Source organism: Actinotignum sp. UMB0459 (genome assembly GCF_051905915.1).
Lineage (GTDB): Bacteria > Actinomycetota > Actinomycetes > Actinomycetales > Actinomycetaceae > Actinotignum > Actinotignum sanguinis.
On the sequence record NZ_JBQAIK010000014.1, the window covers coordinates 173,015 to 230,685 of the forward strand.

The following is a 57,671-nucleotide window of genomic DNA, read 5'->3' on the forward strand; positions in this document are numbered from 1 at the left end:
GGCTACCTTTCGCGCCTGCTCGCACGTACAGGTCATAATCCGATTTCGGGATCTCATAGTAGCCATTAGCCGTTTCGCCAGGCATACCCTTGGGGTAGGGATCCCCGGGGATATCGCTGGTTTTCACGAACAGGCGCGCGGTGCGCGGATCTATACGCTGGTAGGCCGGGTCGCCCGGCTCAATGGTGACCTGGTTATCGGCCGAGCCCACGCTTTCGTATTGACCGCCCAGGCGAGTGTTATCCAGATACTGGTAGGCGATGCCGATCAGTGCATACGGAGTATTCGGCGGTACAACACCGTTATGACCCAAGCCCGGGCTCGTGCGCATCGCGTCCGGATCGCTTCCCTCCGGATTGCGACCGTAACGCGCAGTGGTATCCGTGATGAGCCGTCCCTCCGTTGGCCGATCAATCGTCCACGTGAGGGTTATCGGTGTTATTGAGCAGGTTTGTTTCGTGTAGAGGTTGTGAGGGCGACGACGCCGAGCTGCCCCGCGGGTTAACCGGAGCCACGGAACTGGTGAACGTCACGAGCGTCTTATTAGGTAATTTCGCAATGTCGGAAGCGGGAATCCACACCCGGTATTGTGCATAGGCTGCCGAATCCCCATCCCGGGCCTGCGCGCCCGTGAGGGTGAACTTTCCGAAAGAGTCCCCTTTCTCGGCGGTGATCCCCGACCGCACTGGAACTACCGCCCACCGCTCCGGCACGAAGGGGCGCGGCGCACTCGCTCCGGGTTCTTGCACCGTGATGTTAAATGTGACCGCGGTGGTGAGGGGTTTTTCAAATGTCCATCGATCAGAGAAGGGGAAGCTGTACTTCGGCGTGAAACCGAAGAAATTGCCCTTTTCCTTCCCGGAACCGAAATCATAGGAGCCTTCCCCGCGGTAGGTGGATGAGTCATCAACCGGATCACTCCCGTGCCCAAGATCGAAGTCAAGCTGCCCCACCACTTCCACCAGGCTGGGAGCACCGGATACCGCAATGGTGCGTGTGCCCTGCGCATCGGTGACCTCGAGTTCGGGACTGTAGGTGCTGCCCGGCCCCACCCCGGTTCCGGGCCGCGCAATAATGGGCTGAATCACCACAGCGGCTGTACCTGCACCGCCTTCATTACTCACCGTGGCGGTCAGGGTCCGCCCATCCGCACTCACCGTATAGGAGCGTTCCACTCCGTTCGATGTTCCTCCCAGCACCGCGTCAAGCCCGGGGCCCGTCTCCCAACTCCAGCCTTCCGGAAGGGTTTGTGAGATCGTGGTGGCAGTGGCATCTGATGCCACAAAGGCCCATTGGAAAGACACCCGTGAGCCATAGCCAACTTTGCCGTTCTTTGCCTCGGTATCGTAATCGCCATAGGTGTCATCACCGGTAATACTGACAGAGACATTGGTGAGCGTACCTGCTGCGGGAGCGGCGGAGGCCTGTGGGAGCACTCCCCACCCCAAGCTCAGAAGCAGCACGGTGCATAGCAGCGCAATAAGTGACCGCCGTGATGCCAGCGGCATCATTAAATGTCGATTCATCGAGCTTCCTTGCGTGAAAATGTGATGAGAAATTCCACCATCGGGTGGTTTTTGCTATAACCAGCTGTAATGAATGGTAGTGATACTTTCCTAATTTTTGGTGAAGCTTTAGCAACAAATTCGTGGCATCGCGCACATATCCACCACAATGTCCCAGCCGCCACATTTTAATGCGATGTCATACTAAAATGAACAATAATATTATTATTGGTACTAACTAGGGAACCCGGAAAATTACCGCAGCACCGCAGCTGCCAATCCCAAGGAGTGATTATGCCGCAGCCCTCCACCCGCCAGCCGCGCTCCCGCGCGCTCCTCATATTCCTGGCGGTCCTCTTCCTTATTCTCGGCACGCTGGTGTGGGCCACTCCGGGACCGGCCCGCGCTGCCGATACCAACCCTGCCGGCGGTAGCCCCGCGGCCGATGCGGCGGCGTCGCCGCGCGCCGTCGTGCAATGTTCACAAGATCCCAACGACCTCACGTGCCCCGAGGATCTCCTCACCCAGCGCATTCGCGAGGCCGGAACCACGCCCACCCGTATTATTCTGGGCGCCACCGACACTCTCCTCACGAGTACCCTGAAGATTCCCGCCGGTGCGGATATTGAGCTCGTCAACGGCGGGCGCGCCCCGTGGGGTGCCACTGATTCCGGACTGGTGCGCGAAGATGGCTTCAGCGGCGTGATGGTGCAGGTGCCGGCAGGCGCCGCCCTCACTTTCGATAATTACGACGGCGGCACTTTCCGCATGCGCAGCCGCGGGGAATGGGTCCCGGGCGGCGGCACTCTCCTGGATGTGCGCGGCAGCCTCACCATTAACGGCGGGGAATTTTCCGGGGTGCGCGAAGCGAAGCAGACCTACCAGGGCGCGATCACCATCAGCGGGAAAGATGCCAGTTTTACCCTCAACGGCGGGAACGTCACCGATAATCATCGTCAGCTCAATAATCCTGGTGCAGTCCAGTACGGCGCCGCGAATATCGCGGTAACCGAGGGCGCCACCTTCGTGATGAACGGCGGGGAGGTTAGCAAGGGCAAAGCTCGTGTTGTTGACTCTTACGGTTACGGCGAAGTTGGCGGGATCGGCGTGTACAAAGGCGGGAACGTCACCATCAACGGCGGAACCATCACGGAAAATTCCGGTTTCGCGGGCGGGATGATCGCATTCACCTGGCTGTGGTCCACATCGGATGCCACCCCCGAAAACTCTGCTCGCACCCGCAGCTTCATCACGATCAATGGTGGCACCATCTCCAAGAACCGCGCTTCTTTCTCCGGTGGTGGGATTCTTTCTTTCGGTAACTCCGAGGTCACCATGAACGGCGGCACCATCGATTCCAATTCGGCACCCAACGGTGGCGGCGTGGGAACCTTGGACCTGTACGTGTGGGGTGCGGACGGCACCTGGCAAGAGGTTCCCGGCGATGGTAAGAACTGGGGCTCCGACCACCGCGCAGTGGTCGGAGCTGTCCCCCGGCGCCTTCACCATGAACGGCGGCACGATTTCGAATAACTCCAGCCGGCGCACCGGGGCCGGCGTGAACGTGGTCTCCAATAAGGTCCAGCTCAACGGGGGCACCATCAGTGGCAATGAGGCTGGTCAGCAGGGCGGCGGGGTCTATGTTTCCACCGCCACCTACACCCTGCACGCCGGCAACACTCTGGTCACGGCGAATTCCGCTTCCGGGATTGGCGGCGGGATCTGGACCTGCCCCACCGGCAGCGTAGAGGTCCACGTGGATAACGGCGCGGCGATTTTCGGGAACGCCGCGACTCGCTACGGCGCGGACCTCGCGCACGATAACCTCGGTTCGGTCAGCTCCGCGCCGGTGTGGACCTCGGATGCGATTCTGGGCGGCGGCCTGGTGGATTACTACCAGGATAACGAAGGTGCCCGCTTCGACCCGGCGCAGCTAAGCCTGCCCGAGAAGGAACGCCCGCGCCCCGAACTCATCAAGGGGCGCGAGATTTCGAACGAGGGATTTGCCGCCGTGGTTTCCGATCCGGCTCAGGGTGCGGCTCGCGATGCCGCGCGCCTGGTCATTACGGGCAACACCGCGCCGCGCGGGGCGGGTATCGGCACGAATGGCTCGGTTATTTTCGGCACGTGGGGTTACGCGCAGGCAACGGTCACGAAACAGTGGTTCTATGAAACGACGACGACGCCGCCAGCTGGCGATAAGCCCAATCCTGTGCCGGCACGTCCTTCGGATATTGCCTCCTCGAGTGTGCCGATGCGGCTGGTCTCCGATACCTCCGCTGAGCTCCCGAAGCCGCAGGTGGTACAGAAGTTTAGCGTGACGGCCGGTGAGGAGTGGACGAAGAGCTTCACAAATCTACCGATCCGCACTGATGCTGGAGAGTTGTACGTCTACGCGGTGCAGGAGCTGGACGCTGCTGGCGAGGTGCTGAAAACCAAGGTGTTGGAGCCGTCGCAGCTGCTGGTGCAGCGCGGTGAAAAACTGCCTAAGCGCCCGGAACTGGCGGAAGGCATGGCTCCGCCCGAGGTGTGGTTCGTCGGGAAGGTCGCCAATGAGGTGCCTACGCCGGTGGATATCGCGGTCACGAAACAGTGGGCCTACCGCGATTCGAGCGATCCGGTGCCGGGTGCTGCGCTGCCCGAGCAGGTGGAATTCGAGCTGCTGCGCGATACCGATGCGGCTTTCTCCCATCCCGAGGTGGTGCAGAGCTTCACCGTGACGAAGGCGGATAACTGGGTTCGCACACTCACCGGGCTGCCCCGCGCCACTGCGGAGGGCGTGGCCTATGTGTACGGGCTGCGTGAGAAGGGAGCTGGCGAGATCGTGCCGGTTCCGGCGGCCCCTAGCGCTCCTGAGACTCCCGGCAGCCCCGAAGCCCCGGGCGAGGACGGCGTTATTCACCGTGCGGTGACAGTGGTCAATACCCTGACCCCGCCGCCTCCGCCTACTACGCCGCCCACGGTTCCGCCGACTACGCCGCCGACTACGCCGCCGACGACGGAGCCACCGACTCCTCCCACCACTCCGCCGGTACCGCCCACAACCGAGCCGCCGGTACCGCCGACAACTCCCCCGGCTCCGCCGACGACGCCACCTACAACGCCGTCGGTACCGCCAACGACACCGTCGGTGCCTCCCACTCCGAGTGAGCCACCGACGCCGCCCACGGTTCCGCCGAGTACACCTACGGTAACTCCGCCGGCCAGCACGCCTCCGGCTACTCCGCCGAGCACACCGCCGGCGAATCCGCCGCGGATTGTGCGCACCGGCAGCGATGCCCGCACCGGAGCAGCCCTCGCGGGCTCAGCGTTGCTCGCCGGCCTCGGAATCCTGGCCTGGCGCCGGCTGCGCACCGACCGCTAGGCGAGCCCTGCGCCTAAGCCACGGGGGGTGGTACATCGCACGCGATGTACCACCCCCCGTAGTCGTTCTTTCAGACAACCGCCCAAAATCGACGCACACAAAGTGGTACCAGAACTACATTAACTAGATGATTTCCTGTCGTGACGTACCACTTCGTTGCGCCATAACCGGGCCGGCCCTTTCAGACGCGCCCTTCGAGATGCCCCACTCGGCTGGGGCCGGGGTGCAGGCTGCCGGACCCGGTATGTGTTGTCCGGGGTGTACTGCGAATGTCGTACATACGAAGTACAGCTCTGAAAACACCTAGTACCTCCGCCGGTGCTGGTGTGACTCCTGAGGTTCGACTTATGTGATCGCACCCCTCGGCAACACTTGTTTACCCCAGGGGTCATGGATGGTTAATCTAGCTGCCGCCACCGAGAAATTAGGCACGCCGGCCGGCCGCGTAGAGGCGCAAGGCGCGTTCGGCGGCGTTTTCCAGGTTCGCCGCGCCCTCCGCAAGCGCCTCGTCAAGCGTGCAGGGCCGGTCCACAATCGGCACCAAGCCAACGAAGCCGTGTTCGTACAGGTCCTCCACGCCTTCACCGAGTTTCCCCGCGAAAGCAATAATCGGCACGCCGGCAGATTTACCGCCGCTGGGCGTATCACCGGCACCCGCACCGCGCCCGGCACCCGCACCGGCCGCCGCGGCAACCCGCGCCACCCCGGAAAGCGTTTTGCCCATGAGGGTTTGGCGATCCATGGCGCCCTCCCCGGTCAGAACCAGGTCCGCGCCGGCCATCGCCTCTGCTAGCCCCACGGTTTCCATGACCAGATCCACCCCGGATTCCAGGCTGGCCCCCAACAGCAAAAATGCGAAACCGAGCCCGCCGGCCGCCCCCGCGCCCGGCGTCTCCTGCACGTCCATCTTCCCGGCAACGGTCGCGAAATTACGCAGCACCCCGTCCAGGAATTCCACGTCCGCGGGCGAAGCACCCTTCTGCGGCCCGTAAATCGCGGAAGCCCCGCGCTCCCCGAGCAGCGGATTATCCACATCGCAGGCCACCCGGATGGTCACGCCGGCCAGGCGCGGATCCAGGCCGCTGAAGTCCGCCCGCGCCAAGCGCGCCATCTCCGCCGGGGTGGTGCCCAGCTCGGTGGCGGCGTCGTCGTAAAAACGTGCGCCGAGTGCCGCGAGCATCCCGGCCCCGCCGTCGTTCGTGGCGGAACCACCCAGGCCCACCAGAATCTCGGTGGCGCCCTCATCGAGCGCCCGCGCAATAAGCTGCCCCACCCCGGTACTATCCGAGCGGCGAATATCGCGTTCTTCGGGGCGCAACTGGTCCAACCCCACCGCGGCCGCGCTCTCAAAAATGGCGTGCTCCCCCGCGATCGCCAGCTCAGCCGGCACCGTAGCCCCGCGCACCCCGGCCACCGGCAGCGTGATGATCCGGGCGCCCAGTGCATCGGCAATGGCGCGGGCGAAACCTTCCCCGCCGTCCGCCATAGGAATTTCCACGCATTGCGCATCGGGTATAGCCCGCCGCGCCCCGGCCGCGAGCGCCGCGGCCGCGCGGGCCGCCGTCATGGATTCTTTGAAGCTATCGGGGCAGCACACAATTTTCATGGCAGAGCCTTTCACGTCGGTGTCTACAATTTTCGCCGTGCTGAGTCACGCGGATGTTAAAGCTATCGAAACGCTATAGAAAAGCTATCGAAAAAATACGCGGGGCACACGAACGCGAGGAAATGGAGAAAACTCGCGCCCGCGCGCCCCGCGCGATAGGAACACTGGCAGCTTAAAGCCGGTAGCGTGCGGCACGCTAGCGTCAACGCAAACTAGTGTTGCCGCAAGCTACCCGCCTTTTAGTTAGCGGACCAGTGCTGGCTTCTTATTATCGAACTTCCAGCCGGGGATGAGGTACTGCATGCCGATGGCGTCGTTGCGCGCGCCGCCGCCTTCCACCTTCTCCTTGTAGAGTTCGTGCGCCGCGAGGATCTGGTCCATATCCGGCTCGATGCCCAGGCCCGGGCGCTGCGGAATCGTGAGCTTGCCGTCCACGATCTTGAGCGGTTCCTTGGTGAGGCGCTCCACGCCTTCCTGCCAGATCCAGTGGGTGTCCAGGGCGTTGTATTCGCCCGGGGCCGCCGCGCCGCAGTGGGCGATCTGGGCCAGGGAGATATCGAAGTGGTTATTGGAGTGGCAGCCCCAGGTCATGCCCATATCGTGGCAGAGCTGGGCCACGCGCACCGAGCCGCGCATCGTCCAGAAGTGCGGGTCGGCCAGCGGGATGTCCACGGATTGCAAGGTCAGCGAGTGGGTCATCTGGCGCCAATCGGTATTGACCATATTGGTGGCGGTGGGCAGGCCGGTGGCCTTGCGGAACTCGTTGAGGATTTCACGGCCGGAGAAGCCGTTTTCCGCACCGCAGGGATCCTCGGCGTAGGTGAGGATGCCGACCTTGTCCTTGCACAGCTCGATGGCTTCCTTGAGGGACCACGCGCCGTTGGGGTCGAGGGTGATGCGGGCCTCGGGGAAGCGTTCCTTGAGGGCCACAATCGCCTTCATTTCTTCGGCGCCTTCGAGCACGCCGCCCTTGAGCTTGAAGTCCTGGAATCCGTAGAGATCGTGGGTGGCTTCCGCGAATTTCACGATCGCTTCGGGGGTGAGGGCTTCTTCGTGGCGGATGCGGTACCATTCCACATCCGAATCCTTTTCGCGCAGGTAGGGCAGGTCCGTCTTATCCGGATCGCCCACGTAGAAGAGGTAGCCGAGCGCGCGCACCTGATCGCGCTGCTGGCCTTCGCCCAGGAGCGCGGCCACCGGCACGTTGAGGAACTGGCCGAAGAGGTCCAGGGTGGCCGCTTCCAGCGCGGTCACGGCGTGGACGGTGGTGCGCAGGTCGAAGGTCTGGAGGCCACGCCCGCCGGCATCGCGGTCCGCGAAGCGTTCGCCCACCTCACGCAGGAAATTGTTGTAATCGGCCAGGGAGCGCCCCAGCACGATATCCTTGGCGTCCTCGATGGTGCGAGTGATCTTCTCACCACCGGGAACTTCACCGATACCAACGTTTCCGCTGGAATCTTCCATGACCACCACGTTGCGGGTGAAGTAGGGGCCGTGCGCGCCGGAGAGGTTGAGTTCCATGCAATCATGGCCGGCAACCGGGTAAACATCAATCTTCTTAATTGTGGGAACTGACATCGTTGTCTTTCTTCTTTGGGCGCTGCGCGGATGCTGTGTGCCGCGCAGCGCGGTTGGTCGGAGTAGCAGAGTATGTGCGGTTATGTGTAGGTGCGGTGTTCTGGTGGGGTGCGGCTGCGCTACGCGCGGTTTTACGACGACGCCGCTAGCTGGCCGCCGGCCGGCCGGTCAGGAGAACTTCCTTTCCGGCCGGTCCGGCCGCGCTCGGTTCCAGCCAGGCGCGGCTCGGAGTCACACGGCCGCGGCCAGCTGGTCAGTTACGGCCAGCGGGTGCTTTACTCGGGCAGGCCCGGGTGCAGCTCGATATTCGCGAGCTTCTCGTAGAAGCGCACGAGGGAGGAGTGGTCCTCACCGGCATGGTCATCACCTTCGAGCACCGACATCATCTCGCGCACCTGGGCGGTGAGCGGAAGCGCGGAATTGACCCCGTGGCCGGTGTCCATAACGTTGTTGAGGTCCTTGATATGCAGGTTGATGCGGAAGCCCGGCTTGAAATTGCGGGCCAGCATCATGGGAACCTTGGCGTCCATCACCGTGGAACCGGCCAGTCCGCCGCGGATAGCGCGGTACACGGCTTCCGGATCCACCCCGGCCTTCTGGGCCATGGTGAACGCTTCGGCGCAGGCGGCAATATTGATCGCCACGATGGCCTGGTTGGCCAGCTTGGCAATATTGCCGGCGCCGATGGGACCCACGTAGGTAACGTCCCCAGCCATCACGCCGAGCACGTCCTTGACCTCGTTGAAGAGCTCTTCTTCGCCGCCGACCATCACGGACATGGTGCCGTCAATGGCCTTCGGCTCACCGCCGGAAACCGGTGCGTCCAGCATCCGCACGCCGGCCTTTTCCAGGCCCGCGGCCACCTCGCGCGAGGCGAGGGGCGCGATGGAGGACATATCAACGTAGATGAGCCCTTCGCGAGCGCCTTCGATAATGCCACCTTCGCCCAGGGCCACCGCCTTGACGTGGGGGGAATTCGGAAGCATGGTGATGACCAGGTCGGCCTTCTCCGCCGCTTCCTTACCGTTCGCAACGGCGGTCGCTCCGGCTTCCACCACGTCGGCAACGGCTTCGGCATTGTGGTCGTTCACGTAGAGTTCGTGCCCGGCCTTGAGGAGGTTCTTCGCCATGGGCTTGCCCATAATGCCAAGACCGATAAATCCGATCTTCATGGAGTTTTTCCTTCCTTTTTGTATGATCGTCAGGTTGGTGTTTCCAACGGGCGGAGCGTTTCACGTGGGGTGGGGCGCTCCGTTTCTTTGCGCACCGTTTCCTCGCGGGGTTGGGGCGACGCCGCAGCTGCGCCGTCGTACCCCTTCCCGGAGAAGTATTAGGCCGGAACCACCAGGCTCAGCAGCAGGCAGGCACCCAGGCCGAGCACGGAGAGCAGCGAGGTGTAGGTGGTGCGGACCTTAATGGTTTCCGCCACCGAGAGCCCGAGGAATTCCTTGAACATCCAGAACCCGGGGTCGTTCACGTGCGAGGCCATAATGGAACCGCACGCGGTTGCCAGGGTCATGATTTCGGGGCTCACCCCGCCACCGGCGATCATCGGCACCGCGATACCGGCCGCGGCCACCACGGCCACCGAGGCCGAACCGAGGGCCACGCGCATGAGCGCGGCGATAAGCCAGGCGATGATAATCGGGGAGAGGCTGAGGTTCTCGGTAATGGAGAGAATGTAATCGGAAATGCCACCGTTCTTGAGCACGGCCGCGAAGGCGCCGCCACCACCGATGATGAAGACAATCATCGCGATGGACTTCACCGAAGCCGCGCAGGAAGCCATGATCTTATCCATGGGCACCTTGCGGACCAGGCCGAAGTAGGCCACGGCCACGAGGAGGGAGAGCATGAGGGCGAACCAATCGTGCCCGATGAAGGCCATTACCTTGGTGACCGCGTGCTCGTGCCCCAGGGTCACCTCGAGGATGGCGTGCCCGCCGATGAGGATAACCGGGAGGGCGGTGATGCACAGCGAGGCCCAGAAGCCCGGCATTTCTTCGTCGGTCCATTCCTTTTCATTGACCAGGCCGGCCGGCGGGCGGGCGGTCACAGACTTGACGAAGGGCAGGCGCGGCCACATGATCGCGACCACGGCACCCAGCGGAATGGCGAAGAGGAGGCCGTACAGCATGGTCAGGCCGATGGAGGCGTCGTACATATTCGCCACGGCCGAGGGGCCCGGGTGGGGCGGGAGGAAGGAGTGCATCGTGGACAGCGCGATTGCCATGGGCATCGCCAGCCACATAACCGGGATCTTGTAGGCCCGGCACACGGCGAAGACGATGGGGATGATGATGACGAAGGCGGTCTCGTAGAAGAGAACGACGCCGACGAGGAAGGACACGATCACAATCGCGAGCTGGGAGTGCTTGATCCCGAACTTGTTAATCATGGTGGTGGCGAGGCGGTTCGCCGCGCCCATATCCGCCATGAAAACGCCGAGCATGGCGCCGAAGCCGAGGAGCAGCACGAGTTTACCGGTCTGCCCGCCCACACCCGATTGGATGACGTCAAGGAGTCCCTTGACTTTCTCACCCTTGTCGTCAACGGTGGCCAGGAGAGGCATACCCTGCGCCATGCCCACCACGACCGAGACGATGACGAGGGCAATAAAGCCATTCATCTTCAGCACGATCATGAGGAACAGGAGCAGCGCAATGCCAAGTGCGAGGATTACTAGTGGCATGGTTTTTCCTTAGTTTCCAATCTCATCACTGAGATAGCCGGATACGGCTAGATATTGGTGACCGCTTCGACGGCCTTTTCGAGCGCCGGGCGGAATTCGGGGGCAAGTTCACGGGCCGGTGCGAAGCAGTAACCCGCTTCCACACCCGCCATACGCAGGCCTTCCTTGAGAACCACCGGGAAGGTGGCCACGTCTACGAGGTTGCGCAGCGGCGAGAGCGCATTTTGCAATTCGAGGGCGCGTTCGCGGTTGCCGGCGCGGTATTCGTTGTAAATGCTGGAGACGAGCTTGGGCGCAATATTCGCGGTGGAGGCGATGGCGCCGGCGGCCCCCAGGCACAGGGCCGGGTAGATGAGGGTATCGCGGCCCATAATGACGTCGAAGTCATCGGGGAGCTCGCGGATGTAATCCCCGGTGAGCGTCATATCGCCGGCGGAATCCTTGATGCCGATGATATTGGGGACGTTCACGAGTTCGCGCATGGTGCTGAGCGCTACCGGAACCTTGGTGCGGCCCGGGTTGGAGTACACCAGGATGGGCAGATCGGTTTCTGCCGCGATGTTCTTGTAGTGTTCGACCAGTTCAGACTGGGTGGGGGTCATGAAGTAGGGGGTGAGGACCGAAAGGGCGGAAACTCCACCAACTTCCTGGACCATATGGGCGGTTTTAATGCAATCGCGCGTGGTAATTTCCGAGGCGCCGGCGTAGACCGGTACCCGGCCATTGGCCTGTTCCACGGCGATTTCAACAACGCGGCGCTTCTGGTCATTATCAAGACCGTAGATTTCACCGGAGCTGCCGAGCACGAAAATACCGTGCACGCCGTTGGTGATCGTGTAGTCGATGACGTCGCGCAGACCCTGCTCCAGCAAGTTTCCTTCGCGATCTAGAGGTGTGACGAGAGCGGGAATCACGCCTTCTGCATGGAACTCCATAGTTCTCCTTGGTTGCGGCTTCAGTTTCGACTTCGCCAGCGAAACCGAAACTTTGTGGACAGTCAGCTACGTATGTAGACACTAGTATTAAAACGCGGTTTTGAAACTACAGGGTGGGACTAACGTCTGAGCTATGTAGGGCAACACAGGTGTTCCGCGGCGCAGTTCCGGGGAACTTGTTGCGGTGTCCTTTACTATGGAACCTAGAGAAATGAAAGAAATTATCGTGGTACCGTGGCACCCCTGAGGTACCCCACAGCGCGCGGCTTTCCGCCAGGCGCCGTGGTACCACGGCTTACGAAGGTGTTGGATCCGTTTGAGAGCTACAAGCACAACCGGCGGCGGTGTTCGCCCCGTCAAATCTGCCTCGCGCACCGTTGACCTGCTCGAATTCCTCGGCAGGCGCATTGCCGACCCCCCGCGCTTGGCAGAGATTTGCGCGGAGTTAGATGCGCCACGTTCCTCCACCTACGCGCTGCTGCGCACCCTCATCGACGCCGAATGGGTGCAGGCCACCTCCACGGATCGCTACATGCTGGGCATTCGCGCCCTGACCGTAGGCACCGCCTATATCGATGCCGATCCGTACGTGCGAATCGTGCGCCCGATCCTTGTGGATCTGGCAAAAGAGCACGGGGAAACCTTCCATATGGGCCGTTTCGATAACGCGGAAATCGTGTATCTCCTCACCCAGCAATCCGACCGTTCCACTCGCACTTATTCGCGCGTGGGGCGCCGCCTGCCCGCGGCGGCCACCGGGCTGGGCAAGGCCGTGCTGGCTCACCGCCCCGCAGATATCCCGGAGGAACTGGTGGCCTTGACGGAGCGAACTATCACCTCAGAAGCGCAGCTGCGCAAGGCCCTCACGGAGACCGCCGCGCGCGGTTACGCTATCGATAATGAGGAAAATACCCTCGGCCTGCATTGCGTGGCATTTTCTCTCCCCTACGAAAGCCCGGTGCGCGACGCCATTTCCTGTTCTATCCCCAGCGCGCGCTGGAGCGCGGAGCGTGAAGCGGAGATCGCGGCAGCCATGCGCACCGCGGTTAATCGCATCCTCGATTCCGCGCCGATTGCGTAGCACGGAGAAGAATGGGATGGGTGGTTCACGTTTCGAGAGCTTCGAGTGCAAGGCAGGGCCGGAACCTGCGCCCACCCACCGGGAAATGAACATTGGCAATACGAGGAGTGCGGGCCGCGTTCTTGATGCGCCGGCGTGCCCGGCGGGAATGATGACCGCTCAGGAGCAAAGCGTGCATCCATTCATCGCCGTGCGAATGTATCTGGATATGCGCGCAGGGAATAGTTGAGCGTGGTGAGCGAATGTAATCCCAGCGTACTAGAGGCTCTTTTCCTTCGTGTCCGCGGATCACTGAAAATGTTGATTGATCGACCGTGAGAAAACCACTCTCCGGATCGAGAAAAACTCGATAGTCAAATAGCACAAGCAGGTTGTGTGGAAAAGCTATGCGGCCACTGATTCGCTTTCCAGGTGCTTCACTCAGCACCACCGACTCGATACTTACTGAAGAATTTTCATCTAGAAAACTGCTTATCTTTCCGAGGTGGTCAGCAAATCTTTCGGCCTGGAACTCTAGGCTTCCACCTGGATGATCACGGTTCTCGACCATAGCGAGCCAACTTCTCGAAGTAATCTAATCCGTCCAATTCGAAATAGAGCTTCGCTTCTTTTTCGCCGAGCAGGTAGTTATCAGCGCGTAGGTCGAATTCTTCCCGGGTCATCCTGACTTCGCGCAGAATCTCCTCTTTCCGCGCCAGAATTTCTTCCAGCGAGGTGTAGGTTCGCCCGATAATGACTGTCATAGTGGTCACCTCCGTCCTTCTCCGCCATTCTCGCATGGCGTGGAAGCGTAAAAAAGACCTAGGTAACGCCTTGTGGACAAGGATGACGTTTGCGGATTCTGTGGATAACTTCGATACCGCTGCCACTACCTATCCCGGGCAATCTCGCTGTTCTCATCCGCCAGTTTCGAAAACCTGACTAACTTGAACCAACTCAGACCTAACGACGACGGCGCCACCTGGCTTTCTCCCTATTGGCCGCGAAGGTGCACCACCTGGGGACTTATGTCACACTTGGCGCGGTCTACATGTGTAGATACTTGTATTGCCGGTAAGTAGGCTGACGCCGTGTGTGCACCGCCGCACGGGTGCCTTTCCGGCATATCTCAGGCAGACCCCAAGGCAAAGGAGCATATTGTGAGCCGGGATACCATCGCACACGTGAAGCTTTCCCACGTTATTTTGCCACTGAACAACCCGATTTCTGACGCAAAGGTGTTCACCGGGCGGCAAAAGCCCATGACGGAGGTGAATTTCCTCTTCTGCGAAATCGAAACAACCGACGGCCATTCCGGAGTCGGTTTTTCATATTCGAAACGAGCGGGTGGGCCAGCCCAATTCGCCCACGCCTCCGAGGTGGCCGATAACCTTATCGGAGAAGATCCCAATGATATTGACCGGCTGCGGGTGAAGCTGCTGTGGGCCGGGGCTTCGGTGGGGCGCAGCGGGGTGGCGGTGCAGGCCATCGCCGCCATTGATGTGGCCCTGTGGGATTTGAAGGCGAAGCGGGCCGGGCTGCCGCTCTCCAAGCTTATTGGTGCCCACCGCGACTCCATCCGCACGTACAACACTTCCGGTGGTTTCCTTTCCTCGCCGCTAGAGGAAGTGATCGAAAATGCGCTGGCCTCGAAGGAGCGGGGCATTGGCGGTATCAAGATCAAGGTGGGCCACCCGGATCACCAGGTGGATTACACCCGCGTCAAGGCGGTGCGCGAGGCCCTGGGCGATGATTTCCCGCTTATGGTTGATGCGAATCAGCAGTGGGATCGCCCCACCGCGAACCGCATGTGCGAGTGGCTGGAAGAATTCAACCTGGTGTGGATTGAGGAACCGCTGGATGCCTACGATTACGAAGGGCACGCGGAGCTTGCGCGGCGTTTCATCACCCCGATTGCTACCGGTGAGATGCTCGCTTCGGTGGCCGAACACGTCAAGCTCATCGAGAACCATTCCTGCGATTTCATCCAGCCGGACGCCCCGCGCGTGGGTGGCGTATCGGAATTCCTCAAGCTGACGAAGCTGGCCGAGCATGCCGGGCTGCAACTCGCCCCGCATTTCGCCATGGAGATCCACTCCCACCTGGCGGCCACCTACTCCTTGGAGCCGTGGGTGGAGCACTTCACCTGGCTGGATCCGCTCTTCAATGAGCATATGGAAATCAAGGACGGCCGCATGATCGTTTCTGACCGTCCCGGCCTGGGCGTGACACTTTCCGACCAGCTGCGCGCCTGGACGGTTAATACTTTCGAAGTAGGCCAGCGGCCCTAACGGGAACTTGCCCTCATAATTGATCGGCAACAATGGCCATGCCGATATGGGCAATGGTGATCTATGAGCCGAAAACTGGGGCGTGATTGGCGGCCGTACGCTGACAATCACGCCCCAGGGTGTACTAATTTTCGCTTCCTATAGCGAGGTTTTCTCTCCGATATTTATAGCCGACCATGTAGCCCACCACAAGGATAACCACGGCAAATTGCGTCCATGACGAATTCTGTATTACCAGCAGCGCTATTGCACTTGCCATATAGAATCCCGCGTGGAGGATTTCCGTGAGACCTTCCCGCCGCCGCCAAGAAAAACTCCACAATGCTAAGAGAACCAGCAGGACGGTCTCGAGAACAACCGGGATATCAGTCCATTCGCCCTGCTTGAGATTGGCAGCGAGAAAGATGAGGATTCCACCCCACATCCCTTCTGGGAATATGCGCCACCACATGACTCGCCTCCTTATCTCACGGCGCCTCAATTTTCACTTCGCTCAGAGTTACATCATCATCGACGCAACTGGTCGAAATTGTTGCCGAGAAGCGTATCTCACATTAGATACATTATTAACATACACTTCAGTCCAATATTTACGCAACAATTCAATTTGCGGGTGGGTGAAGATGGTGCTGAATATTTCCCGGGCCGCGGCGCGGGCAAGGAACACGGTGGCCGGCTGGCCCCGGGGTGGGCGGATTTTCCGCCCACCCCGGGCGTCGTCGTATTTAATGCGTGGTATTTAATACGCGGTATTTCATGCGTGCGTATTTATGCGCGCACCTCGCGTAGCAGCGCCGCGATTTTCTCCGAATCCTCCACGCTCAACGGCACCTGCGGGGCACGCATCAACGGCGAGCACTCCACCCCGCACAAACGCACCCCCTCCTTAATCGCAGCAATGAAAATATCACCGATCTCATACACCGCAGCCAAACGAGTAATCTTCCCCAACTCAACAGCCGCCCCCGCAACGTCTCCAGCCTCATAAGCCGCATGCATCGCCGCGAAAACCTCAGGGATAAGATTCGTCAAGCCAGAGAGCACCCCAGCCCCACCACACACCCGATTCCCAATGTAATACTCATCAAAACCAGAAAGCACCGCGAAATCCGCACGCACCTTCCGCACCTCACGAATCACCCGCCGCGTATGACTCTGCGTATCCACCGTATCCTTAAGCGCCACAATATTCGCGTGCCGGCCAGCCAACTCCGCCACCAACTCCGGACTCAAATCCGCACCCGTACGCTCCGGGAAGTTATAAAGCATCACCGGCAGCTGCGTCGCACCCGCAACCGCATCATAAAAATCAAGCGCCCGCCCGTACGAATGCCCGAAATAGAACGGCGGAAGAGCAACCACACCATCAACCCCGGCCGCCTCAGCTGCGGCGATATTCTCCAGCACCTCACCCAGCCGGGCCGCACTCACCCCGGCCAACACCTGGAAGCGCCCCGCGGCCTGCTTGACCGCAAACTTCAAGAACTCGGCCTTCTCCTCGGTGGCAAAGGAGAAAAACTCCCCGATCGAACCGAAGAAAAGCACCCCGTTGAGCCCGGACTCGGCAAGACGATCAATATGGGCAGCCATCGCCGGATAATCAATCGCACCCGAATCATCGATCAACGTGACCGACGGGCAATACACACCAGAAAACATTCCAACCCCTTGTCAGTGGCGCGCGGCCAGCTACCCCGAATGGGCAGCATGCCGCGGCAGCCGTTCATATCTCTATTATGGAACTAAGTTCCGCCTAATGGGACTGCGCAGGGCTTGCGCTACGTCACATTTCAGGAGTGCTCCGGCTAGTTTCGGACCCCGCACCGGGCAATTTTGCGCCCCCTTCGCACAGTTTCACCTAGCGCCGCGGACCGGGCCCGCTAGCACTCCACCACATTGACGGCGAGCCCGCCCTCCGAGGTCTCTTTATATTTGGAAAGCATATCCATCCCGGTTTGGCGCATAGTTTCCACCACGGTATCGAAGGAGACGGTGTGGGAGCCGTCGCCCCACAGCGCGATATAGGCCGCATTAATGGATTTGACTGCCGCCATGGCATTGCGTTCGATGCACGGGATTTGCACCAGACCGCCCACCGGATCGCAGGTGAGGCCGAGGGAGTGCTCCATAGCAATTTCCGCTGCGTTTTCCACCTGGGCCGGGGTGCCGCCCAGGGCCTCCGCGAAACCTGCGGCCGCCATCGCGGAGGCTGAACCAACCTCCCCTTGGCAGCCCACTTCCGCCCCGGCAATGGACGCATTCGTTTTAATAATGCCGCCGATGGCCGCCCCGGCCAGCAAGAAGTTATACATCCCCTCGCGGGTGGCACCGGGCACAAAACGTTCATAGTACGTGAGGACCGCGGGAACGACGCCGGCCGCGCCGTTCGTCGGCGCGGTGACAATCCGGTGGCCGGCCGCATTTTCTTCGTTGATGGCCAGGGCGAAAAGATTGACCCACCCGAGCGCTTCCAGCTGATCCGCACGGTGCCCCGCCGCGGTTTTTTCTTCCAGCTCGCGGGCCAGCCCGGGGGCGCGCCGCTTCACGCGCAGCCCGCCCGGAAGAGTGCCCTCCGTGGCAATACCGGCTTTAATGGCCTCGCCCATAACCGCGTGTACCCGATCCATATGAGCAATAACGGACCGGTGCGGGCGCAGCGCGGTTTCGTTAGCGAGCGCGAGTTCGGAGATGCGCATGCCCGTTTCGGAACAGAGCTCCAGCAGCCGGGCGGCGGTGAAAAATGGGTAGGGGACAGCGGTCTGGGCGGCGTCGGCCTGTTCTTCGGTGGCGAGTGGCGCCACCCGCGGTTCTGCCGGATCGCCCAGTTCTTCCATCACGAAACCGCCACCCACCGAATAATAGGTGTGTTCGGCAAGGAGCTCCTCGCCCGCCCAGGCGCGCAGCGTCAGCGCATTAACGTGGTAGGGCAAAATATCGCGGGGGCGGAAAATAATATCGCGTTCACGCACGAACGGTGTGGGGGCGAAACCGGGCACGGTGAGCGTCCCGGAGGTGTCGATAGCGGCTTCCATACCGTCCACCACCGCGATAGACACATTTTCCGGGCTGTAGCCGGATAGCCCCAGAAGCACCGCGCGGTCGGTATTATGCCCGCGTCCGGTGGCGGCCAGGGAACCGAAAAGATCCACGCGCAGGCTCGTGATGCGAGCGCCCGGCGCGCGGGCGGCCAGCAGCGTTGCGAAATGCAGCCCGGCGCGCATGGGTCCCACGGTATGCGACGACGACGGGCCTATCCCCACCCGGAACATATCGCAGACGCCCAGGGGATTCGCGCGGTTTTCCTCCTCCCCGGATTCCCCGGTGGTGGTTTCGCCGGCGAGGATAGCGGCCGGGAGGGCCGCGCGCGGGGTGGCGGTGGGACGTTCGCTGAGGGAGACCGGAAGGGTATGCGCGGCGTCGTCGAAATCGGGGTTGAGCCGTAAACGCGAGGTCATACATGTCCTTCCGGTTGCTGGTGACGCACCGTTTGTGATCATACGGCAAGCGGCCGGGAGCTGCGCGCCCCCGGCCACTTTTGTGCCGCGCCGCGGGTGCCGGCGCGATCACCGTTATGTTAATTATTACTTGTTACTTGCCTGCCGGGCCTTCCCAACCGGGGACCAGCTGGTTCGGGCAGGTCTGGAGGTACTGGGCGAAAGCATCGTGTTCGGCCTGGGTGACGGTCAGCCCGTAGGTGGCCTTCACGCCGATCTGGCGCGCCACATATTGGCAGGTGAAGTTCTTATTCGCGGGGACCCATTCGGCGGCGGAACGCCCGGCCTTCTCCTTGGCCTGGTCCGCGGAGACTGCCTGCATATTGCGCGGGTCGCTGGCGAAGGCGGCGCGCTGCTCGTCCGTGAACTGGTTGGCGCCCGAAGCCCAGGCGTTATCGAGGCTGACGATGCGGTCCACCACCACGGTCTTGGTTCCCGCTTCGGGCCGCGCGTAGTCAACCATATTCCCGGTGTAGCTATCCACCAGGGTGCCGTAGGCGATGCCGCACCCGGAGGTGCCGGGTTGCACGCCGACGTTCACGAGGTCGCGGCGCAGCACGTCCGTGTAGACGTTACATGCGTCTTCGTTTGCCTCGGCGGCATCGGGACCGAACTTCGCCGGATCGGCCTTGTCGGTGGCGGAAGGTTCGGCAACGGTCAGGGTACCGAGAAGTTCGGTTGCGCTTTGCGGGTGCGCCGGGTTGGGGATAACGGCCGGGAGCTTTTCCGGCGGGGTTTCCGAAGCGGCGGGAGTGACGACGGCGGAGCTAGCAGCCGGAGCTGCGGAGCTGGCCGCGGGAGCGGAGGTGGCTGCCGCCTCATCACTACTCTTGGTGCATGCCCCCATCATCCCCGCAAGAATCGCCAAGGACCCCATGGCGGCAACGCACTTCGCGAGCGAGGTGCGGGCGGTGGTGGATGCGCCGTGGCCGGCGCTGCCAAAACTAGTGCGTGGCATGACTTCCTTCTCTTTTCGTTCTCTTTCGGATAGATCAAAGTCGTACGGCGCCAAAACGCCGCGTGACAATGGTAGACGCGCTATCGCACGGATTCAAAAGTGGAACGCATGGTGAAATACCTGGTGGACGTGGTGGATGGGGCGCAGGGCGGTGGTGGTATCCTGCGGGCTGGTTTGCGCGGCGGGGTGGGCGCGTAGTGCGACGGCGCGGCGGAACCCGGCGCGAGGCTTGTATCGCGCGGTCTCCGCCTTGCCGGACCCGCGCGGGCAGGCATATATGTGTTTCGAGCTGTACTGCATCCGTAACACAATCGAAGTACAGCCGTGAAAACAAGGTGCCCCGCCCGGAGCCAGAAGTGATACTGGCCGGGCGGAGCACCTATTCGCAACACGTGGCATCACGCGCTGCCACCTAATGCCTACACGCCCTTACTTCACCGCATGCCGCGCGCGAGAACGACCGAAAGCCACCGCGCCGCCGGCCACCAGCAGCAGCGTAGCTGCACCGATAGCGCCGCTCATATCGCTTCCGGTTTCGGGGAGCTTCTGCGTGGGAGCCGCGTTCATCGCCACAGCTCGCTTTGCGGTAGTCGTTTTATTCCCTGCCGCGGAATGCTTCGCCGCGGGATTGCCGGAAGGCTGGGGCGACGACGGTGCATCAGGCGCCTGCCCCGGCTTCTGCTCCGGAGTTGGGGCCTGCTGACGGGCCAATTCCAGATCTCGCTGGGCGACCTGCAAGGCAAGGTTGGCCGCGGTCAGCTGCTGTTGTGCCTCCTCCTGGGCTTTCAACGCAACCTCTTCCGCTTCACGAGCCGCCTCGAGCGCGAGCGTCGCCTTACCGTGAGCTTCCTGGGCGCTTTGCAGTGCGCCTTCAGCGGCCCGTGCCTTCTCCGTAGCTAGCCGAACATCCCACTGCCGTTCGTCGTGCTCATTCGAAGCATTGGCCAGTCGGGTTAGCGTGGCCTGGCGTTCAGCGGCGGTGGCACGCGCAGCGTTGAGAGTGCGCAGCGCTTCCGCAGCCGCTTCACGCGCCTTATCCGCGACAGCCTTCGCACGAGCCGCCGCCTCCTTGGCAGCCTTCGCAGCGGCCTGCGCCGCGGTCATATCCTTTTCGGCCTTTGCGAGCCTCTCAGTAGCCTGTGCCCAGGTGGGTTCGAGCTCCGCGACGCGTTCCTTGAGCGCACTCACCTTCTTGGTAGCATCGCTGGCCGTCTTATTAGCTGCATCGCGCTTGCCCTCCGCTTCGCGTACCGGAGCTTCGGCTTGCTCAAGCGCTTTTTGCTGGGCGGCAACAGCGGCATTCATTTTCTCTTCCGCGGCTACCCGAGCCTCCTGCGCGGAGGCATATTCTTTCGCCACCGCCATTGCTTTTTTGCTAGTCTTTTCGGACTCCGCCTTCGCAGCCTCAAGCTCCTTAGCCCGCTGTTCCGCCGCGGTCGTCGCCAGCTGTACTTGCCGCTCCGCTTCTTCCTTTGCGGTTACGGCCTTCTGATGCTCATCTTTTTTCTGCCGCGTTTCTTCGCGCGCTGCTGCCAACTTTGCTTCAGCCTCTCGATGCGCCGCTTTCGCTTCTTCAAGAGCCTGCTGCTTTTGTGCAGTCACCTTCTCTGCGTCAGCAACTTTTTGCTTCATGGTAGCTAGAAGGTCCTTCACATCTTCCGGATCCATCTTTTCGAGATTTTTGAGCTGTTCGCGCTTCATCTTCTCGATCTTTTGCGCATCCGCTAGCGCAGCCTCGGCGTCTTTCTCGGCAGCTTGCTTTTCGGTCACCTGAACACTAAGAGGTCCCTCAGCCTGCTCAAGCTTCTTGGCCTCGGCGTCCAGTTCCGTCACCACACGCTCAGCTTCCGCCTTGGCCTTCTCCGCTTCAGTCGCGGCCTTCTTTGCCGCCTGATCCGCTTCAGTAGCAGTCACCATTGCGTCTTGTGCCTTGCTGGCCACCTCAGCGGCGGCATCCTTCTCCGCTTCCTTTTGCTTAACAGCTTCCTGAGCAGCGCGCACAGCATCCGATTCCTTGCGGACCTTCGCAACTTCAGCCGCGAGCACCTCATCGCGTTTGGCCTTCGCCTGTTCCAACTCCGCCTCGGCCTGCACAAGCGCTTCCAGCGCCGCGCTTTCCTGCTGCTTAAGCTGCGCTACTTCCTTGCCGAGCCGTTCCTTCTCCGAACGAGCCGCCGCATCCGCCTCGCGCGCCTTCGTTACCGCGTCACCGGCCGCCTGCGCAGCCGCGGCCTTTTCCTTAAGCTCAGCTTCTTTTCCGGCGACGCCGCCCGCGGCTTGCCGCGCGGCCACTTCCGCTTTCTCGTAGGCAATCTGCGCGGCGGCAGCTTGGTCGGCGGATTCTTGGGCTTTATCAGCCGCCTGCCGGAGCTGGCCCTTCGCAGCCTTCCCCGCCTCGCTCACCTGATCCGCTGCCTGCTGGGCGGCTTCTGCCGCTTTTGTGGCATCTGCGAACTGCTTTTCGCTCTGTGCCACGCCAGCTTCGGTTTGCGCTGCCGCAGCTTCCGCTTCCGCAGCCTTCTTTTTCGCTTCAGCGGAAGCTGCGGTGAGTCGATCAACGTCGGCTTGGCGCGCCGCCACTGTTTCTTGGGCAGCCGCCACGTTCTTTTCCGCTTCGGCAAGGCCGGGCGCGGGGCGCGCGGCGGTAGCCGCGCGGGCGTCGTCGTTATTCTGCACCGGCTGCGCAATGGCTGCGCCGGCCGGCAGCAGTGCCACCGCGACTCCCGCGGTGAGAGCGGCGGCGAGGGCTCGGTGAGTATGGGTCCTCATGGTCATCCTTTCGAGGAAATGCATCCGGGCGAGACTGGCCCTGTGCCAGCTCTGCTGTGTGATGCGATAAGTTAATGCGACAAAGTCCAGATTCGTCTTGAAATTAACTGGGATTTTCTCAGGAGTCTGAGCGCCGGCCGCGAGCGCGCATAGCCACCGCGGCACCTCCGGCCAGCAGTAGAAGCGTGGCCGCACCAATGGCGCCGCTGGTATCGCTGCCGGTGTCGGGGAGTTTTTGAGCGGTCGCCGCGCCCTTCGTCACGGGAGCTGCGCTGTTCGCCGCGGGTGCGCCCGTCGCTGTTGCCGCGCACGTGGCCGCGGGCGTGTTCTTCGCTGCCGGGGCCTGCTGGCGCGCGGCGGCGAGTTCCTGCTCAGCCGCATGCGCAGCCACGCGTGCCGCGCCGAGCCGCTGCTGCGCCTGTTCCTGCGCGGCTTGGGCCTGCCGCAATCCTTCCTGCGCGGCAGTCACCGCGGCGGCGGCTTTCTCCTGCGCGGCCCGCGCTTCTTCGGCTACTTCACCAGCAAGCCGCGCGGCCTCGGTGGCCTGCTGCAACCGAGCCGAACGCTCATCGTATTTTTGCGCCTCGGAGATCAAGCGTTCCAGCTCAGCCTGCTGGTGCGCGGCCGCTCGCTGCGCATTTTCCGCAGCTTTCACTTTCTCCGCTTCAGCGGTTCGCGCGGCTTCCAGCTGCGCGTTCGCGGTCTGCACACCCTGTTCGGCCCGAGTCATGGCCTCCCGAGCCGCCGCCAGCTCCCGCTTCGCCTCCGCGTGCTGGGCCGCCGCCTCCGCGTGGCGCGCCTCCAACCCGGCGGTCTTACCCTTCGCGCTGGCGAGCTGCATGGCCGCCTCCGTGTGACGCTCCTGCGCCGCATCCCGCTCCGTCTTGGCTTGCTGGGCCGCTTCCTTCGTACCGAACGTCGCCGCATCAACTTCCGCCTGCGTGGCCGCGAGCTTTTCCCGCGCTTCTCGCACGGCCTGCTCCGCCTGGCTGGCCTCCGTGGCCGCGTTCCGCGCCGCCTCCTCCTTGCGCTGGAGCTCCGCCTGCGCGCGGGTCTGAGCCTCGGCACGCTGCGCGGTCACCTCCCGCGCCTCCTGCAGCTGCTGCTCCGCCTTATTCTGTTCGACGACGGCGCCATCACGCTCCGCCTTCTTCGGATCACGCAGGTTGATCGCGGCATCGCGCTCCGTAACAGCTACCTCGTGATCCTGTTCGGCTTGGTGGTACTTTGCTTCTTTGGCTTCCGCGTCGGCTTGGAGCTGCTTGAGTTCCTGGCGCTGCTGCTCCAGGGAATTCCTAATGTCCTGGTTTTCTTTAGCAGCTTTCTCTAGCGTTTTCACCCACGCTTCACGGTCTTTAGCGTCGTTCTTTGCCTTCTCCCAGAGAGCCTTCGCCCGCTGCTTGGCATTCTCAAGCACCTTCACCTCAGCGGCCTTGGCCGTAACATTCTCCTCCAGCGGGGCAAGCTCAGCATCCAGCTTCTCTACCCGCGCCTGCGCCTGGGCCGCTACCCCCTCGGCCGCAGTTACCACCTGCTGAACCTTCTGCGCATCCTGGGCGGCATTCACGGCAGCCTCCTGCGCGCGCAGGGCTTCCTGGCGGGTAGTTTCACGCGCGGCAATCTTGCCTTCCGCGGCCTTGGTGGCGCCTGCCAGCTGGCTAGCGGCGTCGTCGATCTTCCCCTGTTCACCGCGAACGGCAGCATCGCGTGCCGCTTCGGCCTGGTGTAGATTCTCCTCCGCTTCAGCCAGCTTTGCCTTCGCGGCAGCTTCCGCGGCCCCTAGTTTTTCGACCTCCGCAGCCAGGCGAGTCTTATCGGCCTGGGCGCTGGCTTCGGCCGTTTCCGCGCGTGTGACAGCCTGCGCCGACGCCTCCACCGCGGCGGTTTTCTCCCGCAGCGTTTCCTGCTGGGTTTCATGATTCGCAGCGGCCTGCCGGGTGTGCTTGGCGGCGGCATCACGCTCGGCGGCAGCAGCCTCGGCTCGTGCCACGGAATCCTTCGCGTTTTCCTGTGCGGTGGGGAGTTGATTCTTCGCGGCGGTACCCGCTTCTTTGACCTCGTCGACGGCGCGCTGGGCGGCCAGTTTTTCAGCTTCGGCAGCACCGAGCTTTTCCGCGGCATTCTTCGAGGCCGTGGCAGCTGCCGCGGCGGCGGTTTCCGCTTCTTTCAAGGCGCGCTGCGCGGTCGCGGATTGCGCAGCGAGGCGATCCACCTCCGCCTGGTGCGTCTGGACCGCGGCACGGGCAGCCGCGACTTTCTGCTCCGCCTGGGCGATATTGGGTTGTGTTTGCGGCTTGGTGGCCGCGGCACTGGAGCCGGAGAGCGGCTGGGCCTGCGCGGCACCGGCCGGAACAAGGGCAACGGCCACCCCAGCGGTGAGGGCGGTCGCGAGGGCGCGGTGAGTGTGGGACCTCATCGTGTTCCTTTCAGGGAATTCGTCTAGGTGAGCCTGGCGCTCGGGCCAGATCGAGGAATGTACGGGGAATAGTTAAAGGCAGAAAATCAGGAGCGGACTTGGATTTTTCTGAGATTTCCTCAGGAGTGCTGCCCCGTGTCTACCACTGCGGGGCAGCACTCCTGATGCGGCGCGAAGCGCCACGTTACTTCTGTTATTTCAGTTATTTCGCCACGTGCCGGGCGCGCGAGCGACCCAGCACCACTGCCCCACCGGCCAGCAACAGGAGCGTGGCCACACCAATGGAACCGAGTGCTTCGCTGCCGGAGGCCGCCAGTGCCGGTTTCGCGGGTGCCTGGTGGCCAGCTGCGCTTTCAGGGCGAGCAGCCGGTGTTGCGGGGACCTTCGGCTGGGCCTGAGGTGCCGCGGGCTGCGCGGCGGGAGCTTCAGGCTTGGGTGCGGGCGCACCCGGCTTTGTGTCGGGCTTGGTATCCGGCTTAGCTTCCGGCTTGACCTCAGGTTTCACCTCGGGCTGGCCGGGTTTTACCTCCGGCGCACCAGGCTTAGTCTCCGGCGTGCCCGGCTGATCGGGTTGATCCGGCTTTTCCGGTTGTGGAGCGGGCTTCGTACCCGGCTGATCGGGCTTAGGCGCAGGCTTCACGCCCGGTACATCCGGTTTCGGCATATCCGGCTTCGGGGCCGGGGCCTGCTGCCGGGCGGCCGCAAGTTCTTGCTCAGCAGCGTGCAGGGCAACCGTCGCCGCACCCAGTTTCTTTTGCGCTTCGACCTGCGCGGCCTGCGCTTGCTGCGCTACTTCCCGCGCGGCGGTAACCGCCTGAGTTGCCTTGTTATGGGCCGCACGTGCCTCATCCGCCTTTTCACCGGCGAGCCGAGCCGCCTCAACAGCCCGCTGCAACGTGGCAGCGCGCTCATCGTACTTCTGCGCTTCGGCAATCAAGCGCTCCAGTTGAGCTTGCTGTTGCATGGCAGCCCGCTGCGCATTATCCAACGCCTGCGCGCTGGCTTTCTCAGCTTCCCGCGCAGTCTCCAGCTTCGTATTCGCGGCGCGCACACTCTCATCGGCCCGGGCCGCAGCATCGCGTGCTGCATTCGCATCCACCTTCGCCGCGGAGAGCTTCTTTTCCGCATCAGCCCAGCCCGGCTTCAATTTCTCTACCCGTCCCTTGAGCTCGGCAAGTTTCTTCACCGCATCCGCGTGCTGCTGCTCCGCGGTATCACGCGTGCCTTGCGCAGCCGTCACCTTTTCTTCCTGCGCTGCCTTGGTTTTCTCCGCCGCGGCAGTAGTTTCGGTTAGTTTCTGCTGGGCGTTTTGCAGATCGGTGGCTGCTTGCGTTGCCGCTGCCTCCGCTTGCTGCGCAGCGGTTTTCGCCTGCTCAGCCGCGGCCTTCTTGGTAGCGACATCAGCGTTAAGATCCGTGGCCGACTTCTGCGCTTCGGTCAGTTTCTTTTCAGCATTATCCTTTTTCACCAGGGCGCCAGCGCGCTCTTCTCGCTTCTTCTCATGCTTGGTAAGCGCAGCGTCACGTTCAGCAGCTAAGGTTTCGTATGCCACCTTAGCCTCGGTGTGTGTCTTCTTCTTTTCAGCCACCGTAGCTTCCAGTTTTTTCAGCTCGGCACGATGCTCTGCAAGGCGATCTTGCAACATCTTCTTCGCCTGATTCGGGGCAGTCTGGAGCGCGAACTCAACCTGTTTGATTTCCTGTTGTTTCGCCGTCACTTTACCTTGAGCGTTATCAAGCTCCTTTTTCGCATTATCCATAGGAGTCTTGAGCTTCTCCGCGGCTGCTACCTTCTGCTCCGCTGCCTTCTCCAGCTCGTTGAGTTCGGCACCCAGCCGTGCTTCTTCCCGCTTAGCCTCATCAGCCGCAGCCCGCGCTTTTTGCTGGGCTTCGTTAGCGGCCTGCAGCTTCCCTTCAGCGACCTGCTGCTCTTTCTCGGCGCGCTGCGCTTCTTGTTGCGCAGCGTCACGCTCCGCGGCCCTCTGCTCGGCAAGCCGCTGCGCATCATTCACCGCTCCGGTTTCAGCATCAACCTTCGCGCGATCATTCTGGAGCGCCTCATCGCGCTCCGCTTCGGCCTGGCGCAGTTTCTCCTGCGCCTCGGCAAGCTTCGTTTGGGCGGCCTTTTCTGCCTCCGCGAGATCCTTGACCTCCTGCTCCAAGCGCTTCTCATCCGCCTTGGCAGCAGCTTCAACTTCCTCAGCCTTGGTCAAAGCTTGAGTGGCAACTTCCACCGCCCCGGCCTTCTGCTGCGCCAGCTTCTGCTGTTCCCCGAGTTTCTCCGTTGCCCGCCCCAGCTCGGCGGTCGCTTCATCATGCTTCGTTTTTGCGGCGGCAGCACGCTCGGCAGAATCCTGCGCCTGAGCCCCCGCTTCCTGCAGCTGATTCTTGGCTGCCTCACCCGCTTCTTTCACCTCATCAACGGCGCGCTGCGCGGCATCGCGCTCTTTCTGAGCCGCACCGAGTTTCTCGGCGGCTTCTTGGGCGGCAGTAGCAGCTGTGGCCGCGGCGTTTTCCGCCTTCTTGAGGTCATCCTGCGCGGTGGAATTCTTCTTGGTGACCTGTTCGAGTTCCGCCTGGCGATTCTGGACTTCAGCCTGCGCCTCGGCCACGTTCCGTTCGGCTTCCTCCACGCTGAGCATCGGGCGCGCGGCATCGACCACGGGAGCGTCGCCCGCCCCGGAAACCGGCTGGGCCTGCGCGGCGCCGGCCGGAACAAGTGCAACGGCTACCCCGGCGGTGAGAGCGGTAGCGACGACGCGGTGAGTCTGGGACCTCATCGTTATCCTTTCAAGGAATATACATCTAGGTGAGAGTGGCACCCTTTGCCAGGGCCACGATTTTACGGGTAATAGTTAAGGGCAGAAAAGCCAGATTCGGCTTGGAATTTTCTGGGATTTTCTCGGGAATCCTGCCGCATTTTCACCACCCCACGCCCGCAATCCCCGTAAATAAGCGGATAATTGGTTAATTGCCATTATTTGCTCATTTCCACATTATTACCCATTCAACTTACGACCGGGCCTTCCGGCCCATGCCACACCACCCCTCGCCAATCCGTTTTGTGGCGCAGATTACTTTTAAGTCATAGACTGGCGTGATGAGGGTTCGCGTGTAGGCCGGGTGGCGCCCCGCTGCTGCGGCGTCGTACCTAAAACCCACGCCGGTACGCACACCCACATGGAGGAGGCAACCATGAAACGTTTGGCGCTTGTAACAGTCACCTGCGCCGCGGCGCTGATATTCGGCGCATGTTCGGGCAGCGCCACGCAATCCGCGCCACCGAACGCCGCGAGCGCACCCGCACATGCCCCCGCGAGCGCGGATTCGCCCTCCCGCTGCGCGCCCGCGGAAATGGACACCACCCTGGGCGATAGCGACGGGGCGGCCGGGCATCGGTATTACGTGTTGCGGGTGGAAAATACCGGCAAGGTACCGTGCTTCATTCCGGCACAGCTCGAGGTAACACCCATCAGCGCCAACGGGAATATGTTCACCGAGCCGGCGCCGGCGAACAGCGCGACCGGGGCGGATGTGGTGCTTGAGCCGGGCGAGCGGATCGCAATGGAGGTGGACACCATCAATCCCGGGATTGTGTGCCCGGAGAAAACCGTGTGGGAACTCAATCTCGCGGTGGGGTACACGGGTACCAGCATCCATTCCGTTTCTCACGGGGAGCAGATGAATTCGTGTTCGTCCGGGGAGGCCACGGTGAAGGTTGGGGATTTTGAGGTGGAGTAGGCGCCGAACTACTCGGCAACCTCGGAGAGTGGATGTTCGGTTCCCCCGCCCGCCTCAATCTGTTCCATCGCATCAAGCAGGCGCCGAGCATTTCGCGGCGAGCGCATGAGGTAGACCGTTTCACGCAGGGAGGTGTACTCGTCCAGCGATAGGATAACCGCAGGTTCCTGGCCGCTCCGGGTAATAATCACCGGTTCACAGTCATCAACCACGGACTGCAAAACGTCCGCGTAGTTCTTCAGCGAGTCTGAATACGTCATTGTTTTCATTGCGCACCCCCGGATATATCAGTGCTATCTACCCATAGAATAACAACTGTGCAGTGTTGCACAATCCGGGCACCGCGCCCGGCGATCCGCGAAGGAGAACCCCATGAAACGATTTACTCCCGCAGCCCTGGCCCTCGCGAGCGCCTTCGCGCTAACGCTTGCCGGATGCACGAATTCTGGCGGTTCGGCCGCATCACCCGATTCCAGCGCGGCGGCCACACCCTCCACAGACCACGCCCCCGCACCGGAGTTCGCGGCGCTGGCCAGCTCAAACCTGGCGCTCCCCGATTACCTCGCGCGGGCGATCCGCGACGGCGACGGCACCTACCCCGGGAAAGAACCCGCCCAGGTCACCGTGCCCTTCACCAACGGCACCACACTCCTCTACGACACCGAGCGCGGCACCCCCGCGCGCGAGCCCGTCACCGCGGGCGCCACCCCGAGCGGAAACCTCTTCGAAATCCGGATGGACGATCTAGGCTCCACCACCCTTGGCGGGGTACCCGTGCGCGGCGTGATTTTTACGAGCAGTATCCGCCACGCAGAACCTGAAGAAGCGCCGGGAACTCCGTCGGTCACCTTCGCGTGGTACGACGGCGCCAACCGGCCCATCGCCCAGATCATGCCCGAAGATTACCGGCACGGCAGCGCGCATGCTCCCCGAATCGAAGTGACGGATATACAGCCAGATCAGATCTCCCTGAGCTGGGCGCCGCTGGATAGTTTTGGTGGGCAGGCCAGCGTACGCGGACGTTTCACGTGGAACGGACACGAGTGGCTCCAGGATCAGGTCGAGTACACGCTGGCCGATGGCAGCGTCGTCGTGCAACCGAAAAATACCGAGCTGGAAGCGCTGGCAACTGCGGAGAAAGCACAGGAGGCCGGGATGCCCGCCGAGCTGGCCGGGCGTGTATTCGCGGCGGATACTCGGATTGCCGGGTGTTCACTGCGCGGGCCGGATTCGATCACGTACTTCCCCTACGCTTCCTTTATTGCGGATAACCGGGCGGATGCGGCGGCGGGCGCCGCGGATACAGGACGCGAACGCGGGCGCTCCGGGTACTGGATCGGAGAGCCCGCGGAAACCACACCGGCAAAGGCCACCGATATTCTGTGTGCGCTGGAGGGAAATGAGTTCGCCATTCTGGGCGGCAACCGCCGCGAGGCCGCGCAGCTGGTTCCCGAGACTCCGACCAAGCGTTTCGATTCCTACCTGGTGTTGGAGGGCAACCCGACCGGTGAGGCGCGGTTGAAGGAAATCGTTGCTGCGGAGAATGAATCATGAGCGCATACACTGCACGCGCTACCCGCGAGGACGGCTGGTGGGTAGTCGAGGTGGACGAAGTTCCCGGGCTCTTTACCCAAAGCCAAAACCCGGAGGATATTCCGGATTTGGTGCGTGATGCCCTTGCGCTCTTCCCCGAAGCGGAACGGAATCCGGCTAGCGCCCACGTTCGCGTTATCATGCCGGACTGAGCCAGCCCGCGGCAGACATGGCGAAGGCCGGGGGTCCACGCTCCCCCGGCCTTCTCACGACTCTCGCGCTAGAACCGAGGATGGAATGGGAACCATCCGGGTTCATCTTGGCTGCGACTGAGCCTGTCCCCGGGAGATAACCAGTCTCCCGGCAGCGGAACGGGTCCACGCCTCCCGTTGCTTTCCGCTGACATGTTCTATATAACCGGAGCTTCCCTAAAATACCATGCACCGAGGCTGGAATTTTCCTGGGAATCTGAGACCGTTTCACCACGCTTTCCGAAGCTGGATACAATAGCCGGTGTTTGTGACATGCCGTGCGGGATCCGTACATCCGGCCCCACACCCGGCCCACAAAAGTAGCGTTCCAAAGAAGGGAAGAGCCGTGCCGCATATGAACGTCGAGTCTTTCAACCTCGACCACCGGAAAGTTTCCGCACCCTACGTGCGGGTTGCCGATATCAAACGCCTGCCGCACGGGGACGTCCTCACCAAATACGACATTCGCTTCTGCCAGCCCAATAAAGAGCATCTGACCATGCCGGTCATTCACTCCATCGAGCATTCCTTCGCTGAATACTCGCGCAATCACAGCGACGCCGTGGTCGATTTTTCCCCGATGGGCTGCCAAACCGGCTTCTACCTGCTGCTCGCCGCAGAACCGGACGTACCCGGCACCTGCGAGCTGGTGGAACAAACCTTCCGCGATATCCTGGCCGCCACCGAAGTCCCGGCCGCGAACGAAGTCCAGTGCGGCTGGGGTGCCAACCACAATCTCAAGGCCGCCCAAGAAGCGGTGGCCGCCATGCTGGCCGGGCGCGCGACCTGGGAGCAGGTGATGGCCAAGTGAGCCGCGCCTGCGCCCTCGCCCCCGGCGGCACCCGGCTGCGCGCCCTCATCATCGCAGCTCAAGACGAAGAAATCGTGCCGGTCCTCGCGGCCCTACGCGCCGAACCTTTCTGCGCCACCACCCCGGCCACCGCCGAATCCCTCCAGTCCATCTTCCCCACCGAGCTGCGCGGCGCATCCGGCGTGAACGTCCCCACGAACCTCGGTCCGGTTCTCTGCCTGCGCACCGGCATTGGCCTGGTCGCCACCGCGAGCGCACTCGGCTGGGCGCTGGCCCGCTACCGCCCCGAGGTCATCATCTCGGCCGGGTCCGCCGGCGGCCTGGCTGCCGATATCCGGGTGGGCGACGTCGTTGCCGGAACCCGCTACCGCTACGGACGCGCGGACGCAACCGTCTTCGGCTACGCACCCGGGCAGGTCCCCGGTGCACCCGAGTATTTCGAAGGCGACGCAACCCTCCTCGCCGCGGTCCCGGAGAATGCGCGCCGCGGCGAAGTCCTCTCCTCCGATGCCTTTGTCACGGCCGCGAATGTAGAGGATACCCGCACCCGTTTCCCGGACGCACTGCTCACCGATATGGAATCGACCGCCGCCGCGCATACCGCCGCGCTCGCGGGCATTCCTTTTATCACGATCCGTTCCGCCTCGGATCTATGCGGCCCGCAGGCCGGGATCGACTATCACATCGGCATCGACGAAGCCGCCGACCTTTCCGCGCGCGCGGTCACGGCCACCCTCGCGCGCCTGGCGGAAACTTCGCCGTGGCACGGCACCGCGAGTGGATCACGCACCCGCAGCCTGCCGCCGCGTTTTTCACACCTCGCACTCGAGGCCGCGATTCTCTATGTTTTCGGCCGTGTTCACGCCACTGAGGGCGACGACGCCGCAGCGCCCGCCGCCTCACTTGATGCGGAAATGGTTGCGGATGTGCGCAGGGCGCTCGGGGATTGCGCCCTGGACGCGGACGAGGTGCTCGCCTGCATCGCCCGGGCCCAGCGCGCTATTGCGGCCGATCCGCAGCTCACCCTCACGGCAAAGCAGTACGACGCCGAACGCCTGGCCGTCACGGAACAGGCAGGCGCGGAATCCGGGCGCGGGAAACTGACCTGGCCACCCACCTCGCAAACCGTAATCAAGCGTTTTTCCGGGTATTGGAACGAGGCGCTCCAGGCGGTCGGGCTCTCCGTGAGCAGCGGGCGCAAACGCGGTGCCTTGAAATTCACCACCCAGGATTATGTAGATGCGTTGCGCAGCCACGCTATCGCGGCGCGGCGCAACGGCAAGAACGTCAGCTACAACGGGTACGTGGAGTGGCTGGCCGATTCGGGCAACCAGGGCACCTACCCCTCCGGGGCCGCGATTCGCCAGCGCTTTGGCTCATGGTCCGCGGCGCTGGCCGAAGCGGGAATTAGCTAGCCGAAACAGGGCTGAGCTAGCCCGGCGCTGCGCGCCTAGTACACCGCGCCTAGTACACCTCGGTGGCGCCGATCTGGTCGAGCATCCACGCCACCTCTTCGGCGCGCTCCCGCCAGGCGTCATAACGCCCGGTTTTCCCGGCGTGCCCGGCCACCATCTCGATGCGTTCCAAGATGGGGCGGTCCGGGCTGGGCTTGGTTTTCTCGCGCAGCACCTGGACCCACTTCGTGGGCTCCACGTAGAGCACCCGAATATCGTTGAGAGACGTGGTGGCCAACACCGCCGGGTAACGCACGCCTTCGCGCACATTCTCCACCGGGCTGTAGTCCTTCATATAGGCATACACCTCCGGAGAAGCCACCGGGTTACCCCATTCTTCCCACTCGCCCACCGTCAGCGGGAGCTCCGGTTTAAGAATGGTGGTCAGCGCATCCACGAAGGGCACCGCGGCATGCACGGCTCGGAAAAGCTCGGGGGCCTGGTTGATCGCCGCACCGATCAGCAGGCCACCGGCGCTGCCACCTTCCGCCACCAGGCGATCAGGTGCCACCCAGCCGGAGTCGATAAGCCACCGCGCCGAATCCACGAAATCATTAAATGTGTTTTTCTTGCGGAGGAGTTTTCCGTCGTCGTACCACCGGCGCCCCAGTTCACCGCCGCCGCGGATATGCGACCACCCGATAACGACGCCGCGGTCGAGCAAGCTCAAACGGTAAATAGAGAAATAGGGCTCGTTCGACACTTCGTAACTGCCGTAACCGTAGAGGTAGCCGGGATTGGTGCCATCCGGGTGGATATCGGCACGGCGCACCACCGTGAGGGGGATCTCCACACCATCGCGGGCGGTCACCCATACCGCATCCTGGGTGTACAGCGAGGGGTCATAACCCGGGATATCAAGAGTGCGCAGCACCTCAATATCACCGGTGCGCGGGTCGAAGGCCTTTTGGGTGGGCGGCTCCAGGATGGACTGCTCCGTGAAGACCACCCGCGAAGTGAACCAATTGCCCTCCGGGTAGGTTTCCACGAAGCTTCCCTCACCGGTGGGGATAGCCACCGGGGCACACCAGCCGTGGTTGGGACGTGCCGCGGCCGGTTGGGCGGGCGCCGTGGTGGCGGCGTCGTTCCCCGAAACCGCGCGGGCATCTGCACTGACCGTTGCCAACGGGGCCGAACCGATAGCGCTGGCGGCAGAAAGTGGACGTTCGCGGCGCATAACCCGCAACTGCGTTTGGCCTTCGGAACGCATCGAAATAACGGCGTGGCCGGCGTAGGCCTCCACGTAATCGACGCGCTCACCCTCCGCGGGCACGAAAATGGGATCCCACTCTTCCGGGGTGGAGGTGCGCAGCGGCGCGGAAGCCACCTCGAAATCGGGGCGGTTGGCGTTATGGACGATAAGGACCTGATCGCCGGCGGGCTCCGCGGTGTATTCCAAACCCTCGCGGCGCTCCAAGACCTTGACGCGCTGCTCGATATTCTCTGTGGAAATAAAACGCACATCCGAGGAGGTCACCGAAGCGGAGCGAATAATAATCCACTTGCCGTTGCGGGACTGTTCGTGATCAACGGAGAAACGCTCGTCGTTTTCCTGGAAGAGGACCGTGTCATTAAAATCACCGATGCGGTGGAGGTTGACCTGCCACTGACGCCAGGAATCATCAACGCGCGAGTAGGCAACCGCGCTGGAATCGGCCATCCAGGCTAGGCCGTAGCCAATATCGCGCACGGAATCATCAACGATCTGGCCGGTTTCGATATCGAAAATGCGCAGGGTGAAATGCTCATCGCCCGTGAAATCCACGCTCATGGCGCCGAGCTTGCCATCCGGCGAGGGCATGAATCCGCCGCAGAGGAAGAATTCTTCCCCGAGGGCGAGCTCGTTACCGTCCCACACCGGGAATTCCGGGAAAGAGGTGTTCAGGTCCGGGCGGGCGGCTCCGCGGGCCGGGGTGCGGAACATCGCCGGGTACTGCCGATCCTGGAAAGTGCGCCGGTAGTACCACCAGTCTCCCACCCGGTAAGGAAGGGCGCGGTCAGCCTCCTTGGTGCGCGCCTTGAATTCGGCCACGAGGTTATCGCGCAGGTCGCTCAGACCCGCGGTTTGCTCCCGGAAATAGGCGTTTTCGGCGTTGAGAAGCGCGCGGACATCCGGATCGGATTTATCACGCAGCCACTCGTAATTATCCACATAGGTGTCGCCGTGGAAAGTGCGTTCGGTAGGGATTTTCTTCGCGATCGGGCCGATAGTCATGGAGGGATTCTACTGGACAGGAGGTGATTGGTGCGCGTGGGCGTGCGCTGTTGCACGGCACCGTGCGCGCGGGTGTGTGGTACGACGGCGCAGCCGCCGGCTAGCGCGGACGTCGTCACGTTAGCGGGCAGAAGGGAGCGGGCGGAAGGGAGCGAGAATCTCACAAACCTCAGCAGTCACACCAGCATCTGGGGATGGAGCATGTGTTGTCCGGGCTGTACTTCGCGTGTACGACATTTGCAGTACAGCCCGGAAAAACACCCCGCCCCGCCGGCTAGGGCACCTGGGCGCCGAGGGGATGGGCCACAGGATGCAAATTGGGGAACATCGGGATCTTGTAGTGCAAGCCCAGAACAGAAAACGGGCCACAATGGTGTGTAGATTTGCATCCTGTTGCGGGCCAGTTGAGGTTTACAGACCTATAGGGCCCACAACCGGGGCCTATAGGCCAAAAAATGAGGACCAGCCCTGGACTACTCCAAGGAGCAGCGGTACCGGTCTTGGTGAGATAACTTTACCGGATCATCAAGAAAACGCGAGCCTGCTTGGATTCTAGTCAGAATCTACTCACGCCAGGGCGGCTTTGAGCAGGTCGCGGGCCGTTGAATGGCTTTCTTCGCTGCCGGTTTTCCGGCTTCCGAACGGAACTACGCGCGGTTAGCCGCGGCGGGAGAATTCACGGGAACGGGCGACGGCGAGGGAATCGACCAGCTCGTTGGCGGCATCACCAGCGTGGCCTTTGACCCACTCCACTTCGGTGCGGCCGGTGCGGGACTCGTACAGCGTGAGGAGGCGCTCGACGAGATCACGATTCTTCACCGGCTTCCCGTCCGCCTTCTTCCAGCCCTTCGCGCGCCAACCGCGCGCCCATTTCGTCATGACATTAATGACGTACTGCGAATCCGCGCGGATAAGCAACGGCGCTTGGGTACCGTGCTGAGCCGCCACATATTCCAGACCCTCGATGAGCGCCGTCAGCTCCATAATATTATTCGTGGTGCGGGCCGCTCCTCCGCTATCCCGCGCCCCGCTGAGCTGCTCAACCCAGGCCCAACCACCCGGTCCCGGATTCCCCGAGCACGCCCCATCGGTGGCAAGCACCGCGGCAAAACCCGGGCGCGGGCTGCCGACCGGGCTACCGCTCCCGGCCGCCTGGGCCGGAGCGGGGCTGGCTGCGGCGGCGTCGTACCCCTCATCTTCATCCATGCCCGCGAGCGGCAGCAGACCCTGCACCTCGTTATTCACAGCCTCCGCGGTGGCTGTGCCGCCCGCATCAGTATCCACAACCGCGCGCAGCAAGCGTTCGGAATCCGCGTGCCACAACACCCCGCTTTCGCGCCCCTCATCAGCTAAACCGTGGCGGGAAGCGAGCGGGGACGGCGCGGCGCCGTCGGCCAAACCTAAACGTTCGAGGGCGGCGAGGGTAGTGAAAGTATCCGTGCCGCAACGTTCGGCCAATTCAGCGGTTGTTAACCAGGTTGTCATAGCTTTAGGGTAGCGTGCCGGGCGGTGCGACCACGCATCCCGGGGATTCCGCGCAGTTATCCACAGGGCGTGGCCGCGGGCGCGCAAGGCCACCGGCCCTGTGCATACGCGCACGAAAACCGTTCCTGCCCGGTACCCTTGTACTAGGGAACCCTGTTCGGACCCAGAATAAGGAGAATAATGCTCAACCTAGCTGAATATCGCGACGCCCTGAAGCTCGACGACGAGTGGCCCGCGCCCGCCCCCTCGAAGCGCACCGACCGGGAACTTTTTGAGATTGCCTTCGGCGGTCTGGATGGCGACCTGGCGAAAATGACCGACCGGGAGCTGTTCACCGAACTCAACCACCGCCTCATCCAGCGTGATCCTGAAGAAGTTAATGAGGATGTGTCACGCGCGATTGACGTGCTGCTCTACCGGCTTTCCGGCTACCTCGGCCGCACCGAGGCACGCCACCTGGCTCGTATTTCTGACATGATGCCGGAATCGGAATACCCCGCTCGGGATAAGACGGTCATCTGGCGCGGGGATGCGCGGGAACTCGTGGTGGACGCGGTGGTCAATGGGGCGCGCCCGAACCTGCTGGGCTATCGTGATTACAATAAGCCCTCTATTGACCAGGCGATTCACGGCCAGGCCGGCCCGTGGCTGCGCAATGATTGCGCCACCCTGTACTCGATGTCGAATCGCGAACTGGAACCGGGCGAAGCGGCGCTGACCCGCGGGTATCGCCTGCCGGCACGCTACGTGCTCCACACCCTGCCGCCCACGGTGGAAGGTGAGGTGACGGATGCGGATCGCGCGGCGCTGGCCAGCTGCTACACCCGCTGCCTGGATCTGGCTTCGGAGAAGGGCGATATTACCTCGGTGTCCTTCTGCTCGCTGGCCACCGGCCATTCGCATTTCCCCTTCGCGGAAGCCACCCGGATTGCGTTGGATACCGTGGCGCAGTGGCTGCACCAGAATCCGCGCTCGAATGTGAATCTGGTGGTCTTTGATATCTTCGCTGATGAAGATGCGGAACATTTCGTGCGCACGATTGAGCGCTGGGTGGAGGAATAATGAGCCAGGGAACTCCTGACTCCGTGGATCGCGGCCAATCTGGGTTCCAGGGTCAGTACGGTGCGCCCGCAGCGGCGGGTTCGGATGCGGGCGTGGGCCCTGATCCGAGCGTCGGTGCGGCCGGGGGCGCTGCTCCCAGTGCGGGCACCGGTGCTGACCCAGCCGGCCCGGCGTGGCCGCCTTCCGCACCTCCCGCGGTTCCTGCTGGGGAACAAGAACAGCACCCCAGCAGCCGCGGCTTCTGGGTGATGATCACCGTGCTGGCGATTATTGCCCTGGTGGTTTTCGCGGTGCTGCTCACCCTCGGCTCGTCCAACGGGCGTTTCGGGGGCAGCGCAGCGCCGCACCCCACCGCTACCGCCACCGCACCGGCCACGCCTGGAGCAGGCGCGCCGGGCCAGGGCGGATCGGGCCAGGGCGCGCCGGGAACCATCCCGAATACCGCGCCCGGCCCCGTCGAAACACGCTATACCCAGCTCGCCACGGATCGCGGCTGGGTTGCCGGTCAGGATTACATTCCCACTCAGCCCGATGAGATTCGCACCCAGCTCCAGGCTCTGCCGCAGCTGGAGCCGTCCTCCGGGCAAACCGCAGGGGATCCCAAGGCCCCTGTGCACGTCACGATCTACTCTGATTACGCGTGCAGTTTCTGCAATAAACTCCACGCGGAATCCGTCCCGCAGCTCCTGGAACTGGCCAAGAAGGGCGATATTTACTTGGCTTACGTGCAGGTCCCGATTTTCAAGGACACCGTGTCCAGTGATCGCGCAGCCGCCGCCGCGCACGCGGCCGGATTGCAGGGAAAGTTCTGGGAATACTCGGCTCTTCTTTTCGACGGCGCAGCTGCCGCCGGCCACGACCCTGACAAGGCCGCGTCAATGTTCTCCGATGAAAACCTCGATGCTTTCGCCAGCCAGGCAGGCTTGGATGTGGAGGCTTTCCGGGCTGCGCGTGACAGCTCCGAAACCACCAGCTTTATTGCCGCCCAGGAATCTTTAGGCCTAGAAACCCTGGGGCTGCGCGGTACCCCGGCGATTATTATCAACGGCACCGCGAGCACCGGCTACCAGCCACTCTCCGCGATCACCAACACGATTGAGCTGGAAAAGGCGCTCGTGGACTCGGCGGGTTAAAGATCCTAGGCAAGCTACACTCAACGAAGATCAACAGATAGAAAGCGGAGTATCCGTGGTACGTGCCCGACGCTAAAACCTCCCCATCCGGTGAGGCTGCGCCCCAGAAACACTTGAGGTGTCTCGGTTCATAACCGCGGCACTCTTTTGGGCACCTTATATACAGATATTTCGGGTAGTCCTGTTATTCCAACGCCCTATTACCGAGTATCGCTTTTCATGTCCTGCGAGCTTGGCCTCTCCGGTATGCACATCCCCTATGGCAGTCTTTGCATATTTTGGAGGTAAGCGTTCATGGATACCCCTCTCCTCGAAGCTATCGAGGTAGAAAAAATCTACCCGAAGAAATCAACACCGGCCCTGACCGGCGTCAATCTTGCCCTCTACCCGGGCGAATTAGTTGCCGTTATCGGCCATAACGGAGCGGGAAAATCCACACTCTTCGATATCCTTGGTGGGCTTATGAAACCCACCCGCGGCACGGTCACTAATTCCGTAGCCGAAAGCGCTATCGGCTGGTGCCCGCAGCGCGAGATTATCGACTGGTCCCTGACCGTGGCGCAAAACATCCTCGTGGGCCTTGATCTGCGGGGTAACCGTTGGCATCGCCGTGCCGAAATTGAAAGCATCGCCGCAGTTCTGGGCCTTTCGCGTTTCCTTGACCGCACCGCGGAAACCCTTTCCGGCGGGGAATTACGCCGCACCCAAATCGCCCGCGCGATTATCGGCGAGCCCCGCCTCATGATTCTGGACGAGCCAACCACCGGCCTGGATCCCACCGGCATTGACACCGTGTTCAGCTACTTGCACTCCCGGGTGGAAGAAGGGCGCACCGTGCTGGTCAGCACCCACGAAACATCCAAGTTTTCCGAGTATTGCACCCGGGTTATTGCTCTGCGCGCCGGGCGCATTATCGCTGATATGCCCGCAGGGCAGTTTATGGCTCATTGCCCTGGCAGCACCGACCTGTGGGAAGCCCTCAAGGCGTTCGAGGCCCTCGAATCACCCATGAATCCGGAAGCCGCTGCAGCCACAGAAGCAGAAGAAGGAACCCCGCTCCCATGAAAAAATCACTTATTCTCACTAAGTACCATATTGCTTCCCTATGGAATTGGCGCGGCGTCTACCTCGGCCGCATCGTCGAACCGCTGGCATATTTCGTATTCCTGGTTGTCGGTATTTCCGGGATGCTCGACAGCGCGCAGAGCCGTAACTACCTCAGCTACGCCTTCACCGGCATCGTCTGCCTTCTGGCGTTCCGCGCTTTCGGCTACGCCACCTCCGATATCTCCAATGACCGCAAATGGGGGGTGTACGCGATTTTCATGATGCAGGGCGGGAAGGTGTGGGGCTATCTCGTGTCGATTATCGCGGTGGCATCCCTTGTTTTCCTTGTCCAATTCACAGCGGTAGCCTTCGCCTACCTGGGCATATCTGTTGCGAGCGGATCCGGCGTGGACGGTGCCGCTCTTGTGACGGGGCTGCTCATTGCGTTTCTGGTTGTGTGGGGCTGGGTGAGCCTGGGCGCCGCGGTAGGCGCCCAGGTCAATAGTTACGCGGCGCGCGATATGCTCTCCACTTTCACCACGCTGCCGGTGGTGCTCTCCGCCCCGCTTTTTTACGAGCTCAGCTCCGCGCCCACGTACCTCCAGGTCATCGCGCGCTGCAACCCGCTCACGTATCACGTGCAGTGGATGCGCGCCCCGGCAGCTGCGGATTTCGTGTACGCGCTACTCTGGGTTGGAACGACGACGGCGCTAGCCCGCTACGCCCTCAGCCGCGCAGATAGGCTCAGCTCCGAGCGCTAACCTCCCCGGCCTGGCGGCGCGGGGCTTTCATGAATACTTCACAGGGTATGTGCAAAACTCGTAACCTCGCCTCACACCTCCGGCGCATCGACGGCCTGCCACATCTCCCACAGCCGGGCGTATTCCCCGCCGCGCGCCACCAGCTCATCGTGGCTGCCCAGTTCAGCAACCCGCCCGTCGATCATGACGGCCACCCGGTCCGCGGAATGGGCACTGTAGAGGCGATGCGCGATGGAAATAACGGTGCGCCCTTCCAGCACCCGTGCCAGGGCGCGCTCTGCCGAACGCGCCGCATTCGGATCCAACATTGCGGTGGCCTCATCCAAAATAAGGATCTGCGGGTCCAGCACAATAATGCGCGCCAGCGCTAGCTGCTGGGCCTGCGCGGGAGAAAGTTCCCGCGCCCCACCGGCCAGGCGCTCCTCCAGCGGCAGATCCAGTTCCACGGCCGCGAGCGCGGCCCGCATCTCCTCCTCGCTGGCATCCGCGCGGGCCATGCGTAGGTTATCGGCCACCGTTCCCACGAATACATGATGTTCCTGCGTCACCAGCGACACCGTGGAATGCAGGTGATCCTCACGGATCCGAACAGCATCCGCCCCGCCAATCCGCACGGTTCCGGATTCGGGCCGGTTAATACCGGCAATCAACCGGGCCAGCGTTGATTTACCCGCCCCGGAGGGCCCCACGATAGCCAGATGCTCCCCGCTGCGCACCTCCAGATCCACGCCCTTGAGCGCGTAGGCGCGTGGCTCGCTCGGCCCGGCGTCGTCGTGCTGGGTGCGACCGTAACGGAAACGCACCCCGCGCAATTCGACGTCCGTTCCGCGCGGCACCTCGGGGCGCGACTCCGGCGGCACCGTATCCACGCCGAAAATGCGAGCGAAAGACACCAGGGAATACTGCAATTCGGTGATGAACCAGCCGAGCTCTTCGAGCGGGCCCGCCAATTGGATCGCGAGCATCGTGACCGTGATGACTTCCCCAAGGGTGGCGGCGCCGCGCGGGATGAGCAACGCACCCACCAGCGGCGTCACCAAAACCGGCAACCACACGGACAGCGCCACGCCGGCGCGGAACAGCCACACAATCCCCGCGCCGTACGTTTCCACCCGCACGTGTTCCTCGATGAAGGTGCCCAGGCGCCCGAGGCGCACCCGGCCCAGGTTGAGGGCATCCACCGTGGTTTTTTGAGTCACGGTTTCGGAAACGGAACCCGCGAAAGCAGCGCGCACCGCGCTCCCGGATTGAAACACCGGGACGATGCGGCGCAGGAACCAGCGCACCACCGCGACCACCAGCGCCGTGAGGAAAAGCGTCCAGCCGAGGGCCGGGGCGGCCAGCAGCGCCGCGCCCAGCGAAACACAGACGGTGGTCACCAGCACCACGAGACTGGAAATTCCGCGTTGGATGAAGAATTGCACGCGGGTGATATCGTCCGTGGTGCGGCCCAGGAGATCCCCGGAACCGGCGCTTTCCACCAGGTCAAGGGGCAGGTGGGTGATGCCGTGAACAACGCCATCACGCAGCTGGGCGAAGATGCGGTTGCCGAAATATTCCGCGCGCAAGTCCGCGAGGAACGTGAACAGCGTATGGACCGCGACCGCTCCGAGCATCAGGGCGATGAGCCCGGCCGCGCGGGCGGCTGCTTCCGGGTGGCCGGCGATATCTATGGCCCGACCGATCACGATAGGCGAGATGACGGCCGCGATCGCCGCCACTAGTTGCAGGCCCACGACCAGGCTGAATTCACCCAGACGCCCGCGGACAATGCGCAGCAGTGCGCGCACGGAAAAACGGCGCGATGCGATAGGAAGGATCATGCCAGCTCCTCTCCGGTTTCCCGCACCACGATGCGGCGGTAGTCCGGGTGGTCGAGTAGGTGCGCGTGCGTGCCGCGCGCGATTTCTTTACCGTCACGAATAAGAACGACGACGTCAGCCGCCCCCAGCACCAGCGGCGATGCCGAAACAACCACGGTGGTGCGCCCCTTCCGAGCCCTGGCTAGAGCAGCCGCGATACGAGCCTCGGTGTGGGAATCCACCGCGGAGGTGGGATCCACGAGGATGGCGATATCCGGGTCGCTGGCCAGCAAGCGGGCCAGCACCAGGCGCTGGCGCTGCCCACCCGACACATTGCGGCCGCGCTCGGTCACCGCGCCGTCCAGGCCGCCCAGCGAATCCACGGCATCGCGGGCCTGGGCTGCGGCCAGCGCGGCGGTGAGGCGATCATCGGCGCTGGTATCCGCGGGGGCGTGCTGGTGGCCGGCCTGCCCGCTCGAATAATCCTCGAAAAGCTGAGCGAGGGTGCGGGCCGGAACCTCCGGGGCGTGCTCGCCCTGCAGGTTCTCGCGCAGGGTACCGGCGAAAAGATCAGCAACCGGCCCGGAATAGCGGATATGGGCGCGCAGTTCATCCAGGGGAATATCGACGGCGCGGGCGTCGCCCGGGGTGAGCGCCGCGCCCGGCTCACCGTCAGCTGGCGGAGTGGGCCAGCGCAGGTGAATGTCGGCGTCGTCGTTCATCCGCGCGAGCCTTGCCGCAATGGCGGTACCCTCCTCCACGTTCTCGCCCACCACGGCGGTGAAACGCCCGGCTTCGATGTGCAAGTCCGCCGCGGCGTCGTACAGCGACACGGTGCTCCAGGCCAAGGGAATCACGGTGCCGGTATCGGGCAGCAGCGGTTCTGCGGCAAGCGCGCGGGTGATTTTTTTGGCGCTCACCCAGGCGCCCACCGCGGTCGCCGCGAAGCTCGCGAACATGACGATCGGCATGGAGAGGATGGCGCAATAGCCGGCGAACGCGAAGAGTTCGCCGGCGGTGAGGTGGCCGCTCAGCAGCATGCTCACTCCCACGGTGACGATGACCGCCTGGAAAATAAGCGGACCGCCGTTCGTAACCGTGGACATGAGAGCGCGCGAGGGTGCGGCGTCGAAACCGGCCTTTTTGACCGCTTCCGATTGTTCGCGGTAGCGCGCATTGTAGTAATCTTCCCCGCCGACGCCGCGCATGACCCGCAGCCCGACCACGCCATCCGTTGCCAGGGTGGTGAGTTTGCCCTGTTCTTCGCGCAGCGGTTCACGCCATTTGGCCATGACGCGCGAAATCCAGGAGATGACCGCCATAACGAGCGGCAGGCCGATAATCACCGCGAGGCCGAGCGGCACGCTCATCCGCATCATGAGCACGGCCACCAGCCCAAAGGATAGGAACGACGCGAGCGTTGCCGGCGTATTGATGAACATCGAGCCGACCATATAGGTATCCGAGTTGAGCACGGAGACGACATCCCCCGTTTGCATCTCCAGATTGGTGCGGCGCGGGAAAAGCCGGGCGGCGAGGGTACGCTGCGGATTAATCATCGTGCGCATCCAGATCACATTTTCGGGGATTTCCGTGCAGAGCGTTAGGGCAAGAACAAGGGTGGCGACGACGAAGGCCCCCGCCGGGGCGAGGAGCTCGGACGTGATGCCGTGCTCCAGCCCGGAATCTAGCATTTTCCCGACGAAGTGAATCTGGCTGACGCTTGCTACCGAGGTCAGGCAGGCGATGAGCGTGGTCAGTGCGATCACCCCGGCATTTTCGCGGCCAACGGCGAGGAGGAACGCGAGGGAGCGATTCGGGTAGGCGTGAATATGTTCTTCAGAGAAGCGCAGCGAACGCGGGCGGAAGCCGGCGAAGCGGGAGATATGCGGGGTGGATGTGGAGGCGGTCGAGGGCTGGGTCATGGGTTCCTCAAAATGCTGTGGTTCAAATATTCCGTGGAGCTGGATCAGGATGTGGATCCGAAGCCGAGCTAGAGCCGAGCGAGTTCGGGGCTGGAGCTGAGCGGAGCACGCAAAAGTTGCGGCGGTACGAGGAGCTGGCGCGAGGGCGCCGATGTACCTACCGGTGAGTGCTGCGTGCGTGACCTGGCGTGACTGCCGCGCTTCAACGCGAGGCGCCACGCCGATCTGCAGGAATAGTTAAATGCCCATGGGCGAAATCGTAGCACAGAAATTTCGGGGGCCGCGCGCCACTTGTTCGGTAGCCACGCGCAACCCTGTTCAGTGGTCACGTGCAACTCTGTTCGGTAACCGCGCCTGAAACTCGAACGTTCCGGATACCAAAGGATCCGATAAACCAATGAACCATAAACCGGGTGCCCTATAACTCGAGTCTCAGGAGTCACACCTGTACCTGAGGAGGGACTATGTGTTGTCAGAGCTGTACTTCGTATGTACGACATCCGCAGTACAGAACTAAACTTGAAAGCACCACCTTGACAGGTGTAGTCCATGGACTACACTTAATGTGTGCAGATTATTTCTAGTAGCGCCTTTGAATCTTGGTTGGACAACCTGAAAGACACACACGCTCAGCGCCGCATCCTGCACGCAATTACCCGGTGTGAAGCACACGGGAAAATGGTAGGAGATATCAAATCGGTAGGCGGGAAGGTCAGTGAGATGAGATTTCACTTCGGCGCTGGCTATCGGATCTACTACACACAATTTGGCAATGTCACGGTTTTCCTTTTGGCTGGTGGAGATAAATCAAGTCAAGATAAAGACATCCGGGTCGCCCGCGAGCTCGCTAAACAAGTACTGGAGGAACTTCTATGAGTAAGGTTACTTTTTCCGCATTTGACGCAAGTAAATACCTTGATAGCGAGGAGGCCATTAACGATTATCTAGCCATCGCACTTGAAGACGGCGACACGAAAACTGTACAGCTTGTGCTGCGGGACATTGCGCGCGCACGTGGCATGAGCCAGCTCGCAAAGGATACTAACCTTAATCGTGTTTCCTTGTATAAGTCACTTTCCAAAGACGGAAATCCGTCATTCGAGACCATAACAAAAATCATGAAAGCACTCGGGTTGAAACTTACCCTTGCTTCCCGTGCGGCATAATTGAAGTAGTCCAGGTTGTATTCCAATGGAGTCAGTGTGAAAAATCTGTTCCGCTCCAAAAAGTCTGCGACTTAATGGTCATCAGTCCTTTTTCCCGCACCATTCGCAGGCAATACCATCCCCGTCGGCATCAAGCTCAGGCCCGTAACCAATCTCGTCAGAGCGTAACGGGCGCCCTACGAGGAGACACACCTGCCTGCAATTTTTATAATGCACCACGTCCATAACCGGTGAGTTCTGGGGCTCTTCTTCCACATATCCTTGCGAACTGTATTCTTCAACAGCCGCATACTGGTCTTGGGAGTATTGGCTCCCTTCATATTCCCCTTCTTCACCAGCAAGGTATACCGAAGCCTGGTCATCATGAGCTTCAACATCGGATTGCACAACACCTGCCGGCGTAGGCGATGGACTGGGAGAGACAGTAGCCGTTGGTGTGGAAACCGGTTTTGTATAGGTTGGTTTCGGTGTTGCACCACGCTTAGATGGAGTAGCCGACGGGAACGGACTCGAACGGGGAGTTTCTAAGGTAGGAGCCGGGGACGGAGCGGTAGACGCAGTATCGGGTTCAGGCATCACGTTCGAGGCTGTTATTACAACAGCCAACCAGATAATAATCTGTGGCAAAGTGTGCGATTTCGAGCCGAATAACTTCGCGATAATGTAGCACAAGAGGGTAAAGAAACCGATCGTTCCCCAAAAATTAGCGGTAGAGTCCGGGAAGAGAACCGTGAGAACAAGAGCGAGGATTCCGTAGAAAATTCCAGCGCTCGACGCATCCTCTGAAAGTGACGACTCGGCAACATCCATGCCGACATTGTATGGAAAGGTTGGGTTAATAGGGGGGTAAATAGACAGAAATGGCTACTAATACCGGGATTCTCCACCCGCTAGACAGCACAGAGCCGCACCCGAAGATGTGGCTCGTGATTTGCGAAGGCGAAAATATCGCCTTAACCGCTACCGCTTCCGCGGGCGGGTAGCTGGGTGCCGGTTTAGTCCGAGGCAAACTACGTATTGAGTATCACAGTTCTGCGGTGCTGCCGTCCAGAGTTGAAACGGGTAAGCAAAAATAACTGAAGGATTACTACCACGGTGTGATGCTACCGATTTGTGGCGCGATATCACGGAAATCTATTGCCATGACCAACTGTGGTGCTCAAGGGGGGAGTTGAACCCCCACGCCCTCACGGGCACACGGACCTGAACCGTGCGCGTCTGCCTATTCCGCCACTTGAGCAAGTGCACGTATGAGCTTATCGTCTCATCCGCGATTAGTCCAAGTTTTTGCAGCACGAATTTACGTGAGACGCGTCGCAGCGCGGCAGTTTCCGCCATCCCAGCACCAGCAGTCGTTCACAGCCGGAGCACCTGCGGGTACGTAGCACCGCCCCGCCAGCGCTGCGCCGTCGCGCCACCACCAGCACCCCCGCACGGTCCGCGCGCTCCACACGGCCCTCACCTCCACCACCCCACCACCCCCACCTTCCGCTCCGCTCACGGCGCGGAAGGTAGCGGCGCACCGGCGCGGGCGATTACAGTCGCCTATAGAACCGCAGAACCGACATTGCAGAGGGAAGGGGCAGGGCCATGGGTGCCCTCGGGAAGTTTGAAAAGGGAGTGGAGAACGCCGTCGCCGGGGCGTTTCGTGTTTTCCAGTCCGAGCTAAAACCGGTGGAGATCCTCACCGATATTAAAAAGGCCATGACGCGTGACGCTGCCGAACTCTCCCGCGAGCGCACCGTTGCCCCCAATATTTTCACGGTCGCGCTCGCCCCGGCGGATCTGGCCCGGGTGGATTCCTGGGGCCAGGAGGCGCTCCGCGAGGAACTCGCCCGCTCCGCGGTGGAATACGCCACCGAACAGGACTATCTATTCGTCGGTCCCATTGAGATCACATTCGAGGAGGATCCCCAGTTGCGCGAAGGAACAGCACGCACCCGGACAACCACGCAGCGCGGAGCCATCGCCCCGGCCACTCGCAGCGCCGGCACGGAGGAGAACCCGCTCATCCAGGTGGGTCGGGACCGCTACCTCCTCACCGGCACCACCGCGATTATCGGCCGCGGTTCCGATTGCGATATCAGCGTGGACGACTCGGGCATCTCCCGGCACCACCTCGAGCTGCAAGTCACCCCGAATGGCGTGATCGCCACGGATCTCAACTCCACCAACGGCACCTTCGTGGAAGGTCACCGCATTAGCGCGGCCACCCTGGTGGACGGCAATACCATTACCATCGGCCGCACCCACATTATGTTCTGGACTGGAACGGCTTCCGCCTCATGAATCTCGCAATAACCTTATTGCGCTTCGGTTTTCTAGCGCTGCTGTGGCTGTTTATTTTCGCCGTCGTGCTAACGGTGCGCCGCGATGTGCTGGGAACGGACGTGCGGCGTCGTTCTTCTCTTCTTTCGGCACGACGCCGCAGCATGCACGCGCCCACCCCCGCGGAAAACGACTCCCCCGCGCCGCCTGCCGCGCCGGTTGAACGGCCCGTTTACCTGGTGGTGACCGGCGGTCCGCTGCTGGGAACCGCGGTGCCGCTCAGCTCGCAACCGGTATATATCGGGCGCGCCCCGGATAACACTCTCGTCCTGGATGACACCTACGCCTCCGGGCATCACGCCCGTATTTTCGCGGCGGAGGGCCGGCGCTGGGTGGAGGATCTGGGCTCAACAAACGGTACCCTGGTAGGGGGGATCCGCATTAACGGCACGGCCGCGCTGGACCCCGGCGTTGTCATTCAGGTGGGGGAAACCACGATGGAGCTACAAGTTTGAGTATTCAGCTACGCTACGCGGCGTTTTCCGATGTCGGCCTGGTTCGTTCCAATAACCAGGACGGTGGCTACGCCTCGCCTCATTTGCTCGTTGTGGCAGATGGAATGGGCGGGGCGGCCGCCGGAGATATCGCGTCATCGGTCACGGTGGGGCATCTGGTGGCTGTCGATGATGTGCACGCCGCCGATGATTTGCTGCCGCTGCTGCGCCGCGCGGTGGAAGCCGCGCATGACGATATGCTCGAGCTCGTTGCGGAGAACCCGAAAATGGCGGGCATGGGCACCACCTGCATCGCCATGCTGCGTGCCTCGAATAAGCTCGCGATGGTTCATATCGGTGATTCGCGCGCCTACCTTTTACGGGATGGCAAGCTCGGCCAGGTCACGCATGATCACACTCTGGTTCAGTACCTCGTGGATCACGGCCGGCTCACCCCGGAGGAAGCCGAACACCACCCGCAGCGCAATGTGATTATGCGGGCGCTCGGAGATACCCCCGGCGAGGTCGAGCTGGATGAATCCGTGCGGGAAGCCCGGGTGGGCGACCGCTGGCTGCTGTGCTCGGACGGCCTATTTGGCGTGGTTGCGCACGACACCATCGAGCACGCCATGTCCGCGATCCCCGACCTGCACCAGCTGGGCGAACACCTCATCGATTTAGCGTTGGCAGCCGGCGCCCCCGATAACGTCACCGTGATTCTTGCGGATGTTGTGGACGACGCCGCACTCACCAGCCCGCTGCCCTCCCAACCCATTGTGGTCGGTTCGGCGGCGCGGGATTACCGCCGGCCCACCCGCGGAGGTAATTCCGCCGCGGCCAAGGCGGCGACGCTGACGCAAAATGCTAGTACCGGGGCCGGCGCTGGCGTGGGTGCTGCAGCTGCGACTGCGGCTGATGGTGGCGCTGATGGTGGCGCGGGCACAAACGGATCAGTGGCTCCGGCTGGAAAAGATAGGTCGGGAAGCTGCGCCCTGTCCGGCGCTGGCACACCTTCGGGCACCGGCCCCAAGAATAAATCCGCAAAAACTAGCCCGGCGAGCGGGGCCACCGGCGGCGCGTCCGGCGTGGGCCCCGGCGCATCCGATGTGGGCCGCGAGGATTCGGACGCGGAGGGCGCTCCTCGCGCGCGCTGGGGAGCACGTTTGGCGGTTATTCTGACCGTCGTGGCACTGGCGGTGGCCGGCCTTGTCGGCGCTTACCGCTGGACCCAGAGCCGCTACTACGTGGCCAATAACAATGGCATCGTCACGATCTATCAGGGAATTCCGCAGCGGCTCGGCCCGCTGGAGTTCTCCCACGCGGCGGAAGCTACTGATCTCCAGGTCCGCGACCTCACCCCGGTGGCCCAAGATCGCCTTGCCACGCCCATCACGCGCGCTTCGCTGCGCGAAGCGCGCGCCGTCGTCGCCGCACTCCGAGAACAAAAAGCCCAGAACAACGAGCCAACGCCGGCGCCCGCTACGCCCGGCGCCGCGGCAACGCCCACGCCCGCGAGCGCGAGCCCCGCACCCGAGGCCCCGGCTGCACCCGCGCCAGCACCGGCCGCACCCACCCCCGCGAACCCGGGAGAGAACCGATGAGTACGGTGGTTCCCCCGCGCACGCGCCGCGGCCGCTGGCCGGAAATCACCCTGCTGCTCCTGGCCGGAGCCATCGGGGTGGGCGCCTATTACCTGGTGTGGACCGGGCTGGATAATACCGGGCTGCCGCCCAGCTTCGCGCTGGTGGTGGGTGCCGGCGCCGCCCTGGTATTCGCCTGCCACCTGCTTATTCGCGCACTGTGCCCCTACGCGGATCCGGTGCTTTTCCCCTGCGCGATCGCCCTCAACGGGCTGGGCCTGGCCATGATCTACCGGGTGGATGCCGCGTCGGATACCGATCACGCCCGCAGCCAGCTCATCCTCACCGCCGGCGCGCTGGTATTTTTCGCCGTCACGGTGCTGCTCGTGCGCAATTATCGGGTACTGCAAAATTACATGTGGACCTCGCTCATCGCCGGGGTGGTGCTGCTCCTCCTCCCGCTCAGCCCGCTGGGCCGCACCCTCAACGGTTCGCGCCTGTGGATCGCGGTGGGTGGGATGTCCTTCCAGCCGGCCGAAGTCGCGAAAATCTGTTTCGCGGTGTTCTTCGCGGCCTACCTCGTGACCGAACGCGATAACCTGGCGCTCGCCGGCCCGAAAATCCTGGGAATTCGCCTCCCTAAGGCCCGCCATATCCTCCCGGTTCTCATCGCCTGGGCGCTGTGCATGGGAGTCCTCGTTTTTGAACGCGATTTCGGCACCGCGCTGCTCTTCTTCGGGCTTTTCGTGGCGATGCTGTGGGTGGCGACCGAGCAGGTCTCCTGGCTGGCCATCGGCGCGCTCCTCACCGTGGGCGGGGTGTGGTTCATTTCAACAACCGTGTCCCATGTGCAGGCCCGTTTCGCGATTTGGCTCGACCCCTTCGACCCGGAACTGTACGACGCCGTCGGCGGCTCCTACCAGGTGGTTCAGGGGCTCTTCGGCATGGCCTCCGGGGGGCTCTTCGGGGCGGGGCTGGGGCGCGGCTACCCGAACCTGGTTTACGCGGCGCATTCCGATTTCATTTACGCCTCTTTCGCCGAGGAACTCGGCCTGGTGGGCGTGGGTGCCATCCTGTGCATCTACCTGCTTCTCATCAGTCGCGGCATGCGGGTTGCCCTGGAATCGCGCGATGGCTTCGGCAAACTCCTCGCTTCCGGGCTGTCTTTCGTGCTCGGGCTGCAATGCTTCATCGTTATCGGCGGGGTGACGCGCATTATCCCGCTGACCGGCCTGGCCCTGCCTTTCCTCGCGCACGGCGGCTCGGCACTGCTGACGAACTGGATCATTATCGCGCTGCTGATCCGCATGTCGCACACCGCCCGCCGCCCGGAAGAAGCACGCCCGCTGCCCACCACCGATGAACTCGCGATCCTGCGCGGGAACGCCGATGAGGGCGTTAGTGAGGGCGACGACGACGCGCGCCGCGCCCCGCGCGGCGCGGAAAGCTCCACCGGCGGGGCTCACACGGCGGCCGCGGGTTCCCGACCCGCGGGCGGCGACGCCCACACAGAGGTGGTGCGCCCGTGAATCGCCCTATCCGCCAGCTCGTCGCGGTCCTCGCGGTCATGTTCTTAGGTTTGGCCGGCTCCACCACCGCGATCCAGTTCTTCCAGGCCGCCAGCCTCAACGCCAATGCGTGGAATGTGCGGACGCTCTACCGCGAATACGGCACCCAGCGTGGTCCCATTATCGTGGCCGGGGAATCCATTGTTTCCTCCCAGCCCATCGACGATGCCTACAACTACCTGCGCGTTTACGAGCGCCCGGAGATTTATTCGAATCTCACCGGCTACTACTCCATCGCCCATAACTCGATGACGGGCTTGGAACGCGCCATGAACCCGGTCCTGGGCGGCTCGGATTCCTCCCTGGCCGGTCAACGTATCGAAGAGCTCATTACCGGCTCCCAACCCCAGGGCGGGGGCGTTGAGCTCACTATCGATCCCCAGCTCCAGGAGGCCGCAGCCGCCGCGCTGGGTAACCAGCGCGGCGCCGTCGTCGTACTTAATTCCCGCACCGGAGATATTCTGGCGCAGGTCTCCACCCCCGGATTCGACCCGAACGGCGTGGCCACGCACGATACCGCGGCCGCGCGCGACAACTATCAGGCTCTCGAAACCGATCCCACCACGCCGCTCATCGACCGGGCGACCGGCGGGGACCAGTACGCGCCCGGCTCGTCGTTCAAGCTGCTTACCGCCACCGCGATGATTGAGAACCTCGGGCTGAGCCCAGATTCGCTGGTGGAGGCCCCCCGCACCTTCGTGCCGCCGGGGACCACGCACGATATGTGGAATCCGGGGCAGGCCGCCTGCGGAGACGGCTCCGGGAAAGTTACGCTTACCGAGGCGTTCGCGCAATCGTGCAATACGCCGTTCGCGATCGGCGGGATCGCGGTGGGCCCGGAAAAAATGGTGGCGCAAGCCGAAAAATTCGGTTTCAATAGCGAGCTTTCCACGCCGCTACCCGTTTCCGCTTCGCGTTTCCCCGCCCCCGCGGACGCCGCGGCGCTCGCCATGGATTCCATCGGCCAACGCGATATTCGGGTCACCCCGATGCAGATGGCGATGGTCGGTGCGGCGATTGCCAATGACGGCGTGGTGATGAAACCGAATCTGGTGCGCCGCACTCTCACCGCGGATCTCGAACCCGTGAGCGAAAGCGAACCGGAAGTGCTCTCCCGCGCGATGAGCCAGCAAACCGCGGGCTATATGCACCAGATGATGGTCAATGAGGTCAAGAACGGCACCGGGTACCTCTTCACCCTCCCCGGGATTGAAACCTCCGGGAAAACCGGGACCGCGGAAATCACGAACGATATCCCCCCGCACGCGTGGTTCGTGGGGAATGCGACCATCGGGGACACGGCCTATACCGTGGCCGTGGTGGTCGAAAATTCGGGCAATGCCGTGTGGAATGGCGACGGTGGCTCCGTTGCCGCCCCCCTTGCCCGCACAGTACTTGAAGCTAAGGTGAACTAAGCAGATGCTCAGCAGAAAGGTGACGCGACGTGAATGATATCCCCCGCGTACTCGGCAACCGCTACCAGGTGGGCGAGATCATCGGTCGAGGCGGTATGGCCGAAGTACATCTCGGCTACGACACCCGGCTCTCACGCACGGTAGCGATTAAAATCCTGCGCACCGACCTGGCGCAGGATGCCACCTTCCTGGCCCGTTTCCGGCGTGAGGCGCAATCGGCGGCCGCGCTCAACCACCCCTCCATTGTGTCCGTGTATGACACCGGGGAAGAAACCGTGACTTCCGCGAGCGGCACCGAGCTGGCGCTGCCCTATATCGTCATGGAATACGTCAAGGGCCGCACCGTGGCCTCCCTGCTGCACGGCGGGGACCCGGTACCCATCGGGGAGGCCGTGCAGATCGTGGTGGGGGTGCTTTCCGCGCTGGAATACTCCCATCACGAAGGCATCATTCACCGCGATATCAAGCCGGGCAATATTATGCTCACCACCGGCGGCAAGGTGAAGGTCATGGACTTCGGGATCGCCCGCGCGATTGCCGATTCCGCTGCCACGATGACGCAAACGAACTCCGTGGTGGGCACCGCCCAGTACCTCTCCCCCGAGCAGGCGCGCGGGGAAGTGGTGGATGCGCGCTCCGACCTGTATTCCACCGGCTGCGTGCTGTATGAGCTGCTCACCGGGCGCCCGCCCTTCGTGGGTGATAGCGCGGTGGCGGTGGCCTACCAGCATGTTTCTGAAACTCCCAAGCCGGCTTCCCAGATCGCTTCCGATATCCCGGACGCCATTGACCGCGTGGTCATGAAATCCCTGGCGAAGAGCCGCGAGGACCGCTACCAGGACGCCGCCGAATTCCGCGCGGACCTGTTGGCTGCGGCGCGTGGGGAAGGCGTGGACGCCCCGGCGGTTTCCTCCTGGAATGCTTACGGGGCGGGGGCGATTGGCGCGGCTGGTGTTGGCGCGGCTGGTGTTGCCGGTGCCGGTATTGGCGCGGCCGGGGCGAATGCCGCGACGGCCGCTACGCAAGCCTATTCGGCCACTAACGCCCGCCCCGCCTCCACCACCGCTTATCCCACCGCGACCGCTGGGGGCGCCGGCGGTGCCGGTGCAGGTGCCGCGGGCGGTGCCGGTGCGGGCGGTGCCGGTGCAGGTGCGATTTCTAGTACGACGGCGCAGCCGGGCGGCGCGCCCACCTACCCGGGTGGGTACCCGACGGGCGCCTACCCCGGGGCCTACCCCACGGGCAGCTACCCCACCGGGAGCTATCCCGGTTATGACCCCACGGCAACCGGAGCGCAACCGCCGGTAAAGAAGAAGTCCAGTGCGCCCTTCATTTGGGGCGGGGTGGCTCTGCTTGTTATTGCCCTGGGGATCCTGGGCTGGTTCTTCCTGTCCGGGCGGGGCGACTCCGCCGAACCGCAACCCACCGAAACCGCGGTGGCGCAGGTGGCGATCCCCGATATGGTGGGGTGGACCGAGGTGCAGGCCAGCCAACAGCTCACCAGCTTGGGCCTGGAATTCGTGCGCGGCACGGATGTGTCCAGCGATACCGTGGACAAGGGGCTGGTTGTGTCCTCCAATCCGGCGATGCGGAGCACCGTGGATGTGGGCAGTCGCGTGACCTTGCATTTCTCCTCCGGTCCGTCCGCCGTGCAGGTTCCCGATGTGGTGGGGATGAGCACGGATCAGGCCTCCCAGGCGCTACGCGCGGCGGGGCTGACCGTGGGCGGTATGGAGCAGGTTAATGACCCGAGCGAGGACCGCGACCGGGTGGTGTCTACCAGCCCGAATGTGGGCGAAAGCGTGAAGCCGGGCAGTACCGTGAAGCTGCAGGTAGCCAGCGGCAATGTGGCAGTTCCGGATGTACGCGGAATGAGCGTAGATGAAGCGCGGGCGGCGCTGCGCGATGCTCGCCTCACGGTCGTGGGCCAAAGCGAGCAGGAGGTCACCGACCCGGCGAAGGTCGGCAAAGTCGTGGATGCGAGCATTGCTCCGGGCACCGTGGTTCAGCGCGATACCGAGATGCGTATTACCGTGGGCATCGCCCCGGCACCCACTCCCACCCCGAGCACTCCGCCCGCCGGCTCCGGTTCTGGTGGTTCCGGCTCTGGCGGATCGGGAGGTAACGGTGGCGCGGGCGGCGCGCACCCCAACCCCGCACCTACCGGGCAGGGGAACGGGTAAGTAGCTACCGGGAACCGGGTCGCTCGCGGATCGGTCCGCAAAATGCAACCACAACTACATTAACTTTTCCAAATCGTGCGCTGGCGTTGCTTTTTGTGAGCTCCTAGCCCAGAGTGTTGCTTTCTGCAGCGCCTGTGTGCTGAGGCGTTGCTTTCTGAGACCTTCCGCGTCGAGAAGTTGCATTTTACAAGCTATCGCGTTGTGGTGTTGCTATTTGCCGGCGCTCATGCCGAGAGGTTGCATTATCCGAGCACCCCGCCCGCCGGCTTTCCGCTTTCCTATTTTCTAGCCGGCGGGCAGGGGTGTCTTTTCCGGAGTGTACTGCACGTGTCTTACATACTAAGTACAGCTCTGACAACACGTACCGCCCCCGCAGGGGCTGGTACCGTGCTACCGTGTGCTAGCTGTGGTCCGGCTAACCCCGTGGCCCAGCTACTGCGTGATGGTGGTATCCTGCGGGCGGAAAACGGTATTTATCCAGGGGAAAACCCACTCAAAGAGCGCGAAAACAATCGCGGCGATAATGATAAGGGCCTCGATGACCTTCAACCACGTCGGGCCGGGCAGGTGCCGCCAAATAAATCCGTACATTGCATGCTCCGTTTCTTCTTCACGTATATCTGCTAGTGCCCACCCCGGGGCGAGCCGACCGCCTACTTTTTACTTCACCAGCTCCGCCGGGGCGCCCTCGGCGGCGTCGACCCAATGATCGAGGGTGGCGTAGGTAATCCAGCGGTCGCTGGACACAAAGGGCGGATGGCAGGTGGTAATGGTGAGGATGCGCTGGGTGGGCGCCTCCTCCGGCTTATTCGGTACCGGCGCCAGCACGCCTACCTGTGTGGGCGGCACAACCTCATGCTCGGTGACCTTGTAGACGTAGTAGGCGTTCTTGGTTTGCACAATAATCGGGTCGCCTGGTTGGAGCTCAGGCACATCGCGCATGGCCGCGCCGTACGTCTGGCGGTGCGCGGTGATCGCGTAATTACCGATCTCCCCAACGTACTGGGTATCCGGGTAATGCCCAAAACTCCCGGTATCCACCACGGCTTCCAGGTCCACCCCGTATTTGACGGTGTAGCGCCAATCGGCACCGAAGCGCGGGATGTAAATAATGCCTTCCAGGTCACCCGTGCGATTTACGTGATCCGGGGCCGGCGGGGCGTCGGTGCGCGGGGTCCCCACCTTGGTGGTGCCGCGCGGATCGCCCCATTGCTTATTGACGGTTTCGATCTGCTGGGCCTGATCGCGGTTCGCGCCCAGGTCAGTCCAGTAGACCTGCCACACGATAAAGAGGCCCACCACGATTCCCGCGGTAATGAGCAGCTCCCCGATCACGCCGATAATTGCGTTGAGGATGCCGCCGCGGCGCCGGGCGGGTGCGCCTGCCCGGGTTGTGCTGACGGTGGCGGTGGCGGCCGGCGCGGCAGGCTGCTGCGGCGTCGTACCTGCACTGGCGGTAGCCGGGCGGTACCGCCCCACAGCTTCGTGCCGCGGAGCGCGAGCCGCGTTTCCTTCCGCCGCGCGCCTTCCCGCACGGCGCCCTCGTTCGGGCTGCTGTTCGCGCATAGTCTCACCTTCCACTGCCACCGGATTCGTACTAGAAACAGAATAGTGGTTTCGGCTCGAAAAATGCGGTGAGATAACTCCCCTCACTTTTAGGAACGACGACGCCGCTACGCCCGCGCGCCACCCGCCAGCGGCCGTGCACATGGCCCCGCGCCGGCTTTTGTGAAAAAATACCAGAGGAATCGCGCGATTGAGCGCGCCACCGGGCGCGTTACTTCGTTAGGCTTAGGGGCGGAAGGAACCGCGGAAGGTAGAACATGACAGATCAACAGTTTGACGAACCCGAACTTTCGGAAGCCACCGGCAACGCTGCCCCGGCTCGGAAGTCGCGCAAGAGCTCTGCTCCCTCGGCGAAGGACGTGCGCCGCCCCGGCACCAAGCGCGATATTGCGGCGCAGGCCACTCGGGAAAAGGATGAGGCGAAGCGCTCCCGTAAGGTCGCGCAGAAGGATCGCCGCTCGCCGAGCTGGTGGGCGCCGGTCATGTGTACGCTCATGATTATCGGCCTTATCGTGGTGGTGCTCGCTTACGTGACGGGTGGCCGTTTCCCCATTCCGGGGTGGAATAACGGCAATCTGTTCCTCGGCTTCGGCTTCATGATCGTGGGCTTCCTCATGACGATGGGGTGGAAGTAGCCGATGGGGAAAGCAGTGAAGCGGGTCGGTATCCTCACTGCCGGCGGTGATGCCCCTGGCCTCAATGCCGCCATCCGCGGGTTTGGTAAAGCCGCGATGGGCAAGTACGGCATGGAGCTGGTGGGGTACCGCAACGGTATTACCGGGCTCGTCAATAACCGCTATATGCCGCTGGATTCGGATTCGCTGGCCGGGATTTTGACGCAGGGTGGCACGATGCTGGGCACCTCGCGCGATAAGGTTCATAAGTTCCCGGACGGCAACGGCGGGTACGTGGATATGATTCCGCAGATCGCCCAGAACCTCGAAGATGAGCATATCGATGCGCTGGTGTGCATCGGCGGGGGCGGGACCGCGAAGAACGCGAATCGGCTGGCGCAGGCCGGGCTGCCCGTTATCCACCTGCCCAAAACCATCGATAACGACATCATGCACACGGACACCAGCTTCGGTTTTTCGACGGCGCTGTCTATCGCCACCGATGCTATTGACCGGCTCCATTCCACCGCCCATTCCCATCACCGCATTATCGTGGTGGAGCTGATGGGGCATCGGGCCGGGTGGCTTACGCTGGGTGCCGGGATTGCCGGAGGTGCCGATATTATTCTCATCCCGGAGATCCCGTATTCGATTGAGTCGTGTGCGGCGTCGATCCGGCGGCGGGCGGAAAATGGGCGGCCTTTCTCCGTGGTGGCCGTGGCCGAAGGCGCGCATTCTATTCCGGTGGCAGCCCAGCTGGCCGCCGCCAATGACCTAGTACGCCACGCCCCCACCCCGGAGGCGAAAGAGGCGGCGAAGAGCCACCGGCGTTCCATTGAGGAAAACGAGCGCGAATCTACTTTCCTGGTGGCGCAGCAGCTGGAGGAGGCCACCGGCTTGGAGGCACGCGTAACCATCCTTGGCTACGTG

The 57,671-nt window shown here is 62.7% G+C and carries 47 protein-coding genes and 1 tRNA gene (2 of these 48 running past the window's edge); 23 read left to right on the forward strand and 25 right to left on the reverse strand.

Annotated features, from left to right (window positions below; translation table 11 throughout):
* Together ACTFPK_RS05125 and ACTFPK_RS05130 are read right to left on the reverse strand one after the other, a co-directional pair.
* On the reverse strand, positions 1 to 331 hold the beginning of the coding sequence (locus tag ACTFPK_RS05125; RefSeq protein ID WP_439911256.1) for a DUF7507 domain-containing protein. It extends 4,160 nt beyond the left edge of the window; 331 of the gene's 4,491 nt are visible here — the first part of the coding sequence; its start codon is at positions 329 to 331; its stop codon lies off the left edge, out of view.
* 79 nt (positions 332 to 410) lie between these two features.
* A complete protein-coding gene (locus tag ACTFPK_RS05130; protein ID WP_439911257.1) occupies positions 411 to 1,526 on the reverse strand; it encodes a hypothetical protein in 1,116 nt (371 codons plus the stop codon).
* 273 nt (positions 1,527 to 1,799) lie between these two features.
* Between ACTFPK_RS05130 and ACTFPK_RS05135 the strand changes: the two genes are divergently transcribed.
* Together ACTFPK_RS05135 and ACTFPK_RS05140 are read left to right on the forward strand one after the other, a co-directional pair.
* On the forward strand, positions 1,800 to 3,038 hold the full coding sequence (locus ACTFPK_RS05135; RefSeq protein WP_439911258.1) for a hypothetical protein: 1,239 nt from the start codon (positions 1,800 to 1,802) through the stop codon (positions 3,036 to 3,038).
* Entirely contained in the window at positions 2,950 to 4,869 is a 1,920-nt protein-coding gene (locus tag ACTFPK_RS05140) for a Cna B-type domain-containing protein (RefSeq protein ID WP_439911259.1), read from the forward strand. Before ACTFPK_RS05135 ends, ACTFPK_RS05140 begins: the two co-directional genes overlap by 89 nt.
* 424 nt (positions 4,870 to 5,293) lie before the next feature.
* Here ACTFPK_RS05140 and ACTFPK_RS05145 read toward each other — a convergent pair whose 3' ends face one another.
* The 5 genes from ACTFPK_RS05145 to dapA form a co-directional block, all read right to left on the reverse strand.
* Positions 5,294 to 6,475 (reverse strand): glycerate kinase, encoded by a 1,182-nt coding sequence (locus ACTFPK_RS05145; protein ID WP_016442124.1) that lies wholly within the window; start codon positions 6,473 to 6,475, stop codon positions 5,294 to 5,296.
* Between the two features lie 243 nt (positions 6,476 to 6,718).
* The gene (locus tag ACTFPK_RS05150) at positions 6,719 to 8,053 is read right to left on the reverse strand and encodes an enolase C-terminal domain-like protein (protein ID WP_026429168.1); all 1,335 of its coding nucleotides are present in this window, start codon (positions 8,051 to 8,053) and stop codon (positions 6,719 to 6,721) included.
* Positions 8,054 to 8,328: 275 nt separating this feature from the next.
* Complete coding sequence (gene garR, locus ACTFPK_RS05155) at positions 8,329 to 9,225, reverse strand: 2-hydroxy-3-oxopropionate reductase (RefSeq protein WP_126135608.1); 897 nt, start codon at positions 9,223 to 9,225, stop codon at positions 8,329 to 8,331.
* 158 nt (positions 9,226 to 9,383) lie between these two features.
* Positions 9,384 to 10,745, reverse strand: a complete 1,362-nt coding sequence (locus tag ACTFPK_RS05160; RefSeq protein ID WP_274735834.1) for a gluconate:H+ symporter — start codon at positions 10,743 to 10,745, stop codon at positions 9,384 to 9,386.
* Positions 10,746 to 10,792: 47 nt separating this feature from the next.
* On the reverse strand, positions 10,793 to 11,680 hold the full coding sequence (gene dapA, locus ACTFPK_RS05165) for a 4-hydroxy-tetrahydrodipicolinate synthase (RefSeq protein ID WP_126135610.1): 888 nt from the start codon (positions 11,678 to 11,680) through the stop codon (positions 10,793 to 10,795).
* 316 nt (positions 11,681 to 11,996) lie between these two features.
* Between dapA and ACTFPK_RS05170 the strand changes: the two genes are divergently transcribed.
* Complete coding sequence (locus ACTFPK_RS05170) at positions 11,997 to 12,761, forward strand: IclR family transcriptional regulator (protein ID WP_126135611.1); 765 nt, start codon at positions 11,997 to 11,999, stop codon at positions 12,759 to 12,761.
* A 25-nt stretch (positions 12,762 to 12,786) separates the two neighbouring features.
* On the opposite strand, the gene ACTFPK_RS05175 is transcribed toward ACTFPK_RS05170, so the two are convergent.
* Together ACTFPK_RS05175 and ACTFPK_RS05180 are read right to left on the reverse strand one after the other, a co-directional pair.
* Positions 12,787 to 13,311 carry a hypothetical protein gene (locus ACTFPK_RS05175; RefSeq protein ID WP_274736460.1) on the reverse strand — a complete coding sequence of 175 codons (525 nt, stop codon included), beginning with the start codon at positions 13,309 to 13,311 and terminating at the stop codon, positions 12,787 to 12,789.
* Positions 13,295 to 13,504 (reverse strand): hypothetical protein, encoded by a 210-nt coding sequence (locus tag ACTFPK_RS05180; protein ID WP_274732653.1) that lies wholly within the window; start codon positions 13,502 to 13,504, stop codon positions 13,295 to 13,297. The genes ACTFPK_RS05175 and ACTFPK_RS05180 overlap by 17 nt, the downstream gene beginning before the upstream one ends.
* A 396-nt stretch (positions 13,505 to 13,900) precedes the next feature.
* Here ACTFPK_RS05180 and ACTFPK_RS05185 point away from each other — a divergent pair, with 396 nt between their 5' ends.
* A complete protein-coding gene (locus tag ACTFPK_RS05185) occupies positions 13,901 to 15,031 on the forward strand; it encodes an L-talarate/galactarate dehydratase (protein WP_274732467.1) in 1,131 nt (376 codons plus the stop codon).
* Positions 15,032 to 15,155: 124 nt separating this feature from the next.
* Here ACTFPK_RS05185 and ACTFPK_RS05190 read toward each other — a convergent pair whose 3' ends face one another.
* From ACTFPK_RS05190 to ACTFPK_RS05220, 7 genes are all read right to left on the reverse strand, one after another.
* Positions 15,156 to 15,482, reverse strand: coding sequence for a hypothetical protein (locus tag ACTFPK_RS05190; RefSeq protein WP_274732468.1), 327 nt, complete (start codon positions 15,480 to 15,482; stop codon positions 15,156 to 15,158).
* 317 nt (positions 15,483 to 15,799) lie between these two features.
* Positions 15,800 to 16,690, reverse strand: coding sequence for a dihydrodipicolinate synthase family protein (locus tag ACTFPK_RS05195; RefSeq protein ID WP_274732469.1), 891 nt, complete (start codon positions 16,688 to 16,690; stop codon positions 15,800 to 15,802).
* Between the two features lie 221 nt (positions 16,691 to 16,911).
* A complete protein-coding gene (locus ACTFPK_RS05200) occupies positions 16,912 to 18,486 on the reverse strand; it encodes an L-serine ammonia-lyase (protein ID WP_274732470.1) in 1,575 nt (524 codons plus the stop codon).
* 133 nt (positions 18,487 to 18,619) lie between these two features.
* The gene (locus ACTFPK_RS05205; RefSeq protein WP_274732471.1) at positions 18,620 to 19,483 is read right to left on the reverse strand and encodes a GmrSD restriction endonuclease domain-containing protein; all 864 of its coding nucleotides are present in this window, start codon (positions 19,481 to 19,483) and stop codon (positions 18,620 to 18,622) included.
* 429 nt (positions 19,484 to 19,912) lie between these two features.
* The gene (locus ACTFPK_RS05210; protein WP_439911261.1) at positions 19,913 to 22,252 is read right to left on the reverse strand and encodes an LPXTG cell wall anchor domain-containing protein; all 2,340 of its coding nucleotides are present in this window, start codon (positions 22,250 to 22,252) and stop codon (positions 19,913 to 19,915) included.
* Positions 22,253 to 22,370: 118 nt separating this feature from the next.
* A complete protein-coding gene (locus ACTFPK_RS05215) occupies positions 22,371 to 24,668 on the reverse strand; it encodes an LPXTG cell wall anchor domain-containing protein (RefSeq protein ID WP_439911262.1) in 2,298 nt (765 codons plus the stop codon).
* A gap of 202 nt (positions 24,669 to 24,870) precedes the next feature.
* The gene (locus ACTFPK_RS05220) at positions 24,871 to 27,447 is read right to left on the reverse strand and encodes a hypothetical protein (RefSeq protein ID WP_439911263.1); all 2,577 of its coding nucleotides are present in this window, start codon (positions 27,445 to 27,447) and stop codon (positions 24,871 to 24,873) included.
* 415 nt (positions 27,448 to 27,862) lie between these two features.
* Here ACTFPK_RS05220 and ACTFPK_RS05225 point away from each other — a divergent pair, with 415 nt between their 5' ends.
* Entirely contained in the window at positions 27,863 to 28,408 is a 546-nt protein-coding gene (locus ACTFPK_RS05225) for a DUF4232 domain-containing protein (RefSeq protein ID WP_274732475.1), read from the forward strand.
* Positions 28,409 to 28,416: 8 nt separating this feature from the next.
* Here ACTFPK_RS05225 and ACTFPK_RS05230 read toward each other — a convergent pair whose 3' ends face one another.
* Positions 28,417 to 28,668 (reverse strand): type II toxin-antitoxin system Phd/YefM family antitoxin, encoded by a 252-nt coding sequence (locus tag ACTFPK_RS05230; protein ID WP_311373507.1) that lies wholly within the window; start codon positions 28,666 to 28,668, stop codon positions 28,417 to 28,419.
* A 112-nt stretch (positions 28,669 to 28,780) separates the two neighbouring features.
* Here ACTFPK_RS05230 and ACTFPK_RS05235 point away from each other — a divergent pair, with 112 nt between their 5' ends.
* From ACTFPK_RS05235 to mtnN, 4 genes are all read left to right on the forward strand, one after another.
* A complete protein-coding gene (locus ACTFPK_RS05235; RefSeq protein ID WP_274732477.1) occupies positions 28,781 to 29,962 on the forward strand; it encodes a hypothetical protein in 1,182 nt (393 codons plus the stop codon).
* Positions 29,959 to 30,153, forward strand: coding sequence for a type II toxin-antitoxin system HicB family antitoxin (locus ACTFPK_RS05240; RefSeq protein WP_274732478.1), 195 nt, complete (start codon positions 29,959 to 29,961; stop codon positions 30,151 to 30,153). Before ACTFPK_RS05235 ends, ACTFPK_RS05240 begins: the two co-directional genes overlap by 4 nt.
* A gap of 394 nt (positions 30,154 to 30,547) precedes the next feature.
* A complete protein-coding gene (locus ACTFPK_RS05245) occupies positions 30,548 to 31,003 on the forward strand; it encodes an S-ribosylhomocysteine lyase (RefSeq protein WP_126135944.1) in 456 nt (151 codons plus the stop codon).
* Entirely contained in the window at positions 31,000 to 32,418 is a 1,419-nt protein-coding gene (mtnN, locus tag ACTFPK_RS05250; RefSeq protein WP_274732479.1) for a 5'-methylthioadenosine/S-adenosylhomocysteine nucleosidase, read from the forward strand. The genes ACTFPK_RS05245 and mtnN overlap by 4 nt, the downstream gene beginning before the upstream one ends.
* A 49-nt stretch (positions 32,419 to 32,467) precedes the next feature.
* On the opposite strand, the gene ACTFPK_RS05255 is transcribed toward mtnN, so the two are convergent.
* Together ACTFPK_RS05255 and ACTFPK_RS05260 are read right to left on the reverse strand one after the other, a co-directional pair.
* Complete coding sequence (locus ACTFPK_RS05255; RefSeq protein ID WP_439911264.1) at positions 32,468 to 34,672, reverse strand: S9 family peptidase; 2,205 nt, start codon at positions 34,670 to 34,672, stop codon at positions 32,468 to 32,470.
* Between the two features lie 657 nt (positions 34,673 to 35,329).
* A complete protein-coding gene (locus tag ACTFPK_RS05260; protein WP_439911265.1) occupies positions 35,330 to 36,157 on the reverse strand; it encodes a ribonuclease H family protein in 828 nt (275 codons plus the stop codon).
* 180 nt (positions 36,158 to 36,337) lie between these two features.
* On the opposite strand from ACTFPK_RS05260, the gene ACTFPK_RS05265 reads away from it, so the two are divergent.
* The 4 genes from ACTFPK_RS05265 to ACTFPK_RS05280 all read left to right on the forward strand — a co-directional run bounded on the left by ACTFPK_RS05265 (position 36,338) and on the right by ACTFPK_RS05280 (position 40,160).
* The gene (locus tag ACTFPK_RS05265; protein WP_126135926.1) at positions 36,338 to 37,219 is read left to right on the forward strand and encodes a macro domain-containing protein; all 882 of its coding nucleotides are present in this window, start codon (positions 36,338 to 36,340) and stop codon (positions 37,217 to 37,219) included.
* Positions 37,219 to 38,352, forward strand: coding sequence for a DsbA family protein (locus ACTFPK_RS05270; protein ID WP_439911267.1), 1,134 nt, complete (start codon positions 37,219 to 37,221; stop codon positions 38,350 to 38,352). The genes ACTFPK_RS05265 and ACTFPK_RS05270 overlap by 1 nt, the downstream gene beginning before the upstream one ends.
* Positions 38,353 to 38,646: 294 nt before the next feature.
* Positions 38,647 to 39,417, forward strand: coding sequence for an ABC transporter ATP-binding protein (locus tag ACTFPK_RS05275; protein ID WP_439911268.1), 771 nt, complete (start codon positions 38,647 to 38,649; stop codon positions 39,415 to 39,417).
* Positions 39,414 to 40,160, forward strand: a complete 747-nt coding sequence (locus ACTFPK_RS05280) for an ABC transporter permease (protein WP_439911269.1) — start codon at positions 39,414 to 39,416, stop codon at positions 40,158 to 40,160. Before ACTFPK_RS05275 ends, ACTFPK_RS05280 begins: the two co-directional genes overlap by 4 nt.
* A 71-nt stretch (positions 40,161 to 40,231) precedes the next feature.
* On the opposite strand, the gene ACTFPK_RS05285 is transcribed toward ACTFPK_RS05280, so the two are convergent.
* Both ACTFPK_RS05285 and ACTFPK_RS05290 read right to left on the reverse strand, forming a co-directional pair.
* A complete protein-coding gene (locus ACTFPK_RS05285) occupies positions 40,232 to 41,983 on the reverse strand; it encodes an ABC transporter ATP-binding protein (protein WP_439911271.1) in 1,752 nt (583 codons plus the stop codon).
* Positions 41,980 to 43,887: an ABC transporter transmembrane domain-containing protein gene (locus ACTFPK_RS05290; RefSeq protein ID WP_439911272.1), complete on the reverse strand. Its 1,908-nt coding sequence runs from the start codon at positions 43,885 to 43,887 to the stop codon at positions 41,980 to 41,982. Before ACTFPK_RS05290 ends, ACTFPK_RS05285 begins: the two co-directional genes overlap by 4 nt.
* A 567-nt stretch (positions 43,888 to 44,454) precedes the next feature.
* Here ACTFPK_RS05290 and ACTFPK_RS05295 point away from each other — a divergent pair.
* Together ACTFPK_RS05295 and ACTFPK_RS05300 are read left to right on the forward strand one after the other, a co-directional pair.
* Positions 44,455 to 44,763, forward strand: coding sequence for a type II toxin-antitoxin system RelE/ParE family toxin (locus ACTFPK_RS05295; protein WP_439911273.1), 309 nt, complete (start codon positions 44,455 to 44,457; stop codon positions 44,761 to 44,763).
* Complete coding sequence (locus ACTFPK_RS05300) at positions 44,760 to 45,053, forward strand: addiction module antidote protein (RefSeq protein WP_439911274.1); 294 nt, start codon at positions 44,760 to 44,762, stop codon at positions 45,051 to 45,053. Before ACTFPK_RS05295 ends, ACTFPK_RS05300 begins: the two co-directional genes overlap by 4 nt.
* An 81-nt stretch (positions 45,054 to 45,134) precedes the next feature.
* Here the strand turns inward: ACTFPK_RS05300 and ACTFPK_RS05305 are convergent, their stop codons facing one another.
* Both ACTFPK_RS05305 and ACTFPK_RS05310 read right to left on the reverse strand, forming a co-directional pair.
* Positions 45,135 to 45,863, reverse strand: coding sequence for an excalibur calcium-binding domain-containing protein (locus ACTFPK_RS05305; RefSeq protein WP_439911275.1), 729 nt, complete (start codon positions 45,861 to 45,863; stop codon positions 45,135 to 45,137).
* 343 nt (positions 45,864 to 46,206) lie between these two features.
* A tRNA-Leu gene (locus ACTFPK_RS05310) sits at positions 46,207 to 46,293 on the reverse strand.
* 350 nt (positions 46,294 to 46,643) lie between these two features.
* Between ACTFPK_RS05310 and ACTFPK_RS05315 the strand changes: the two genes are divergently transcribed.
* Genes ACTFPK_RS05315 through pknB form a run of 6 tightly spaced genes read left to right on the forward strand, consistent with a single transcriptional unit; the run spans position 46,644 to position 54,561 of the window.
* Entirely contained in the window at positions 46,644 to 47,342 is a 699-nt protein-coding gene (locus ACTFPK_RS05315; RefSeq protein ID WP_126135057.1) for an FhaA domain-containing protein, read from the forward strand.
* A complete protein-coding gene (locus ACTFPK_RS05320; RefSeq protein WP_439911276.1) occupies positions 47,339 to 47,836 on the forward strand; it encodes an FHA domain-containing protein FhaB/FipA in 498 nt (165 codons plus the stop codon). The genes ACTFPK_RS05315 and ACTFPK_RS05320 overlap by 4 nt, the downstream gene beginning before the upstream one ends.
* The gene (locus ACTFPK_RS05325) at positions 47,833 to 49,416 is read left to right on the forward strand and encodes a PP2C family protein-serine/threonine phosphatase (protein ID WP_439911277.1); all 1,584 of its coding nucleotides are present in this window, start codon (positions 47,833 to 47,835) and stop codon (positions 49,414 to 49,416) included. The genes ACTFPK_RS05320 and ACTFPK_RS05325 overlap by 4 nt, the downstream gene beginning before the upstream one ends.
* Entirely contained in the window at positions 49,413 to 50,924 is a 1,512-nt protein-coding gene (locus tag ACTFPK_RS05330) for an FtsW/RodA/SpoVE family cell cycle protein (protein ID WP_274735530.1), read from the forward strand. Before ACTFPK_RS05325 ends, ACTFPK_RS05330 begins: the two co-directional genes overlap by 4 nt.
* Positions 50,921 to 52,378 (forward strand): penicillin-binding transpeptidase domain-containing protein, encoded by a 1,458-nt coding sequence (locus tag ACTFPK_RS05335; RefSeq protein ID WP_274732494.1) that lies wholly within the window; start codon positions 50,921 to 50,923, stop codon positions 52,376 to 52,378. The genes ACTFPK_RS05330 and ACTFPK_RS05335 overlap by 4 nt, the downstream gene beginning before the upstream one ends.
* A gap of 29 nt (positions 52,379 to 52,407) precedes the next feature.
* A complete protein-coding gene (gene pknB / locus ACTFPK_RS05340; protein WP_274732496.1) occupies positions 52,408 to 54,561 on the forward strand; it encodes a Stk1 family PASTA domain-containing Ser/Thr kinase in 2,154 nt (717 codons plus the stop codon).
* Positions 54,562 to 54,993: 432 nt separating this feature from the next.
* On the opposite strand, the gene ACTFPK_RS05345 is transcribed toward pknB, so the two are convergent.
* Together ACTFPK_RS05345 and ACTFPK_RS05350 are read right to left on the reverse strand one after the other, a co-directional pair.
* Positions 54,994 to 55,152: a hypothetical protein gene (locus tag ACTFPK_RS05345; RefSeq protein ID WP_164545900.1), complete on the reverse strand. Its 159-nt coding sequence runs from the start codon at positions 55,150 to 55,152 to the stop codon at positions 54,994 to 54,996.
* A gap of 69 nt (positions 55,153 to 55,221) precedes the next feature.
* Positions 55,222 to 56,127, reverse strand: coding sequence for a class E sortase (locus ACTFPK_RS05350; RefSeq protein ID WP_274732499.1), 906 nt, complete (start codon positions 56,125 to 56,127; stop codon positions 55,222 to 55,224).
* A 257-nt stretch (positions 56,128 to 56,384) separates the two neighbouring features.
* Between ACTFPK_RS05350 and ACTFPK_RS05355 the strand changes: the two genes are divergently transcribed.
* Both ACTFPK_RS05355 and ACTFPK_RS05360 read left to right on the forward strand, forming a co-directional pair.
* Entirely contained in the window at positions 56,385 to 56,762 is a 378-nt protein-coding gene (locus ACTFPK_RS05355; protein WP_126135064.1) for a cell division protein CrgA, read from the forward strand.
* A gap of 3 nt (positions 56,763 to 56,765) precedes the next feature.
* Positions 56,766 to 57,671, forward strand: the 5' portion of a protein-coding gene (locus ACTFPK_RS05360; RefSeq protein WP_026428940.1) for a 6-phosphofructokinase. Its footprint extends 234 nt past the window's final position; only the first 906 of its 1,140 coding nucleotides appear in the window; it begins with the start codon at positions 56,766 to 56,768; the stop codon falls past the right edge of the window.

Coding starts and splice junctions, on each gene's coding strand:
- ACTFPK_RS05245 (WP_126135944.1), top strand. CDS start 30,548: ATGAACGTCGAGTCTTTCAACCTCGACCACCGGAAAGTTTCCGCACCC.
- ACTFPK_RS05285 (WP_439911271.1), bottom strand. CDS start 41,983: ATGATCCTTCCTATCGCATCGCGCCGTTTTTCCGTGCGCGCACTGCTG.
- ACTFPK_RS05290 (WP_439911272.1), bottom strand. CDS start 43,887: ATGACCCAGCCCTCGACCGCCTCCACATCCACCCCGCATATCTCCCGC.
- ACTFPK_RS05175 (WP_274736460.1), bottom strand. CDS start 13,311: ATGGTCGAGAACCGTGATCATCCAGGTGGAAGCCTAGAGTTCCAGGCC.
- garR (WP_126135608.1), bottom strand. CDS start 9,225: ATGAAGATCGGATTTATCGGTCTTGGCATTATGGGCAAGCCCATGGCG.
- ACTFPK_RS05135 (WP_439911258.1), top strand. CDS start 1,800: ATGCCGCAGCCCTCCACCCGCCAGCCGCGCTCCCGCGCGCTCCTCATA.
- ACTFPK_RS05320 (WP_439911276.1), top strand. CDS start 47,339: ATGAATCTCGCAATAACCTTATTGCGCTTCGGTTTTCTAGCGCTGCTG.
- ACTFPK_RS05205 (WP_274732471.1), bottom strand. CDS start 19,483: ATGCCACGCACTAGTTTTGGCAGCGCCGGCCACGGCGCATCCACCACC.
- ACTFPK_RS05140 (WP_439911259.1), top strand. CDS start 2,950: ATGGTAAGAACTGGGGCTCCGACCACCGCGCAGTGGTCGGAGCTGTCC.
- ACTFPK_RS05180 (WP_274732653.1), bottom strand. CDS start 13,504: ATGACAGTCATTATCGGGCGAACCTACACCTCGCTGGAAGAAATTCTG.
- ACTFPK_RS05350 (WP_274732499.1), bottom strand. CDS start 56,127: ATGCGCGAACAGCAGCCCGAACGAGGGCGCCGTGCGGGAAGGCGCGCG.
- ACTFPK_RS05215 (WP_439911262.1), bottom strand. CDS start 24,668: ATGAGGTCCCACACTCACCGCGCCCTCGCGACCGCCCTCACCGCTGGG.
- ACTFPK_RS05305 (WP_439911275.1), bottom strand. CDS start 45,863: ATGGATGTTGCCGAGTCGTCACTTTCAGAGGATGCGTCGAGCGCTGGA.
- ACTFPK_RS05195 (WP_274732469.1), bottom strand. CDS start 16,690: ATGTTTTCTGGTGTGTATTGCCCGTCGGTCACGTTGATCGATGATTCG.
- ACTFPK_RS05255 (WP_439911264.1), bottom strand. CDS start 34,672: ATGACTATCGGCCCGATCGCGAAGAAAATCCCTACCGAACGCACTTTC.
- ACTFPK_RS05235 (WP_274732477.1), top strand. CDS start 28,781: ATGAAACGATTTACTCCCGCAGCCCTGGCCCTCGCGAGCGCCTTCGCG.
- ACTFPK_RS05225 (WP_274732475.1), top strand. CDS start 27,863: ATGAAACGTTTGGCGCTTGTAACAGTCACCTGCGCCGCGGCGCTGATA.
- ACTFPK_RS05330 (WP_274735530.1), top strand. CDS start 49,413: ATGAGTACGGTGGTTCCCCCGCGCACGCGCCGCGGCCGCTGGCCGGAA.
- ACTFPK_RS05355 (WP_126135064.1), top strand. CDS start 56,385: ATGACAGATCAACAGTTTGACGAACCCGAACTTTCGGAAGCCACCGGC.
- ACTFPK_RS05300 (WP_439911274.1), top strand. CDS start 44,760: ATGAGTAAGGTTACTTTTTCCGCATTTGACGCAAGTAAATACCTTGAT.
- ACTFPK_RS05270 (WP_439911267.1), top strand. CDS start 37,219: ATGAGCCAGGGAACTCCTGACTCCGTGGATCGCGGCCAATCTGGGTTC.
- ACTFPK_RS05315 (WP_126135057.1), top strand. CDS start 46,644: ATGGGTGCCCTCGGGAAGTTTGAAAAGGGAGTGGAGAACGCCGTCGCC.
- ACTFPK_RS05190 (WP_274732468.1), bottom strand. CDS start 15,482: ATGTGGTGGCGCATATTCCCAGAAGGGATGTGGGGTGGAATCCTCATC.
- ACTFPK_RS05280 (WP_439911269.1), top strand. CDS start 39,414: ATGAAAAAATCACTTATTCTCACTAAGTACCATATTGCTTCCCTATGG.
- ACTFPK_RS05220 (WP_439911263.1), bottom strand. CDS start 27,447: ATGAGGTCCCAGACTCACCGCGTCGTCGCTACCGCTCTCACCGCCGGG.
- dapA (WP_126135610.1), bottom strand. CDS start 11,680: ATGGAGTTCCATGCAGAAGGCGTGATTCCCGCTCTCGTCACACCTCTA.
- ACTFPK_RS05230 (WP_311373507.1), bottom strand. CDS start 28,668: ATGACGTATTCAGACTCGCTGAAGAACTACGCGGACGTTTTGCAGTCC.
- ACTFPK_RS05265 (WP_126135926.1), top strand. CDS start 36,338: ATGCTCAACCTAGCTGAATATCGCGACGCCCTGAAGCTCGACGACGAG.
- ACTFPK_RS05150 (WP_026429168.1), bottom strand. CDS start 8,053: ATGTCAGTTCCCACAATTAAGAAGATTGATGTTTACCCGGTTGCCGGC.
- ACTFPK_RS05145 (WP_016442124.1), bottom strand. CDS start 6,475: ATGAAAATTGTGTGCTGCCCCGATAGCTTCAAAGAATCCATGACGGCG.
- ACTFPK_RS05260 (WP_439911265.1), bottom strand. CDS start 36,157: ATGACAACCTGGTTAACAACCGCTGAATTGGCCGAACGTTGCGGCACG.
- ACTFPK_RS05275 (WP_439911268.1), top strand. CDS start 38,647: ATGGATACCCCTCTCCTCGAAGCTATCGAGGTAGAAAAAATCTACCCG.
- ACTFPK_RS05210 (WP_439911261.1), bottom strand. CDS start 22,252: ATGAGGACCCATACTCACCGAGCCCTCGCCGCCGCTCTCACCGCGGGA.
- ACTFPK_RS05200 (WP_274732470.1), bottom strand. CDS start 18,486: ATGACCTCGCGTTTACGGCTCAACCCCGATTTCGACGACGCCGCGCAT.
- ACTFPK_RS05160 (WP_274735834.1), bottom strand. CDS start 10,745: ATGCCACTAGTAATCCTCGCACTTGGCATTGCGCTGCTCCTGTTCCTC.
- ACTFPK_RS05240 (WP_274732478.1), top strand. CDS start 29,959: ATGAGCGCATACACTGCACGCGCTACCCGCGAGGACGGCTGGTGGGTA.
- ACTFPK_RS05345 (WP_164545900.1), bottom strand. CDS start 55,152: ATGTACGGATTTATTTGGCGGCACCTGCCCGGCCCGACGTGGTTGAAG.
- ACTFPK_RS05130 (WP_439911257.1), bottom strand. CDS start 1,526: ATGAATCGACATTTAATGATGCCGCTGGCATCACGGCGGTCACTTATT.